Here is a 55637-nt window from a genome sequence, read left to right on the forward strand (position 1 = left end):
GTGGCAAGGACGGTTCTAACCGTCCTTGCCACTCACGAGGCCCAGGCCGCTCAGAGTTCGGTGACCTTGCCGTCGGCCACTTCCAGCCGCCGCGTCGTCGCCACCGCGTCCAGCATCCGCCGGTCGTGCGTCACCAGCAGCAGCGTCCCCGGATACTCCGCGAGCGCCGACTCCAGCTGCTCGATCGCGGGCAGGTCGAGATGGTTCGTCGGCTCGTCGAGCACCAGCAGGTTCACCCCGCGCGCCTGCAGCAGCGCCAGCGCCGACCGGGTCCGCTCCCCCGGCGACAGCGTGGCGGCCGACCGCAGGACGTGCGAGGCCTTGAGCCCGTACTTCGCCAGCAGCGTGCGCACGTCGGCGTCGGCGAGTTCCGGCACCTCCCGGGCGAACGCCTCGACGAGCGGAAGGTCGCCGAGGAACAGCTTCCGCGCTTGATCGACTTCCCCGACCACGACACCGGAACCGAGCGAAGCGGCGCCCTCGTCGACCGGGACCCGCCCGAGCAACGCCGCGAGCAGCGTCGACTTCCCGGCGCCGTTGGCCCCGGTGATCGCGACCTTGTCCGCCCAGTCGATCTGCAGGTCGACCGGGCCGAGGGTGAATTCGCCCCGCCGCACCACCGCGCCACGCAGGGTCGCCACGACCGCGCCCGCCCGGGGCGCCGCGGCGATCTCCATACGCAGTTCCCATTCCTTGCGCGGTTCTTCGACGACTTCGAGCCGCTCGATCATGCGGTCGGTCTGGCGTGCCTTCGACGCCTGCTTCTCGGTGGCCTCGCTCCGGAACTTGCGGCCCACCTTGTCGTTGTCGGTGGCCTTGCGCCGGGCGTTCTTGACCCCCTTCTCCATCCACGAACGCTGCATCGCACCACGGGCTTCGAGCGAAGCCCTGGTGTTCGCGTACTCCTCGTACTCCTCGCGGGCGTGCCGTCGCGCGACGGCGCGCTCCTCCAGATACGACTCGTAACCGCCGCCGTAGGTCCGCACCTGTTGCTGCGCGTAGTCCAGCTCGACGACGCGGTCCACGGTGCGGGCGAGGAATTCCCGGTCGTGGCTGACCAGCACCGTCCCCGCGCGCAGCCCGGTCACGAACCGCTCCAGCCGTTCCAGGCCGTCGAGGTCGAGGTCGTTGGTCGGCTCGTCGAGCAGGAAGATGTCGTACCGGCTCAGCAGCAGCGAGGCCATCCCGGCGCGCGCCGCCTGCCCGCCCGAGAGCGACAGCATCGGCTGGTCGAGGTTGACGGTGAGCCCGAGATCCGCGACGACCTCGCCCGCCCTGTCGTCCAGGTCCGCCCCGCCGAGCGCGAGCCACCGGTCGAGGGCGAGCCCGTAGGCGTCGTCCGCGCCGGGTTCGCCCGCGGTGAGCGCCTCGGTGGCGGCGTCGAGCGCGGCCTGGGCGGCGGTGACGCCGGTGCGCCGGGAGAGGAACGCGCGGACGGACTCACCCTCGCGACGTTCCGGTTCCTGCGGGAGGTGACCGACGGTGGCCGTCGGCGGGTTCAGCCGGACACTGCCCTCTTCCGGCGGCACGAGGCCGCCGAGGGTCTTCAGCAGGGTCGACTTGCCCGCGCCGTTCACGCCGACGAGACCGATCACTTCGCCCGGGGCGACGACCAGGTCGAGACCGGAGAACAGAACACGGTCGCCGTGGCCGGCGGCGAGATTCTTGGCAACGAGTGTGGCGCTCATGAGATCGGTAAGTCTACGGGGACCGATTGAACAGCTCGTGGTCCCTCGGAAGAGTGGCAAGTATCCAAGCGATCACGGAACGTGGGTAACCTGGTTGTTCTTCTGGACCCGAACGAATCCCCCGAGCATTGAGGTCGGTGACAGCAAATGGCGGACTCCGCCACCCCGGTCCCCGTCGTCCACCAGCAGAAAGGCGGTACTCGCAGGCCGACATTGAGCAGGCGGCGGGAAGTCGGTCATGCCAGCGCGCGGTCGCTGCTGATGACGATCCTCGGCGAGTACGTCCTGCCCCGTGATCAGGCGATCTGGACGTCGACGCTGGTCGAAGCGCTGAGTGTGCTGGACATCGAAGAGAAGTCCGCGCGGCAGGCGCTGGCCCGTTCCTCCGCCGAGGGCTGGGTGGTCTCCGAACGCGTCGGACGAAGAGTGCGCTGGTCGCTCACTCCACCAGGCAGGCGCCTCCTGACCGAAGGCGCGGAACGGATCTACGCCTTCGGCAACGAGGAGAAGGCCTGGGACGACCGCTGGCTGATGCTGATCGTCTCGGTCCCCGAGGCGAAACGGGATCTCCGGCACAGGCTGCGCACGCGCCTCACGTGGGCCGGTTTCGGCTCACCGGTGGCGGGTGTCTGGGTCAGCCCCGACCTCAGCCGCCAGCGGGAGGCCCAGCAGATCGTGCAGGAACTCGGCCTCGACGCCCAGGCGATGTCGTTCACCGCCGCCTACGGCGACGTCGGCGACCAGGAGACGATGGTCGCGCGCTCCTGGGACCTGAGTGAACTCAAGGACCGCTACGAGGACTTCATCGACCGCTTCACCGGGTTGCGTCCTTCCGGCGAACGCGGCGTACTGCGCGCGCAGACCGAACTCGTACACGAATGGCGCAGCTTCCCGTTCCTCGATCCACGCCTTCCGCTAAAACTTCTCCCCGACGGTTGGAGCGGCGTGCGCGCGGCGGACCTCTTCCACCGCAAACACGTCGAATGGCGACCGGAAGCACAGGCGCAATGGGACGAACTCGCGGCGACCTCGGGCTAGGGTCACGGGAAACCGACCCACCGGAGGGAACCCGCCTTGGCCACCTCGATCCGCCTCGACCGTGAAGACGACCTCGCCGTCCTGACCATCGCTTCGCCGCCGCTGAACCTCTACACGGCGGAACTGCAGCGCGAACTGGGCGAGGCGATCGGCGAACTGGAGGCCACGCCACCGCGCGCGGCACTGATCCGCGCCGAAGGCAAGATCGTCAGCGGCGGGGTGGACGTCTCCCTGTTCGACGCCCAGTCGAGCGCCACCGAGGCGAAGGTGCTCTTCGACGAGATGCTGGCGATCCCCGACCGGATCGCCGCACTCCCGTTCCCCACCGTGTTCGCCGCCCACGGCCTGTGCCTCACCTGGGCGTTCGAGGTCGCGGTCGCCTGCGACATCATCCTCGCGAGCGAGAAGGCCAAATTCGGCCTGGTCGAACGGGTCGTCGGCCTGACCCCGACCATGGGCGGCACGCAGCGGCTCGCCGCCCGCGCCGGGGTCGGCCGCGCCAAGGAGTTCGTGATGACGGGCGCGACCTACGACGCCGCGACGCTCGAACGCTGGAACGTGGTCAACCGGGTGTTCCCGGCGGACGGCTTCGACGAGGCCGTGCGCGCCTTCACGATCGACCTCGCGCAGGGGCCGACGCGGGCGCACGCCGCCACCAAGAAGGTCTTGGAGCACTACGAGCACGGCGGTGTCGCCGAGGCGAACGAGCACATCACGACCATCGCCGCCGGGCTCTTCGACACCGAGGACCTGCGGGGCGCGGTGAAGTCGTTCCTCGCCGACGGCCCGGGCAAGGCGACCTTCACCGGCCGCTGAGCCTTCCGCACCACTTCGAATCCGCGGTGTCGCCCTGGGCGACGCCGCGGTTTTCGTTCGTCCAGACGGATCCGGCGCCGGATTCCGCCAGGCGTACGACAGGGCGGTTCACGACCGACGAATCGGTCTAGACCTTTTATGCGCTCCGCGCTACATTCATCTGTGGTCTAGACCACACGCGCCATTGCAGAGCAGGTCAGTCTCGCCGCCTCTTTTGGAGAGAACCGCCATGAGACGCACCAGAAGAAGACTACTCAGCGCACTCACCGTGACACTCCTCGCCGCCGGGCTCCTCGTGGCCGCGGGTAATCCGGCGTTGGCGGCGGGCCGCCTCCGCGCCGCCTTCACCCTGGCCGGCACCACCGGTGAATACACCGTCACCAACCCCAGCAGCGAAACCGTCGCCGACTGGTCCATCACCTTCACCGTGCCCGCCGGCGTGACCGCCACGAGCGGCTCGCACGCCACGGTCTCCCAGTCGGGCAACCAGGTCACCCTCACCCCGGCGTTCTACATCAAGTCGCTCGCGCCGGGCCGTTCGACCTATCCCTACAGCCCGTCGTTCCAGCTCAGTTCCGCGGTCACCCCGACCACGTGCCGGATCGACGACGCCAACTGCGACGGCTCGGGCGACGCACCGCCGTCGACGCCTGCCAACCTGCGGCTCGTGGCGAAGACGACCACGACGGCCGCGCTGGCCTGGAACGCCGCGGCTCCCGGTTCGCTGCCCGTCGTCGGCTACGACGTCTACCAGGGCACCACACTGGCGGCCTCGGTCACCGGCACCGAAGCGAGGATCACCGGGCTGACGCCGAACACGGCCTACAGCTTCACCGTCGTCGCCAAGGACCGCAAGGACGCCAAGTCCCCGCCCACCCCGGCGCTGGCGGTGACCACCAACAACCCGAGCGACGACACCCAGGCGCCGACCGCGCCGTCGAACCTCCGCTCGACCGCCGTCACCTCGGGCTCCGTCTCGTTGGCGTGGAACGCTTCCACCGACAACACCGGCGTCGTCTCCTACGACGTCTACCGCGGCACGACCCTCGCCACCACCGTCACCGGGACGACCGCCACGGTGACCGGGCTTTCACCGTCCACTTCGTACTCTTTCACGGTCAAAGCCCGTGACGGGTACGACAACGTCTCCGCGGCGAGCGCCGCCGTCAGCGCTCGCACCGGCGACATCGTGAACGGGTACGCCCGGGTCGGTTACTTCGTCCAGTGGGGTATCTACGGCCGCCAGTTCTTCGTCAAGAACCTGGTGACCAACGGGTCGGCCGCCAAGCTGACCCATCTGCTGTACGCCTTCGGGAACATCGACCCGGTCAACCACACCTGCCTTTCGGGTGTCACCAAGGGAACGACGTCCAATCCGCAGGACCCGAACCAGGGTGACGGCGCGGGCGACGCGGAAGCCGACTACTCGCGGCCGATGTCCGCGGCCCAGTCCGTCGACGGTGTCGGCGACACCGGCTGGGAGACGCTGCGCGGCAACTTCAACCAGCTGAAGAAGCTCAAGGCCAAGTACCCCAACCTGAAGGTGCTCATCTCCTTGGGCGGCTGGACCTACTCGAAGTACTTCTCCGACGTCGCGGCCACTCCCGCGTCGCGGCAGAAGTTCGTCGCCTCGTGCATCGACACGTACCTGAAGGGCAACGTGAAGCCGTATGGCGGCGCCGGCGGGCCGGGCACGGCCGCGGGCATCTTCGACGGTATCGACATCGACTGGGAGTGGCCGGGCAGCCCCGACGGGCATCCCGGGAACCACTGGAGCGCCAACGACAAGACGAACCTGACCGCGCTGCTGGCCGAGTTCCGCACGCAGATGGACGCTTACGGCGCGACCACCGGCAAACGGTACGAACTGCAGGCGTTCACCCCCGCCGACCCGGCGAAGGTGAAGGGCGGCTGGGAGATCCCGAAGATCTTCGACTACCTCGACGTCGCGAACGTGCAGGGCTACGACTTCCACGGCTCGGGCAGCGACAACTCGTGGGAGCCGAACCGCACCGGCCATCAAGGGAACCTCTACGCCGACGCGGACGATCCGTACAACTTCAAGTTCAGTGTGGAGTCGGCGATCAACGCCTACACCGAAGCCGGTGCCAATCCACGGAAACTGACCCTCGGGCTCGCCTTCTACGGAAGAGGCTGGCAAGGGGTCGCGGACGGCGGGAAGAAGGGCGAATGGCAGAGCGCGACGGGAGCCGCGCCAGGCCAGTTCGCCGAGGAAGCAGGTACTCGTGGCTACGCGAATCTCTTGGCCAGTGTCCCCAACTGCGCCGTCCAGCACGACACCGCGGCCGTGGCCACGTCGTGCTACACCGGCAACGGCGGGCAATGGTGGACCTTCGACGACGCCTGGTCCATCCAGCAGAAGGTCGCCTGGCTCAAGACGAGAGGACTGCTCGGGGTCATGGCCTGGGAAATGTCCGGTGACACCGGATCCCTCATGACCACAGTGGACAACTCGCTGAAGTGACGCCTCGTGAGTGGTAAGGACGGTTAGAACCGTCCTTACCACTCACGAGCGCAACTGCGCCCTCGCCTAGACCGAGTCCTTGGTCGCGGACCAGCCCCCGTCGACCACCAGTTGCGTCCCCGTGACGTACGAGGCCGCGGGCGAGGCCAGGAAGGCGATCACCTCGGCCACCTCGGCGGGCTCCCCGAGCCTCCCCGCCGGGGTGGCCTTGACCGCGCGAGCGTGATCGGCCTCGTCCACCTTGTCCCAGGCCGGCGTGAGGATCGGGCCGGGCAGCACGGAGTTCACGCGGACGTCGGGCGCGTACTCCACGGCCAGCTGACGGGCGAGCGCCACCAAAGCTCCCTTGCTCGCCGCGTAGGCGGGCCGCCCGGGCAGGCCGATCATGGCGTGCACCGAGGAGACCAGGACGATCGATCCGCGCCGCTCCCGCAACGACGTCAGGCAGGTCTTGGCGCCGAGATACGCGCCCGCCAGATTGACGTCCAGCTGGCGGTCCCAGTCCTTCCTGCCGAGCTCGTGCAGCGGCGCCATCACCGAGGTGAACGCGTTGCTGACCAGGACGTCGACCCCGCCGCACGTCTCTTCCGCCAGCTCGACGGCCCGGCGCCACGTGTCCTCCTCGGATACATCGCCGACGACGCTGTGCCGGAGTCCGGGCTGCCCGGTGATGTCGATGCCGACGATGGTGTGGCCCGCCGCGCCCAAGCGGGCGGCGGTCGCCGCGCCGATACCGGACGCCGCTCCCGAAACGATCGCGCAGGATGTGGTCAAAAGGGATTCACCTCCACGTCGGCTTGCTGCACAGTGTGCCTCGTGACTTCTGCGAACGACGACCGGACTCTGCTCATCGTCGGCTCCTACACCGCCGCGAGCAACGGCAAGGGCGAGGGCATCGGCACCTTCTGGCGCGACGCGCGGACCGGGGAGCTGACCCCGGCGGGCTCGCTCGAACTGGATTCGCCGAGCTGGCTGACGCCGCATCCCACCCTTCCGGTGCTCTACGCCGTCAACGAGACGGCCGAAGGCGCGGTCACCGCCGTGGCGGTCGCCGAGGACGGGACCCTGTCGGCCTTGAACTCGCTGCCGACCGGCGGGGCGGATCCGTGCCATCTGTCGGTCACCCCGGACGGCCGGTTCCTGCTGTGCGCCAACTACAGCGGCGGCAGCCTGGCCGCGTTCGCGCTGGGCCCGGACGGGGTGCCCACCGTGCGGACCGCGCTGGTCCAGCACGAAGGCAGCGGCCCGCACACCGGACGGCAGGAAGCCGCGCACGTCCACATGGCCGTCGTCGACGAGACCGGCACGCTGGTCAGCGCGGTCGATCTGGGCACCGACGAGATCCGCAGCTATCGCCTCGGCGAGGAGGGCGACCTGATCCCCGTGTCGGTGTCGACGCTGCCCGCCGGGACCGGCCCACGGCAACTGGTCCGGCGTCCCGGTACGAACCACGCGTACGTCGTCGGCGAACTGGCCGCGTCGCTGGTGACGGTGCGCGAAGAGCCGCCGGGCACGTTCGTCGTGGAGAACTCCGTTCCGGCGACGCTCGAACCGGGCGGAGACAACCTCCCGGCGCAGCTCGTCCTGCACGACGAACGGCTGTTCCTGTCGAACCGGGGGCCGGAAAGGATCACGGAGTTCACTTACGACGGTGTGGCCGTGGCCGACCACGGCACCGGCGAATGGCCCCGGCACTTCTCCTTCGTCGGCGAGCATTGTTATGTCGCAGCACAGAGCAGTGACGCGATCCAGGTCTACGAACGCGCGACCTGGCGCCTGATCGGCGGTTATCCGGTCGGGAGCCCGTCCTTCGTCGGTCTTTGGCCGCACTGATTCGTTCAGCCCGCTGAACGGAGCGGACTTCTTTCTTTTCGAGGCGAATAAAGGTCTTGACGCAACTGGTTCAGACCATGACACTGAACCGCACGCCGCCGGTGACCTGGCTCACACCCGCCCGAGGAGAACCATGTCCCTACCGAGGAAACTGCTCGCCCTGGCAACGCTCGTCCCATTGGCGCTAGGTCTTTTCAGCGCTCCCACTCAGGCCGCGCCCGCCACTTTCACCCATCCCGGCGTGCTGGTCAGCCGCCCGCAACTGGACTTCGTCCGCGCCAAGGTGCAGGCCGGCGCACAACCCTGGAAACAGGCCTACGACGCGATGATTTCGAGTTCGTACGCCTCACTGTCCCGGTCACCGAAACCACGCGCCATCGTCGAATGCGGTTCCTATTCGAATCCGAACATCGGCTGTACCGATGAACGGCAAGACGCGATCGCCGCGTATTCCCTTTCACTGGCGTGGTACATCACGCGCAACGCGAAATACGCGGCCAAGGCGATCGAGATCATGGACGCCTGGTCCGCGGTATTGAAGGACCACACGAACAGCAACGCTCCCCTGCAATCGGCGTGGTCGGCCTCCTCGTGGCCGCGCGCCGCGGAGATCATCAAACACACCTACACGAGCTGGCCGAATTCCGGCCGTTTCGGCACCATGCTCCGGAACGTGTACCTGCCCGAGGTGATCAACGGCAGTCACAGCAACGGGAACTGGGAACTCAGCATGACCGAGGCCGCGATCGGCATCGCCGTGTTCCTCGACGACAAGACGGCCTACGACAAGGCCGTCGCGAAGTTCCGCACCCGCGTCCCCGCCTACCTCTACCTGACCAGCGACGGCGCGCTCCCGAAGACCGCGCCCGGCAGCGGCCTGGACACCCGCGACAAGATCGTGAAGTACTGGCAGGGCCAGACGACGTTCGTCAACGGCCTCTCCCAGGAGACCTGCCGGGATTTCACGCACACCGGCTACGGTCTCGCCGCCATCGCGGACTTCGCCGAGACCACCCGCATCCAAGGCCAGGACCTCTACCCCGAGATCGCCGACCGCCTCCGCGAAGGCCTCGGCTTCCACGCGAAGTACCAGATGGGCGCCGCCGTCCCGTCGTGGCTGTGCGGCGGCAGCCTGAAGCTCGGCCTCGGCCCGATCACCGAAGTCGGATACAACCACCTCCACACCCGCCTCGGGCACACCATGAGCAACACCGAGGCCCTCACCCTGCGCCAGCGCCCGGCGGGTACCAACCACCTGTTCGTCGCCTGGCAGACCCTCACGCACGCCGGCAACCCACAGTGACCCCGTGGGGGCCGCCCGAATGCGGCAGGGCGGCCCTCACGGACCGTTTTCCCAGTTCAGACACACAGTGACCCCTGGTTGCAACCCCCTGTTCGGGACCCGCTAAAGTACTCACATCGCACTCCACGGAGCGCGGGTCCGGGCTGTGGCGCAGTTTGGTAGCGCACTTGACTGGGGGTCAAGGGGTCGCAGGTTCGAATCCTGTCAGCCCGACCGGAAGACGAAGCCCCTGGCTTGTACCTCAGGTACAGGTCAGGGGCTCTTTCGTGTTCGGTTCACTTTGCGGACCGGATACGGCCTCGACCTGGTGTGACACCGCCCACTGCGCGCGTGGTGTCGAGCCGGGCCGCCTCGCTAACGTTCGCGGGATGAACTTCCTTGATCATGTTCTTTTGGGGGTACGCGATCTCGAGGCGGCGGCGGAGCGGTTCCGTCGCGAGTGGGGCCTGGGCACTGTACCCGGCGGTTCGCCGGTCCCTGGTGTCTCCAACGCGGTGGTTCCGCTAGAGCCACCGCTGTACTTGGAACTCGTCACCGCCACCGACGCCGGCGCGAGCGAGGCCGCGGCGCGTTTGGCCGCCGTCACCGCGGCGGGAGACCGCCTGTTCACCTGGGCGATCGAGCCGGAAGATCTCGACTCCCGCGCCGCGGTTCTGGGGATCGAGCCGTTGGACGGCGGGGACACCGGGCGCTGGCGTTTGCTCGGCGAGGTCGAACAAGGTCGGCCGTTCTTCATCGAATACGACATCGCTCGCGTAGACCGCGTCGCGGGATGGCAAAGCGCTTATTTCGAGGCCGCACATGACTGCGCGCCCGGCCGGGTGACGTTTCTGGAAGTCGGCGGCGACGAGTCCAGCCTTCGGCAGTGGGTGGGCGAGCTTGATGTGCCACTGCGGATGGCCGGTGGCGAGCCACGCCTCGTGGCCGCGGGGATCGCCACTGATCGAGGCGAGATCCTGGTGCGCTGAAACCGCTGAGGAAAGCGGGTCTCCGCGGCAACGGAGACCCGCCTCACCTCACCAGCTCACACTGAACTCGGCCGTGGCCCCACTGCCGGTCTTCGCCAGCCGGGCGATCCGGCTCCGCCGTTCCGGAGAAGGATCCTCCTGCGGCAACGGGCTCGCGTCGGTGATGTAGTTCCACGAAGCCCACCACGACCCATCGGGCGCCTGGAAGGCGTTGAACGCGCCGGGACCCCGTTTGTTGCCCGGCAGGTTCTTCTTGCGGAACTTGTCCGGCAGCCCCGGCCGGAACCGCGGCTCACCGTCCGGATCGGGCGCGTAGGAGAAGTAAGCGCGCTGCTCCGCCATCGGCGTGCACCGGTTGTCCGTCAGCGCGGTTCCGCAGTAGGCGACGCCGGTGGAGTAGCGGTTCGCGTACCAGTTGTTCCCCGAATAGAAGAGGTACCAGTCCCCGTCGATGCGGACGGCGTTGGGATTCTCGATCGTGAGAACGTCGTCGGACGGGCTGTTGTGGTGGGTCCACTCGAGATTCGCGTTGTCGATGAGCTTCTTCGCGTCGGCTTCCGCTATCCGCCGCACGTGACGGGGCCGGTCGAAGTCCAGTTTGGCGGCACCCAGGGCGGTGACGCGATCTTGCGTCCAAGCACCGTTGCGCAGGGTCAGCCAGACCTCACCCTGTCCCCTGCTCACGTCGGCGTCGATCGCCCATCCGCGATCCGGGCAGAACAGCGGATCGGCGTTGGCGACGAACCCGCCCGTGGGGCGTAACGAGGTCGCGTAGCCGATGCAGTGTTTCGCCTGTCCGGCGGGTTCGGAGCCGGGCAGTGCCGCGCTGTAGAACACGTAGTAGACGACACGGCCGTCCTCCTGATGGGCGAACAGTGCCGGTGTCCACAGTGGAGAGTCCGGTCTCGCCCAGTATCCCGCGGGGAACGTGACGCCGTCCCAGGCGTCTCCGTCGACAGCACCCCGGCGCTGGAAGGTTCCCCCGCTGAACTCGACCTTCGTGTACGGAAGCTTCCTGCCCGCGACGCTCGCGCCGACCGCGACGTAGGTGTTCGTCTCCGGTATCCGCATCAGATCCGCCGCGGGGAACCGGAAGTCAAGCGACTCGTCGCGAGGCCCGGTTTCGGCCGTGGCGCTCGGCGCGGCCGCCAGGAGGCTGATGCCGCACAGGACGGCGATCAGGGCGCGCCGCATCATCGGGTCACCGTCACACGGGCACGGACCGGACGGTGATCGCTCCCGTAGCCGCCGAGGGCGTCCACCGCGGAGCCGGTCGAATCCTTCTTCGCCCACACGTGGTCGATGGACCTGGTGCCGTGGCTCGGCGCGCTGTAGGGGTCGGCCACGCGCCGCAGCCCGGCCATCAGGTCCGAACCCGGTTCGGCGTTGAAGTCTCCCATGACGATCGGTTCGGCCACCCGCGACGAGAACCAGTCCGCGGTGTTGCGGACCTGGAGGTTGTGCAGCTCGCGGTTGAGGTCGAACCGTTGCGCGGACGGGGTGAGGTGCACGACGCCGACGACCCACTCGAAGCCCGCACCTCCGACCCGCACCCAGTTGACGTACTTGGGTGGCACCCAGCAACCGCAGTCACCGGGTTCGGCGGGGCCGGTACCGGGCGTGGACGGGTCCACTTTGGACGCGGGTGAGATCTCGCCGGCACCGTGGCCGGTGATGGTCATGTTGCCGCGCACCAGGATGGCGTTGTGCTTGATCGCGCGGCGGTCCGTCTCGTAGATGGCGACATAGCCCGTCGCCGCCGCGGCCTCCCTCACGACGTCCTCGCGGTCGGCGACCTCCTGCAGGCCCAGGACGGCGGGACGTTCGGTCTCGATGAGACGGACCAGGTCGGCCTTGAGCCCGCCCGCGTCGCCCACGTTGTAGGTGACGACCTTGATCGTGCGCTCGGTCGCGGCCTCAGCGCTGGGCACCGCGACGAGTGAGGCGAGCGGAACGAGCAGTGCCAGCGCGAAAGCCTTGCGCCTCGAATGCTTCATGGAATTCCCTCCAGTGTCGATGACGGAGGGAATCGGACCATCGGCGGCCCGCCACGGGCAACGGCAAGCGCGATGCCGTCATTTTCCGGAAAGAATTGGCCCGGTCATTCCGGCGAAGGGTTCTCCCAGACGAAGGTGACCTTGTTGCCGTCGGGATCCACGATCTCCGTCAGCTTGACGAAACCGAAGTCCTGGACAGGGCCGCATTCCACGCCGCGCTCCGCGAGGTCGCCGACGGTCTCGTCGATGTCTTCGACGACGATGACCACGGTGCTCTTGCCCGCGGGTTCCGGGTCGTGGGCGACCTGGATGCCCGCGCTCCCGGCGATCCGCCATTCCGCGACACCTTCCATGGGTTCGGTGTCGGGCCTCCGCCCGATCCACCGCTCGTACCAGGCGACCGCGGCGGCATGGTCCGAGACCGGCAAGACCGCGTAGACATCCTTGAAGGCCGGCAAGGCGGATCGTCCTTCCACTCGGGATCGCCGACCACTCTAGGTCGTTTTGTCCGAGTTCGCCTCGGCTTTACAAGGTCACCTTTACCCTGCTTCCGTGACCGGCAGAAGGACAGTGAGGATGACCGCACGGCTTTTCGCCGTGCTGGCCGTCCTCACCGCCGTCGCCCTGTTGCAGGGCGCGCTGTGCAGTGACGGCGCCGCCGCGGCCGGTTCACCCTGCGCTCCCCTGGTCGCCGCCGAAGCGACCCACGTCACCGGCCCGGAGGAACCCCTTCCGGACAGCCACCTCGACGACCTCACAGGTATCGGCGTGGCGCTGCTCGCCGTGCTCCTCCTGCTCGTCCGGCACCATCGGCCCCCTGAGACGGGAGTGCCGCCGTCTTCGCCGGCGAGGTGTTCGACGAGCACTCCACCACTCGTCCGGCTCTGCGTTTCCCGTACCTGATCGGCGAAGCACCATGCCGTTTTCAGTTGCCGGAACCGAGCCGAGGACACAACAGAATGACCAAGAACACCAAGGTTTCCCTGACGGTCGTGGCCGTCGTGATCGCGGTGGTGGCCGCGCTGCTGGTCTTCACCAACCTGGGTGAAGACACCCCGGCGGCGCAGGCGGACGCGCCTCCGGTGGTACCCGCGTCGATCCTCGTCCGGCCGGACAGCCATCGGCTCTCCGACCCGCCGGGCAGCAGGGTGACCGTCGTGGAGTTCCTCGACCTCGAATGCGAGGCGTGCGGCGCGGCGTTCCCCGGCGTCGAACGGCTCCGCGCCGAGTACGGCGACCGGGTCACCTTCGTCCTGCGCTACTTCCCCATCCCCAGCCACCAGAACGCCGAACTCGCCGCCCGAGCCGTGGAAGCCGCCGGTAAGCAGGGCAAGCTCGAACCGATGTACCGCATGATGTTCGAGAAACAGCCGGAATGGGGCGACCAGCAGGTCTCCCACCGCGATACCTTCCTCGGGTTCGCGCGGCAGCTGGGCCTCGACCTGAAGGCCTTCGAGACCGCGCTGGACGACCAGGTCACGCTCGGCCGGGTATTGGCCGACCGCACCGACGGCGCGAACATCGGTGTCGAGGGCACACCGACGTTCTTCGTCAACGGCGTGAAGTTCTCGGGCTCGCCGTCCTATCAGGGCCTCAAGGCGGTCATCGACCGGGAACTGGCGAAATGAAGCCGTTCGCCGTCCGGGTGACGCCGTGGGTGCTGCTCGCCGGCGGGGCGATCGGGCTACTGGCCTCCTTCGTCCTCACCGTCGAGAAGATCAAGCTGCTCAAGGACTTCTCCTACATCCCGACCTGCAGTGTCAATCCGGTCCTCAGCTGCGGCTCGATCATGAAGACTCCGCAGGCGGACTTGTTCGGCTTCCCCAATCCGTTGCTGGGGATCGCCGGCTTCGGCGTGGTCGTCACGACCGGGGTCGTCCTGCTCGGCGGAGCACGGCTCCCCCGGTGGTACTGGCTGGGCCTCCAGATCGGCTCGGCGCTCGGTGTCGTGTTCGTGCACTGGCTGATGGTCCAGAGCCTGTACGTCATCGGTGCGTTGTGCCCCTACTGCATGGTCGTGTGGGCGGTGACCATCGCCGTCTTCTGGTACACGACCCTGCACAACCTCCACAAAGGACCGGAGGTGAAGGCGGCGCTCCGGTACCACAGCGTGGTACTCGTGCTCTGGTACGCCGCCATCACCGTCGCGGTCCTGCAGGCCTTCTGGAGTTACTGGACGACGCTCGTCTGAAGGCGGCTCCGGTCGAGACCACGCAATCCCCAGGCGCAGACGGCGCCGATCACCGTCAGGGCGAGCCACGGGAACTCCGGGAGGCCCGCCCGGCGTGCGAGGTCGAAGACGGTGCCGGTGAACAGGTTGCCGAGGAGGATGCCCACGCCGACGATCGTGTTGTAGAAGCCGTAATGCGTGGCGACGAGCCGATCGCCGGACAGCCGCACGACAGTGTCCATTTCGAACGGGAAGACGACGACCGTCCCCACGGCCAGCAGGGCCGCGGAGACGAGCAACCCGGCTCCCGCGACGACCGGTCCCGCCCTGGCGACGGTCAGCGGCGCGAGGAAGGCCGCGGCCATGAACGTCATGCCCGCGGCCAGGCACGTGCCGGGCGGCCACCGGTCCTTGAACCAGGCGGTGATCTTGAGCTGCCCGGCGATCGCGAGGCCGCCCGAGAGCACGAACAACCCGGCGATGAGCACGGTCGCCGACGTCTCCGATCCGGTGATCCGGCGGGCCTCCATCGGAAGCGCCAGATAGGTCTGGAACGACAGCACGTACGAGCCGATCATCACCAGCGCGAAGAGCAGGAAGGACCGATTCGCCACGACGATCCGCCAGTCCACCCAGACCGAGGAGCGGTCCCGGTCGTTCTCGTGCGCGGGCAGCGCTCGCACCTGCACCACGGTGAGGACGCCGAAGACCGCGGCGGCGACCAGGCAGGTCAGCCGGAAGTCGACGGCGGTCAGCGCCAGCCCGACCACCGGCCCGGCGAGGATCCCGCCCTGGTAGAACACGTTGAACACCGAGAAGGCTTCGAGCCGCCGCTCCCCCGCGTCCGCGGCCAGATAGGCGCGGACCGCCGGATTGAACAACGCCCCGGCGAATCCGGCTGCCGCGGACGCGACGATCAGCGACGGCAACGACGAAGTCACGCTCAACAACGCGAAACCCGCCGTTCTCAGCACACATCCGGCGACGATGAGCGGTTTGCAGCCGAACCGGTCGGCCAGTGTGCCCCCGAGGAGGTACATGCCCTGCTGGGAGAAGTTGCGGACGCCCAGTACCAGGCCGACGGCCCAGCCCGCCAGCCCCAGCGGACCCGAAAGGTAGCCCGCCAGGTACGGCATCAGCATGTAGAAGCCGACGTTGATGGTGAACTGGTTGACCATCAACACCTTGCTGGGCCGGTCGAACGAGCGGAACCGTTCGGCGAACCCGGTCACAGCGCGGGATCCACGATCGTGCGGCACCGGGTCCAGCGTTCCACCACCCGTTCGCCGGGATGTCCGATGACGTCCGGTTCCCTGGCCGGGACCACGTCGAGCAGCCCGTGTGCCGCGCAGTACTCGTCGTTGTAGACGGTGTCGAAGTAGCGCTGGGGGCCGTCCGGGAAGATCGCGGCGATCCGCACGTCCGGATCGTGCGTGCGGGCCAGCCAGGCGGCCACGAGGGCGACCGCGCCGACGCTCCAGCCGCCGGTCGCGTACTGGGCGGCGGCGAGTCGGCGGCAGGTCCACACGGCTTCGGCCGGGGCGACCCAGTGGACCTCCTCGAACGCGTCGTAGTCGACGTTGCGCGGATGGATGCTCGATCCCAGTCCGCGCATCAACCGGGTGGTGGCGGGCTGGCCGAAGATCGTCGAGCCGACGGTGTCCACGCCGATCAGGCGCAGCTGCGGGGAATACCGCCGCAGCGCCCGGAAGGTCCCGGCCGAATGCCCGCCGGTGCCGACCGAGCAGACCAGCACGTCGATCCGGCCCAGTTGTGCGGCCAGTTCCTCGGCCAAGCCCGCATACGCGTCGACGTTGTCCGGATTGTGGTACTGGTCGGGGCACCAGGAACCGGGCTGTTCCGCCAGCACCCGCCGGACCCGGTCGCGGCGCGCCTGCTGCCAGCCGCCCTCTGGATGGGGTTCGGTGACGAGGTCGACGCGGGTGCCGTGCGCGGTGAGCATCCGCCGCACGATCGGTTCCATCCCGGGGTCGGTGACGAGGGTGACCGGATGCCCGTGGACGATCCCGGCCAGCGCGAGGCCGAGCCCGAGTGTCCCGCTGGTCGACTCGACGATCGTCGCGCCGTCGGCAAGGTCGCCGCGGGCCTTGGCCGCTCCCACCATGTGCAGCGCGGGACGGTCCTTCATGCCGCCGGGGTTGAAACCCTCCAATTTGGCCCAGAAACCCTTACCGGAGCCGGTGAGTCGTTCGTCGATCCAGAGCACGGGCGTGTTGCCGACGGCCAGAGCCGCGTGCCGGGGCAGGACAGCGTTCATCGAGGATTCGTCTTTCTGTGCTGTGCGGACAGGACAAGGACGGTGCGAGGCTTGTCAGGTCCGGGAAACGCACAGTTCGACGAGTATCCGGCAGCCGCTTCGGCCGGCTGGACGAAGACGGGTCTTCTCTTGCGGCACAGGCGAAAGCACGCGCGACGCCAGAGTCGGAAGGTCCGGTGTGGCGGGAGATTCCTCGCTCCGCACGGCGAGGGCGGAGAGCGAGCGGGGGTGCGCGTGTCCCTCGCGCGGCGGGCAGTCATGCGAAGCCGACGTGGCGGCTGCCTGGACGTGCCCGTCGAGACAGACGGCGGTTCCCGAACCCGCCACGACCAGCAGCAGCAAAGCCACCACGAGCCGACGAAGAGTAGCCGGAGAGACACTCACGGTTTCCACCGTAGCAAATCTCCCATGAGTCGTAGTACTAGCCGTCTTAGTAGGACTTCACCGCGCGCTCACAACCGTCCCCGTACTACTAAGCGCGATAGTTGACCCTGCTCGACAGGAGATTCGGTACCCGTGACCCCCTATCGGCGCTCGTCGCGGCATCCCCTCGCCGCCACCGCCGCCCTCATGCTCCTCGGCTTCGGCGCGCTTCCCGCGAGCGCGCAACCGGCGCCGGACGGCCAGGATCCGATGCGGCGCTATCAGGAACTCGGCGCCCAAGCGGCCAAGGCCGACGAGGACCTGCAGGAATCCCAGGACCGGCTGAAGACGCGCGAGACCGAGCGCGACCAGGCGACGGCGGACCTCGGCCGGGCCGACGGAGACCTCACGCAGGCCCAGTCGGCGATCGATCGCTTCCGGCCCCAGGTCGAGGCGATCGCGCGATCCGCGATGAGCGGCGAGCGGCTCGGCAACGCCGTCCTGCTGCTCGACAGTGCTAGCAGGCAGGAGTTCCTCGATCGATCCTCGGCGTTGTCGGTCCTGGCCGACGAGAAGGCCAAGGCGTTGAACGGCCTGCGTGACGCGCTCGGGAGGGCCCAGGCGGCACGCGCCACGGCGGCGGACGCGCGGGAAACCGCCCAGCTCGCGGCGAACGACGCGACGGTGGCGCTGGAGCAGGTCCGCACCCGCAAGAAGGACCTCGACGACCAGATCACCAAGGTGCGGCAGGCACTCGGCGCGCTACCGGCCGCGGACAAGGCGAAACTCGGCAAGGTCCAGGACAAGGGCTCCTATCTCGGCCCGCCCGGCGCCGCGAACGACGCACTGCAGGCGGCGCTGTCCAAACGCGGCTCACAGTACGAATGGGGCGCCACCGGGCCGAGCGAATTCGACTGCTCCGGCTTGACGTCGTGGGCGTACAAGCAGGCGGGCATCTCCCTCCCGCGTACCAGCCGTCAGCAGTACACCGTGGGAAAGGCCGTGCCGCTGGACGCGCTCGTCCCCGGCGACCTCGTCTTCTACGACGACGGCACCGGCGATCCCGGCGCCATCCACCACGTCGGCATGTACGTCGGCGGCGGCAAGATGGTCGACGCGCCGACCGAGGGCCTGCTCGTCGACGTCCGTTCGGTCAAGGGCGACGGGCACCTCATGGGCGCGCGGCGCGTCGTCGGCTGAGCGGAGGCGGCACAGTATCCTTCCCGGCGGAGGTGTCATGCAACGGCTGGGCGAGCTCGAAGCGTCGGTGATGGACGTGCTCTGGGACGCGGCGGAACCCTTGCGGGTGCGCCAGGTGCTCGAGGCGATCAACCGGGATCGCGATCTCGCCTACACCACGGTGATGACGGTGCTCGACAACCTGCACCGCAAGGAATGGGTCGAACGCGAAATGGAGAATCGCGCGTACCGCTACCGAGCCGTGGCGACCCGCGAAGAAGCCACCGCGCAAAGCCTGCGCGAACTCCTCGACGCCTCGGAAGACCGGGAATCCGTCCTGCTGCATTTCGCGCGCTCGGTCACCGAAGAGGAGTCGGACATCCTGCGGCGGGCCTTGCGACGGAAGCCCCGCAAACGATGATCCTGGCGACGGTACTCCTGTTCGGCGTGGTGGTGACCGGCTGGTTCTCACCCCGGCTGCTGGGCAGGCTGACCGCCGGCGGGATCAGCCCCGGCACGGCGCTCGCGTGGTGGCTGCTGACCGCGGCAGGCGTCCTCGCGGGCACACTCGGCGCCGTCCTGCTCCTCGTCCTGCCGGACCACGGTCCCGCCGGGGCCATCACCCGGATCCTCCACGAATGCTGGGCGGCCGTCGGCCACAGCGGCCTCCCGGGCCTCGATCCGGCCGCCGGGACCTTCGCCGGTACCACGGTCGCGATCGCGGCGGCCCGGCTCGCGCTGTCCACCGCGCGGCGACGGAAACGCAGCTCGCTGCTGCACCGGCGCCATCTCGACGTGCTCCGGCTGTCCGGCGCACGCCCCGGGCCGACCCTGTGGCTACCCGACGACCGTCCTATCGCCTACAGCCTCGGCGGGCGCGACGGCCTGATCGTCGCCAGCGAGGGATTGGCCGGGAGGCTGTCGTCCCGCGAACTGGCCGCGGTGCTGGCCCACGAACGCGCTCATCTGCGCGGCAGGCATCACTTCCTGGCAGGCTGCGCCGAAACACTCGGCCGCACATTGCGGTTCGTCCCGCTCATGCGCGAGCTCCCCGGCGCGGTCCGGCTGCTCGTCGAACTGGCCGCCGACCGGGCGGCCGCGGCCGGGCACGGGCCGGACACCGTGCGCTCGGCGCTGCTGTCGGTCCATGCGGGTGACAGCGACACGGCGCTCCGGCTGCACTGGCTGGCGCGCCACCCGAGCGGACCGTCGCGATTCCCGGAACGGGTGCGGGCCGTCGCGGGCGGGACATTGGCCCTGTTCGCCCCGCCCGTGCTCACCGTCGGCCTGATGTTCACGGCCGGCCTCATTTCCTGCTGGTGAAAGAAACGCGTTCGTCACCGATGCGGACGAACGGGGACACCTTCAGGTGATCCGCCTTTTCCGGCCATGGACGCCGATTTCCCGAACGGACGTACGCACGTCGCGGAGAGTCGTTCGGCGGTCAGGGAATCGGGGACGGCAAAACGTGCAGTTTCCACTCACAAGAGTGAGGTGCCGCCATTCCATTGCGCCGGAAAGGCGAATTCCCGGCGCTACTCAAATGGCGGCATTCGCCCGGTATCCCCTTGTCGTAACGTCGAATGAGGAACACTTCCCGTACTGAATTCCCTGGAGGTTTTCGTGATCCGACGCCCCCTGCGTACCTTGACGGTCCTGATCGGCGCCGCCGCGGCCGTCACCGCCTTCGCGACCCCGGCCTCGGCGGCGACGCCGGCCCTGACCGAAGCGGCCGGACCGGCCACCCTGGCCGCCGCACAGCAGAAACTCGGTACTTCGCTCGGCGCCGCGTTCGCCGGCACCTGGCTGGACACCGCGACCGGCGAACTCGTCGCCGGCACCACCGACGCGGGCCAGTCGGCCAGGATCCGCGCCGCGGGCGCGATTCCGAAAGTGCTCCGGCACAGCGCCGCCGAACTGAAACGGATCCAGTCCACATTGGACAACAGAACCACGGGGCTGCCCGGCTCCGTCGCCGGCTGGTACGTCGACGTGCCCGCGAACGAGGTCGTGGTGAGCGTGGTCGGCGGCGATCCCGCGGGCCGGGCGTGGGCCGCTTCCGCCGGGGTACCGGTTCGGGTGGAGCACGTGAAGAGCGCGCCGCGACCGATGTGGAGCGTGGTCGGCGGGCAGGGCCTGTACTTCAGCGGTGGCGCTTGCTCGGTCGGGTTCAACGCCTACGACGATGACGATCATTACGTGATCACCGCGGGCCACTGCACCGAGCTCGGCGGCACCGTGCGCGGCGTCGGTGGCACGATCGGCAAGGTCGCGAGGTCGTCCTTCCCCGGCAACGACTACGGCACCGTGAAGGTGACGCATTCGGACGTCTCGACCCCGCCCCGGGTCGACCGCTACGAGGACGGTTCCGACGTGCGGATCGAGGGGGCCGACGTGGTCGGTGTCGGCGGGCGGGTCTGCCGGTCCGGGATCACCACCCACTGGCACTGCGGCCGTGTCGAGGCGCTGGATCAGACGGTGAACTACGGCAACGGGAACATCGTGCGAGGCCTCACCCAGACCGACGCCTGCGCCGAGCCCGGCGACTCCGGCGGCTCGTTCGTCAGCCGCCCTTCGTCCGGCTCGAGACTGGTGCAGGCGCAGGGGATGACCTCGGGTGGCTCCGGTGACTGCGACGAAGGCGGCACCACCTTCTTCCAGCCCGTCAAGGAGGTGCTCGACCGCTACGACCTGAGGCTGGAAAAGGACTGATCCCCCGCGACGAGGGGCGGCCGGTCCTCCGGTCGCCCCTTGATCAGCGCGGCGAGCTCCCCCGCTTCGAGGACGAGCGTCTCGATCTCCGCCCAGCGGCGGCGGATCCGCTCGGGATCGGCGAGCAGCGTGCCGGAAACCATGCCCAGGAACAGGTTCGCGTCGGTCCCGATCTCCGCGAGACGCAGGAAGGGACGGCGTTCCTCTTCGGTTCCCGTTCCGTGCGCCGCGGCCCGTTCGCGGGCTCGCATCCCGGCGTCGTGGCAGGCGTCGACGAGCAGGGTCCGGATCTCCTCCGTCCGGTTCCCCGGGTTCGCGGGAGGTTTCCCCATGAGCGGGAAGATGTTCCAGGCCACCGACAGCAGGCAGTCGGCCACGTCGTCCATCGACTCCACATCCACCGGGCGAGTGTTCCGGCCCGCGCCTCCTGCCAGCCGGAATGACTCGCGGGAACCACAGGGTCGACCCGATCGGGTGGCAAGCCTCGTGAGTGGCAAGGACGGTTCTAACCGTCCTTGCCACTCACGAGGCTGGGCACCTCCCGGTCGTCGAACGCCCGCACGTCGGTCATCCGCAGGCCGGCGATGAGGCCGGAGAGTCCTTGGTGACCTTCGGGGCGGATCGCGAGGACGCCGCTGGCGAAGAACAGCAGGTTCGCGAGCGGCTCGAAACCGCCGTTGACCACCGACGCCAAGGTGAGCAACGTGAAGTAGCCGCCGGAACCGGCGAGGAACCGCACGATGATCCGCCAGAGGGCGGGTTTCCCGCCGTCCGGGCCGGCGGGGCGGAGCAACACGACCCGCTGCCCGAAGCTGGCGCCGTTGCCCACGACCGGGATGACGAACAGCAGGAGCAGCGCGGGCAGGAAGGTGCCGATCAGCGCGATGACCACGGTGCCCGGTTCGCCAACGAGCAGCGTCGTCACGATCCCGACGGTGGTGCCGAGCAGGACGACGGAGACCACGTCGACGGCCATCCCGAGCAGGCGGCGGCGCGCGGTGACCGGCCGAGGCGCTCCGGGCGGCGCGGACGGCTCGTTCCCCGGCAACAGCCGCAGTAACGGCGCGAGCCCGAAACCGACGGCCGCGCCGAGGGTGTTGGTCAGCAGATCGTCCACGTCGGCCAGCCGGTACGGGCATTCGAACAGGAACCAGACCCCGGTCAGCTGGGTGCATTCGATGAACAGCGAGACCGCGAAGCCGATGGCGACGGTGGCGACGAAACTCCGCCGGAAGAGGTGCCGCACGAACATCCCCAGCGGCACGAACAAGGCGACGTTGAACACCGCCTGCTGGACGGCCGGATTGCGCAGGAACGCCCGAAGACCCGCGCCGGTCTGTTCACGGCGGATGTCGGCGACGAACTGGAACGGGCGCAGTTGCAGATGACCGGCCGCGTGCCCGGCGCACGTCGTCGTCTCCGGGATCGGGAGCAACGTGTACGTCCACAGGGACATGGCGTAGACCAGGAAGCCGAACACCAGCAGGACCCGCCAGAGCCCGAGCTCGCCGCGGCGCCGGTAGCTCGCGGCGATGTACGGGACGGCCAGGAAGCCCGCGAGCACGAAACCCGCGAACACCGCGATGACCGCGGAAACGGTCGGATCAGTCACTCGCGGAAGCTAACAACGCGCGCTCCGGCGCACCCGTCACACCACCTGGCCGGGTGACGGCGTCGGCGGGCGCCAGCGTTCGCTGGTGCGCGAGCGCAGCGATGGCGAAGGTCAGATGGACGACGACCCAGTTGCGGTCTTCGCGATGAATCCGCTGCAGCAGGTCGAGTGAAGCATCGCCCGGCGTACGGCCCTGACGGCAGGCGTCGACGAACGCCTGGGTCAGTTCGTCGACGTTCCTCCGGAACTCCGCGAAGGTGTCGGAGGGCTGGGCGTTGGTGCAGAAATCCACGGTCACGTCACAGAGCGTTCCATAACGCGACACAAAGTTACGAATTGGCGGAGCGCGAATCACTCACGTGAGGTAGTCCAGGAGTGAATCTGTGCTCTGCGTCACGCTGACGCGAGTCCGGCGGGCATCCGGCGTTCCCGTTCGGCCGCCTTCGCCCGGCGAGTGACCGGGAAACGCTGGTCGAGTTCGACCAGCAGCGGTGTCGCCGCCATCAGCGCCAGCAGAGCGAGCCCGGCGTAGGCACCCAAGGTCGCGATGATCGTCATTTCGGCCTCCTCGATCCCGTGCCGCCTGTTCCGGCGGCCTGGAACCAGGATCGCCTCCCGGCCGGGGGCGGCGGATCGGTCATCCGGCGGAGACGCCTCCACCGGTCGGCCTTTTCGGCACTGTCCGATCGGCCGACCCCGGGCGGCGGTGCAGGAGGTCGAACCGCGACCACATGGCCTCGGCCGCCTCGATCGACTCACCGGTGCGGACCGGGTCGACGGCGGCGAGTTGCGCGACGATCGCCTGCACCAGGCTCATCCCGGCGGTCAGCGACGGGAAGAAGGTCACGCCCTCGGCCGGCACCATCAGCACCTGTTCGACGGCGCCGGCCAGCGCGGGGCTCGCCGCGTCGGTGATGGCGAAGGCGCGCGCTCCCCTTGCCTTCGCTTCGTTCGCGGCGAGCACGGTGCTTTCGTACAGGCGCCAGAAACTGATCGCGATGAGCACGTCTTCGGAAGAGAGCTTCGCCGTGGCGTTGGCGAGTTCGGCGTCGCCCGCGGTGATCGCGTGGACGTCGTATCCGGCGAGCCGGGCGTTGTGCGCGAACGCGATCCCGACCGCGGCGTAACTGCCGTCGGCGATGACGACCGTGCGGCGCGCCCCAGCGACGGCTTCGGCGACCTGGCGGATCTCGTCCTCGGCGAACCGCCGGTTGAGCAGGGCGAGGCTGTCGAGGTCCCGGCGCAACGACGCCGAACCCGGCGAGTCGACATCCCGGTGTTCCTCGGCCACTTGCGGCGCGCTCAGCGACGACATGTACCGCGCCCGCAGCTCCTGTTGCAGCGCCGGCCATCCGGCGAACCCGAGCGCCTGCGCCGTCCGGGTGACGGTGGCGACGTTGACCCCCGCGAGCTGGGCGAGCTCCGCGGTCGAGCCGAACGACGCCCGGCGCGGCTGCGAGACCAGCACTTCGAGTACCGCGGCCGACTTCGGCCGCAGGCCACGCTCCGGCGTCCGATCCCGAAGCCACGCCTCGAAACCGTCGTCGGTTCCCGTCTCTGTCACGCACGCCCTCCCTCGACCGCGCCACGGTAACGCATCGTGCCCGGCGAACCACTTGCAACAACCATTGCAGTTTTGCCGAAACGCAGTATACGTTGTCCGCACTCTCGTGACTCCTCGTCGCCCGAACCACGGAAGGCGTTCCCCATGACGCTTCTGGCACGACTGGACCGGCTCCCGCTGAGCCGTCCCCACTACAAACTCCTGCTCATCGGCGGGCTCGGTTACACCTTCGACGGAATGGACTCCGCCGTCGTCGCCTTCCTGCTGCCGAGCGCGAAAGCCGCCTGGGGCCTCGACAACGGCCAGCTCGGGCTGATCGGTTCGGCGACGCCGTTCGGCTTCCTCTTCGGCGCGATCGCCGCCGGACTGCTCGGCGACCGCATCGGCCGCAAGAAGGTCATGATGTACGCGCTGGCCTTCTACGCGGTGTTCTCGGTGGTCGCGGCCTTCTCCCCCAACTACGAGGTCTTCCTTGGCGCCCGGGTGCTGGCCGGGGCGGGCGCGGGCGCCGAAAGCGCGATCATCGCGCCGTTCCTGTCCGAATTCGTCCCCGCCAAACGACGCGGCTGGTTCGTCGGCGCGCTGGCCGGGTTCTTCTCGTTCGGGTTCGTCATGGCCGCGCTGATCGGCCGGTTCGTCGTCCCGACCGTGCCGGAGGGCTGGCGGGTCGCGCAGCTGATCACCGCGCTGCCGATCGTCATGCTGCTGTGGTGGCGCCGCTCCCTGCCGGAATCACCGAGGTTCCTCGTCGCGAACGGACGTCACGCCGAGGCCGAGAAGATCGTCACGAAACTGGAGCGGGACGTCGAAAAGGCCACCGGACGACCACTTCCGGCCGTCGCCGAAGCCGACGCCCAGCCCGCGACGGAGACCCCCAAGGTCAATCTCCTCAGCGCGTTGAAGTTCCTGTGGAGCCCGGCGATGGCCCGCCGCACCGCGGTGATCTGGACCGTGTGGTTCGTGATCACGTTCTCCTACTACGGCTTCTTCTCCTGGATCCCGACCCTGCTCGTCGAACGCGGCATCACGGTGACCAAGAGCTTCGAGTTCTCGATCATCATCTACCTGGCGCAGATCCCCGGGTACTTCTCCGCCGCGTGGCTTTCGGAACGGCTCGACCGCAAGCACACCATCGCGTTGTACCTCGCCGGCTCGGCGGTGAGCGCGTTCTGGCTGAGCCAGATGGACGCGCCGTGGTCGATCACCCTCGCCGGGGCGGTGCTGTCCTTCTTCCTCAACGGCACGTACGCCGGCGTCTACTCCTACACCCCCGAGGTGTTCCCGACCTGGATCCGCGCCAGCGGCACCGGGCTGTCCAGCGCGTTCGGCCGGGTCGGCAGCATCCTGGCCCCGACGATCATCGGCCTGTCCGCGGCGAGCCTCGGCTTCGCCGGCGTGTTCGGCATGACCACCGCCGTCCTGGTGGCCGGGGTGGTGGTCGTGGTCGTGTTCGGCCTGTCCACCGCCGGCCGCTCACTCGAAGAACTGACCGAACACGGCGCGCCCGTGAAGACCGCCAAGGAGATGACGAAGTGACCGTGTCGCTGTCCACTGTGGAGGACAAGACCCGAGCCGCGATCGGCGTACGGCTGTTCACCGTGCTGGCCTGGGTGCCGGAACGGCGAGCGCTGCGGCGGGTGCACAGCAGTCACCCCGTGGAGTACCCGGTCGGCGGCGAGAAGACCGTCGAGGTCGCCGCCGGCTGGCTGGAGCGGTGCATCACCGGGCAGGAGCCCTACTTCGGGCCGGACAGCGCGGCGGTGCGCGAGATCTTCGCCGACCACGAACTCATCGACAGCCTCGGCTGCGGCGCGGTGATCAACGTGCCGGTGGTGGACGACGGCCGCACCCTCGGCGTCCTCAACCTCCTCGACGCGGAAGGTCACTACGACGACGATTCCGTCGCCGTGGCGCGATCCCTGGCACCGTTGGCTGTCCCGGCCCTGCGCGAACTCCTGGAGGAGACCCGATGAACGGATCGCTGTTGCTGCGCGACGCCCGCCTGCTCGACCCGGTCACGGGCGAGTACACCGAGGGCGACCTGCGGTGCGCCGACGGCCGGATCGTCGAGGTCGGCGCCGGTCTCGCCGCGGGCGACGCGCGGACCGAGGACCTGCGCGGGGCGTTCGTGCTGCCCGGGCTCGTCGACGCCCATGTGCACGTCACCGCGTCGACCGCGGATCTGGGGTCGCTGCCCGCGTCGTCACCGTCCTACGTGGCCGCGCACAGTGCCCGCACCATGAGCCGGATGCTGGACCGTGGCTTCACGACGGTCCGTGACGCTTCCGGCGCCGACTACGGCCTCGCCGACGCGCAGGCCGAAGGGTTGTTCCGCGGCCCGCGTCTGTTGTTCTGCGGCCGCGCGCTGAGCCAGACCGGCGGGCACGGCGACAGCCGGACGCGCGGCACCAACGTCAGCGACGATCACCCGTGCTGTGCCGGTCTCGGCCGGATCGCCGACGGGGTCGACGCGGTCCGGGCGGCGGCACGCGACGAACTGCGCAAGGGGGCGCACCACATCAAGGTGATGGCCTCCGGCGGCGTCGCCTCCCCCACCGACCGGATCGACTCGACGCAGTACTCCGCCGAGGAGTTGCGCGCCATCGTCGAGGAGGCGGAGTCGGCCAACCGTTACGTCGCCGCCCACGCCTACACCGCCCGCGCGGTGAACCGTGCGCTCGAACTGGGCGTGCGGTCGATCGAGCACGGCAACCTCATCGACGACCTCAGTGTCGAGCTGTTCCTCCGGCACGACGCGTACCTGGTGCCGACCCTGGTGACGTACTGGGCGCTGAAGGAGGAAGGCCGCGAACACGGGCTTCCGGAATCCAGCTGGCGCAAGGTCGACGACGTACTCGGCGCGGGCATGGCCGCACTCGAGAAGGCCGCCAGGGGCGGGGTGAAACTGGTGTACGGCAGCGATCTCCTCGGCGGGATGCACCGGCACCAGAACCACGAGTTCCGGTTGCGCGGCGAGGTCCAGTCCGCGCTGGAGGTGATCCGCTCGGCGACGTCGACGGCGGCGGATCTGCTGAACCTGACCGGCGAGATCGGCACGCTCGCACCGGGCGCGCACGCCGATCTGGTGGTCGTCGAGCGGGATCCGCTGGAGGACATCGGCGTGCTGGCCGAGCCGGAGAAGTTCCGGTACGTCGTGCAGGGCGGGACCGTGGTCTCCGGCTGAAAGCCGAGGACCTGTATCGCCCACCCACGGGATTCCGCCTTGTCTTGATGCCCTCGGGTGGTGTCGGGGAAGGCCCTCTTTCCTCGGCTGAGCCGAGGAAAGAGGGCCTTCACGCGCCGCCGCTGTGACTGCTGGTGCTTCCGGGGCTGCGGTGGCGATCGCGTAGTCCGTGAGGGCCTCCCTCCGTACCTTCAGGGTAGGCAAGGAGGCCCTCACGGACCTCACGAGTCAGGAGAAGCGCTGCGGGACGTCCCACGGATTGTCGTCCCGCAACGGTTCCGGCAGCAGATGCGACGGCCAGTCCTGATAGGACACCGGGCGCAGGAAACGTTCCACCGCCGCCGTCCCGACCGAGGTCGACGCCGGGGACGTCGTCGCAGGGAACGGTCCGCCGTGCTGCATCGCGGCGGTCACCGCGACCCCGGTCGGCCAGCCGCCCCACAGGATCCGCCCGCTGCGGTCGGCCAGCACCGGGCGTAGCGCCTCGACCTCGGTGGCCTCGTCGGGCAGGGCGTGCACCGTCGTCGTGAGCTGGCCGGGCAACGCGGAAAGCACCGGCAGGACGTCGGTGAGCCGCGAATACCGCACGACGACGCCCAGCGGACCGAAGCACTCTTCCGCCACATCCGGCACGAAGTCGGCCAGATCGATTTCGAGCAGCCGGGCCCCGGGTCCCGGAACGACCTCACGCATCCCCGGGATGCCGGCCAGCCGGATCGCACCGGCGTGGAACCCCGACGCGATCCGGTCGTTCAGGAACGGCGCGTCCGGGATCCCGCGCAACCGCTCGGCGACGAGATCCACGAACGGACTCTCCGACGGCACGAACACCAGGCCGGGGTTGGTGCAGAACTGGCCGTTGCCCAGCGTCAGCGATCCGGTGTAACCAGCCGCCAGTTCGTCGGCCCGCTCCCGCGCGGCGCCGGGCAGGACGATCACCGGGTTGACGCTGCCCAGCTCGCCGTGGAACGGGATCGGGACCGGCCGCTCGGCCGCGATCCGCGCCAGGGCGAGCCCGCCCGCCACCGATCCGGTGAAGGCGGCGGCCGTGATCGCCGGGTGACGCAGCGCTTCGACGCCAGCGGATTCTCCTTCGACAAGGCCGAGAATCGCGCCCCAGGGGCCGAGGGCCTCTTCGATGATCGCCGCCGTCCGGCGGGACAGCTCCGGATGCCCGGGATGCGCCTTGACCACCACCGGGCATCCGGCCGCCCACGCCGACGCCGTGTCCCCGCCCGCGACACTGAACGCGAACGGGAAGTTGCTCGCGGCGAACACCAGCACCGGCCCCACCGCGGTCCGGTAGCGACGGAGCTCCGGACGCGGACCGGGCGGCCACGACGGGTCGGCCCGGTCGATCCGGACGTCGTAGCACGAGCCGCTTTCCGCCGCGAGCAGCCGCAGCTGGAACGTCGTCCTGGCCAGTTCGCCGGTCAGCCGTGCGGTCCCCAGCCGGGTTTCCGCGTCGGCGATCCCGATCAGGGACGGCCCGGCCGCGTCCAGCGCGTCGGCGACCCCGGTGATCACCTCCGCTCGTGTCGCCGGCGGCACCGCGGCCCACGCGCCGGCGATCTCCGCCGCCCGCTCGATCTCCTTCATGCTTCCTTCCTCTCCGGGTTCTCCGCCGAGTTCCGGAATCCGAACACGGCGTACACCACCAGACCGAGCACCATCCAGGCCGCGAACCGCAGCCACGTCAGCGCGTCCAGGTTCGCGATCAGCCAGACCGCGAACGCCACCCCGACCAGCGGCACGAACGGGACCCACGGGGTGCGGAACGACCGCGGCAGGTCCGGCCGGGTGCGCCGCAGCACCACCACGGCGATCGACACGACGATGAACGCGGCCAGGATCCCGATGTTCGTCAGATCCGCGGCCTCCTTGATCGGCAGGAAGCCCGCGATGACCGCCGAGCCGATACCGACCGGCCAGATCACCCTCGTCGGCACCCTGCGCCGGGGGTGGGTGCGGGCGAAGTACCGCGGCAGCAGGCCGTCCCGGCTCATCGCGAACCAGATCCGTGACACCGCCAGCATGTTCGCGAACGCCGACGTGGTGATCCCGAGGATGCCGCCGACCGCGACGACCGTGCCCAGCCCGGCCAGCCCGACCGCGGCCAGCGCGCTCGAGAACGGGCTGTGCACGTCGATCTGGTCGTAGCGTTGCATACCCACCAGCACGATGGACACCAGCAGGTAGATCACCGCCGCGATGGCGAGCGACACGATGATCGCCTTGGGCAGCAACCGTTTCGCCTCGACACTCTCCTCGGCGGCGGCCGTCATCGCGTCGTAGCCGTACACCGCGAAGAACGTCGTCGCCGCGCCCGCGACCGCGCCGCCGATTCCGTAGGGCAGGAACGGGCTGAAGTTCCCCGCCGAGATGTGGAACGCGCCGGCGACCACCACGAGCGCCACGATCGCCAGCTTGATCACCACCAGCGCCGTCTCGAACCGGGCGGATTGCTTGCTGCCACGGGAAAGGACGAACGCCAGCAGGAGGCACAGCAGCGCGGCGAACAGGTCGACGCGGTGCCCCGGCCCGGTTCCCGGTGCCCCGAGCATCCACGACGGCAGGTCCAGGCCGACCTGCTCCACGACGTAGGACAGGTAGCCGGACACCGCGATCGCCACCACCGCGACGATCGCGGTGTACTCCAGCAGCAGATCCCAGCCGATCAGCCAGCCCGCGATCTCCCCCAGCGCCGCGTACGAGTAGGTGTACGCGGATCCGGCGCGCGGGATGAGCCCGGCGAACTCGGCGTAGCACAGCGCCGCCGCCGAGCTGGCGATGATCGCGATCAGGAACGAGATCATCACGCCGGGTCCGGCCTGCTGGTTCGCGACCACGCCTGCCAGCGAGAAGACACCTGCGCCGACCAGGCCACCCAGGCTGAGCGAGACCAGCTGCCAGAGGCCCATCGTGCGGGGCAGCCCACCTGGACCGGCCTCGTCGGGGCCTTCGAAGGACTTCCGCCGGAAGAGCCCGGAGCGCGAGAAAAGCTTGGGCTGGGGCCGGATCGTCGTTGATTCGGGCATGACAAATCCCTTCCGGACCGCGAGGGCGACCCGGGTCGGTGGTGGGGGAAGAGAGGGGCTGAAGGACGCTTTCACCGCATGCCACGCGGCGAAGGGCGCTTTACCTGCGTCCTATGCGAGGAAAGCGTCCTTCAGCCCCCGTCAGAGGACGAACCCCGCGGGGAACGGGTCGTCCGGGTCCAGCAGATAGGTGGCGTTGCCGGTGATCCAGGCCCGCCCGGAGAACTCCGGCACCACCGCGGGGACGCCGCCCACGGTGGTCTCGGCGACCAGCTCGCCGGTGAACGTGGTACCGATGAACGAACTGTTCTCGAACGGCGTGTGCAGCGGGAGTTCGCCCCGGGCGTGGAGCTGGGCCATCCTGGCCGAGGTGCCGGTGCCGCACGGTGACCGGTCGAACCAGCCCGGATGGATCGCCATCGCGTTCCGCGACGCCCGTGCGTCCGAACCCGGGGCGAGGAACTGGACGTGTTTGCAGCCGCCGATCAGCGGATCGGCCGGATGTTTCGGCGGCCGCTGGTCGTCGATGGCCGCCATGATGTCCAGCCCCGCGGCGAGGATCCGGTCCTTCTCCGCCCTGTCGAACGGGATGTCCACTTGGGACAGTTCGAGGATGGCGTAGAAGTTGCCGCCGTAGGCAAGGTCGTAACGCACCTCGCCCAGCCCCGGCACCTCGACGACGGCGTCCCGCTCGGCGAGGAACGACGCGACGTTGCGTAGCTTGACGCGGACCGCCCGGCCGTCGGAGACCTCGACCTCGGCGTGCACGAGCCCGGCCGGGGTGTCCAGCCGGACCACGGTCTTCGGTTCGGTCACCTCGACCATGCCGGTCTCCACCAGCACGGTCGCGACGCCGATGGTGCCGTGCCCGCACATCGGCAGGCAGCCGGACACCTCGATGTACACCACGCCCCAGTCGGCGTCCGGCCTGGCCGGCGGCTGCAGGATCGCGCCGCTCATCGCCGAGTGCCCGCGCGGCTCGTTCATCAGGAACTGCCGCAGGTGGTCCATGTTCTCCATGAAGTACCGGCGGCGTTCGGCCATCGTGTCGCCGGGGATGACGCCGACCCCGCCGGTCACCACCCGGGTCGGCATCCCCTCGGTATGCGAATCGACGGCGGTGATCGACCGGATCGACCGCACCTACTCCACCCCCAGCGAGGCGAGCGCGCGGCGCATGTCCGCGGTGACCTGCTCGCGGTGTTCCCCGGTCAGCGGACCCCGCGGCGGACGGCACGGCCCGCCGAACCGGCCGACGAGGTCCATCCCGAGTTTGATCGCCTGGACGAACTCGGTGCGCGAGTCCCAGCGGAACGCGGCCACCAGCGGTTCGTAGAGCGCCCTGGCCTCGTCGAGCTTGCCGGACCGGGCCAGGTCGAACAGGCGCACCGACTCGGCGGGGAACACGTTGGGGAAGCCGGCGAACCAGCCGGTCGCGCCCATCAGCAGGCTCTCCAGCACGACGTCGTCGGCGCCGCTGATCACGTCGAGACCCGGTGCCTGCTCGCGGATCTCCAGCACCCGGCGGACGTCACCGGAGAACTCCTTGACCGCGACCACGTTGTCGATCTGCGCGATCTCGGCGAGCAGGGCGGGCGTGAGGTCGACCTTGGTGTCGATGGGGTTGTTGTAGACCATCACCGGCAGCCCGACCGACGCCACCGCCTCGAAATGCGCGAGCACCTCGCCGCGGTTCGCGCGGTACATCGTGGGCGGCAGGCACAGCAGGCCGTCGGCGCCGTCCTCGGCGGCGACCTCGGCCCAGTACTTGGCCTGGTGCGAGGCGGGGCCGTGCACGCCGACGACGACGATCCCGTCTTCGCCCACGGTTTCGATCGCGGTGCGGGCGACGCGGCGGCGCTCCTCGTCGGTGAGCGAGGAGTACTCGCCGAGGGAGCCGTTCGGGCCGACGCCCCGGCAGCCGTTGTCGACCAGCCACCGGCAGTGCGCGGCGTAAGCGTCGTAGTCCACGGCCAGCCCGGCGGGCGCCGACGCGTCTTCCCGGTACGGGAGGGCGGTCGCGACGACGACGCCACCGAGATCGGGGGTGCTCATTCAGGTTCTCCTTCGGTTCGGGCGGCGAGTTCGCCCAGCCGGATCGGCTGGGCGATCGGGCGGTGGTGCCGTTCGGCTCCACCGCAGAGTTCGGATACGGCCGGGCCGCAGATCCGTCCCTGGCACGGGCCGAGACCGGCCCGGGTGCCGAGTTTCAGGGCGTGCGGGCCGGGGCAGGACTCGTCCGCGGCCACCCGCGTGAGTTCGCCGTACGTGGTTTCCTCACAGCGGCAGACGATCGTGTCGTCGCGCAGCCAGCTCCGCCAGGCCGGGCCGATCGGGTGGGCCGTGGCGAGACGTCCGGCGAAGGCACGGGCACGGTCGCGGGCACGGATCAGTGCCGGGGCGGGCTTTCCACCCGCGGCGGCGCATCCGGCCACCGCGCCTTCGGCCGCGGCGGTGATCGCGCCGCCGATCCCGGTGATCTCCCCCGCGGCGAAGACACCGTCCACCGTGGTCCGCTGGGCGGCGTCGACCCGGACGAAACCGTCGTCCAGGACACAGCCCGCGGCGACGGCCAGTTCCGGCTGCGGGCTGAAACCGTGCCCGACGCAGACCGCGTCGACCTCGTAGGCGCGCTCGCTACCGGGGACGACGGACCAGTCCGCACGGACCCGCGCGGTCACGACCTCGCGGACGCGGTCCGCGCCACGCGCCTCGATCACCGCCCGGCCCATCCGGTACGGGACCCGGTGCCTGGCCAGCGTCGCGGCGTAACGCATCAGTTCACCAGCCTTTCCCGTATGGGCGGCCAGGCGCCACGGCTGGGACGACCATCCTTTTCGGACGGTCGAGAACGGGTTCGCTTCCAGCACCGCCGCCACTTCGGCCCCGACGCCCAGCAAGGATTCCGCGACCGGCAACAGGAACGGCCCGGCACCGGCGACCAGGACCCGTCCACCGATCGCGACCCGCTCCCCTTTCGCCAGCGCCTGCGCCGCGCCCGCGGTGTACACGCCGGGCAGTTCCCAGCCGGGGAACGGCAGCGTGCGGTCGTGCGCACCGGTCGCCAGGATCAGCGCGTCCGGGACGAGGGTCAGCCGCCGCCGTCCGGAACCGTCGGACGGCCCCCGCAGGACGTGCACCCGCCTCTCCGCCCGGTCGAACGCCCAGACGGTCGAGCTCGGCCACCAACGGCATCGCGGATGCGCGAGTACCCGGCGGCGCCGGTCGAACTCCGCCCGTCCGTGCTGGATCCGGTCCGGACGTTTCGCCGCGTACGCCTCGGGAAGCATCCGGTGGTACTGGCCGCCGGGGGTCTCCGCCTGATCCAGCACCGTGACCTGGGCACCGGCTCGCAGCGCGTGTTCGGCGGCCGCGAGCCCGGCGGGCCCGGCGCCGACGATCACCACGTTCACGTGTTCTCCTCCCGGGACTGGGTGCGGATTTCGTCCCCGTCGGCGGCCGGGCGCCGGCACGCGCGGACGTCGGGCACGTCGTTGACCGTGAGCAGGCAGTCGAAGCACGCGCCGATACCGCAGAACACGCCGCGTGGAGCCCCGGAACGCGTGGTCCGCCAGGAAGTCCGGCCCGCGGCGAGCAGCACGCCGGCCACGCTCTGGCCCTCGATCCCGGTCACGGGTTCGCCGTCGACGGAGATCCGGATCGGCCGGTCGGTACGGCCCACCGGATCACGATCGCGCGGCAGCAGCCATCCGCTCATGCCGCCACCACAGCCCCACGGTCCACGGTGAACTCTTCCACCGGCATCGCGGGCTCGGTCCCGGTGAGCAGTTCGCGCAGCAGGCGCGCGGTGCCGACGCTCAACCCGATGCCCGCGCCCTCGTGCCCGGTGGCGTGCCAGAGATTTCCCAGCCGCGGATCCTCGCCGAGCACAGGGAGGTGATCGTCGACGTACGGCCGGAAGCCGCCGTACGCGCGCATGATCGCGACGTCGGCGAGCGACGGGAACAGCCGCAGCGCCTTGACCGCGATGGCGCTCAGCACCTCCGGGCGGATCGTGTCGTCGAACTCCACCCGGCGGCGTGAAGAGCCGATGAGCACGGTGCCACCCCACGTCGACTCGACGACGGCGGAGGTCTGCAACTCGCCCGAATCGGCGCCGACCGCGCCGACGTAATCCGCGTCGTAGACCTTGTGCCGCACGACACCCGGCATCGGCGTGGTCACCAGTACCTCACCGCGGCGGGGGCGGACGGCGATCGGGGCGCCGAGACGCGCCGACACCTGACCGGCCCACGGGCCCGCGGCGTTCACGACGACGTCGGCCTCGATCACCTCGCCCGGCACGCGGACGCCGGTGATCCGTCCGTTGTGGACGGTCGCACCGACGACCTCGGTGTCGAAGCGCGGCCGGGCGCCGTGGCGCAGCGCGGAGCCCAGCAGGGCCAGCGCCGCGCCCGCGGGCTGCACCTGCGCGTCCTCCGGGTAGTGGAACGCGGCGGTCACGTCGCGGGTCAGCGCGGGCTCCGCGGCGGCGAGTTCCTTGCCGGACAACGGTTCCGCGCGAACACCGGTTTGCGAAGCGGCGAACGCGGCGAGGGCGCGGGCGCCGTCGTCCGTGGTGGCGACGACGATGCCACCCTTGGGGTCGTACTCGATCGACGAGGCGGCACGCGCGTCCTCGTCGGCGATCTCGGCGACCACCTGGGGCCACAGCGCGGTCGAAAGCTTCGCGAGTTCGAGTTCCGCGCCAGGACCCTTGTCGGAGACAAGGATGTTGCCCTCGCCGTGCGACGTGGTCCCACCGGCGGGACGGCCGCGATCCGCGACCACGACGTCGAAACCCGCCAGGGTCAGCTCACGGGCACACGCGGCGCCGACGATCCCCGCGCCGAGGACGACCACACGCGTTCGGTTCATCGACCCTCCAGCGTTCGGTAAAGCGAACGATCGGAGAGTAGGTTCCACCCCGGACGGGTGTCAATACCTCGTGCGCCCTCAGCCCTTCAGCACCGGATGCGGCCTGCCGTCGAGCCGTTCGTCGGCGCGGTACTGCAGCAGCAGGACCGAGTGCACCGGCCCGTCCGACGCGGTGTAGCAATGCGGCTCGCGGGCGTCGAAGGCGACGTAATCCCCGGGACCGACCTCGACGGTCCGGCCCGCCACCTCGACCAGCAGCGATCCGGTCTGCACGATGGTGTGCTCGACCCCGACATGCCCCTGCGAACGTTGCGGCGCGTCGCCGCGGACCACCTGGTCGTACACCTCGAAGACGCCGTCACCGGTCTCGATCCTCCGCAGCGGCCGGAGATCCACTCCCTCACCGCTGAGCACCTCGACGTCGGCGCCGCGCACCACGGTGAGCGCGCCGCCCGCCCGGTAGTCGAGCAGATCGGAGATCGCCACCTCGAGCACCCTGGACAGGCTGAACACGGTCTCGATGGTCGGATTCCCCCCGCCGGACTCCAGCTGGGACAGCGTCGCCTTGCCGATTCCCGACCGCCGCGACAGCTCCGACAGCGAAATCCCCCTCGCCGCCCTTGCCGCGCGCAGGTTGACCGCCAGCATGTCCCGGATCGAGGGCGTCTCGTCCTCCACCGCTTCTCCCCTGTCGTTCGTCAAACCGTACGACCTCGTTCGCTTTGCCGATCGAGTTCGCGGACATCATGACACGCTGTCCGCCAAGCAGGGCATAGCCGCGGCCGATGGGGCGGCGCGATGGTGGGCGGCGCCTGCCGCGATGAAACTCCTTCACCAACCGGTGTGTCACCGTCGACACAGGGTCGCGGGCGCACCGTCGTTCCTGCCAGCGAGGAGATTCCCGTGCAGCAGATCCGCAGATCCGCAGGCCGACGACTTCGGGCGTTCGGCGCGGTGCTCATCACCACCCTCGGGCTGACCGCGGCCGTGGCCGCCGCGCCGGCGACGGCCGCCGCGAACGCCTGTCTCACCGGCACGCTCGCCTTCGACCATCTCGACGCCGAAGCGGGGACCAGCAAACCCCTGCGCACCCAGGTGGCCCGGAACGCGAACTGGGAACTGTGGGGCCGCACCGGTTCCGGCACGGCGACCAGGCTCGCCCGCGGGATCACCGGTGCCTCCGACGGCCGGTTCACCGCCTGCCACACGGCGTCCCTCGCGGAGGCGTACGTGCGCTTCCGGTCGAGCAGCACCTCGATGTGGCGGGTCGTGAAGGCCGCGAACAACACCACCGACTACACGTTCGACTCGGCGCGACGCACGAACGTCTCCGGCACTCAGGACCTGGGCACGGTGAAGGTGCCTTCCACGCTCCAGCGCGCGTGGAAGGTCGTGGACACGCTCAACGTCTTGTACTGGAAGCGCGCCAACCCGGTTTCGTCGTGCTGGACGGCCCGGCAAGCCGACGGACGCTGCGACCAGATCACCTTCGTCTGGGATCCGAAGGTCGCCGACGGCGGCTACTGGGACTACCCGGGCACGAACTACGTCTTCCTCGGCAACACGATGCCCGACTCGAAGCACCTCATCCTCCACGAGGCAGGGCACTGGCTGCAGTGGCAGCTCTACGGCCGTGATTTCCCCGTCGTCACCGGCTGCAACCCGCACTACATCGAGAAGCACAGTTCGGAATCGTGCGCGTGGACGGAAGGCTTCGCCGACGCCGTCGCCGCCTACGCCCTCGGCGACTACCGGTATGTGTACGACAACGGCAGCTCCTACAGCTTCGAGAACGACGCTTCGACCCCCGGCTGGGACGACGGCGACACCGTGCAGGGGCGGGTCGGCTCGTCGCTGCTCGACCTGTGGGCGGCGGACGGGCCGGACGGCGGCAACTGGAACCGGACGATCGCGCTGATGACCCGCGACTTCAGCCAGGACTTCCGCGAATACTTCACCGAGGACCGGCCCGCCGCCGGCCTGTCCACGACCGGTGCCGCCGAGCGGATCCTCGCCGGGCACACCATCTGGTACTGAGTTCGCGACGTGCTGACGCCGTGACGGAATGGACGGCACGCGTGATCAGACGGACGACGAACGTGACCGGACGGACGACACGAGTTGCGACTCGGCCGCGAGCGTGTCGTCCGTCCAGACACAGGTGCCGTCCGCTCAGTCACGCGTGTCGTCCCTCCAGTCACGCGACATCGCCCGACCCGCAGGGCTGGCTCTCACTGTCGTTGCCGCTCAGGGGCTGAAGGCTCCCTTCACCGCGTCTGATGCGGCGAAGGGAGCCTTCAGCCCACCGGTGCCAATTCCGCCATCTTGGGCCCCTTCACCGCGTGGGACGCGGGGAAAGCGTCCTTCAGCTCCTGGCCGCCCGGACCCAGGCGGTGATCTCGTCGGCGGTCGAGGGGAAACCGTCGGAGAGCAGGTCGTACCCCGAGCCCGTGACCACGACGTCGTCCTCGATGCGGACGCCGAGGCCGCGCAGTTCGGGCGGCACGGTGCGGTCACCGGCGTGGAAGTACAGCCCGGGCTCGACCGCCAGCGCCATCCCCTCGGCGAGCGTGCCCTCGCGGTACGTGGAGGGATGCGCGGCGGCGCAGTCGTGGACGTCCAGCCCGAGGAAATGGCCGGTCCCGCAGACGATGTACCGCCGGTGCTGCTGCCCGTCCGGCGACAGCGCTTCGTCCACCGACACCGGGAGGAGACCCCAATCGTGCAATCCCTCCGCGAGCACGCGCAGCGCCGTCGCCTGGAACGCGCCGTAGTCCTGACCGGGACGGACCTCGCCCAGCGCCGCGACGTGCGCCTTGTGCACCAGGTCGTAGACGTCGCGCTGGGCCTTCGTGAACTCCCCGCCGACCGGGAAGGTCCGGGTGATGTCGGCCGTGTACAAGGAATCCACCTCGACCCCGGCGTCGAGCAACAGAAGGCTGTCTTCGGTCACCTGCCCGTCGCAGCGTGTCCAGTGCAGGATCGGGGCGTGCGGCCCGGCCGCCACGATGGAGGTGTAGCCGGGCCCGGTCCCCTCGGTGCGGGCACGGCGGTCGAAGGTGCCCTGCAGCCAGCGTTCACCGCCACCGCGGACCGCCTCCGGGAGCGCGGCGAGCACGTCCGCGAACCCGAGGGCGGTCGCGTCGACCGCGTCGCGCAGCTGGCCGATCTCCCAGTCGTCCTTGATCCGGCGAAGCTCCGCGAGGACGGTCCGGAGCCGCTCGCTGTGGCCGAAGCGGTACGCGTCGAGCGCGGGATCGACCCCGGCACCGACCAGGAAGCTCGGGTTCCGTCCGCGCAAGCCGTGCGGGAGATCCTCCAGCGGGCGGCATTCGATGCCGAGCGCGTCCCCGTACGCGGCCGGTCCTGCGGCGGAGCCGACCCACAGCGGGCTGGTGTCGGCGTCGCCCACGAAGTCGGGCTCGTGCGCCTCGGCGGGGCGCGGGACGTACAGCGTGGCGTGGTGGCTGTCCCCCGCCGGGGTCATCACGAGGATCGCGCCCTCGCGCTGGCAGCCGGTGAGCCACACGAAGTCGCTGTCGGCGCGGAAGCCGTGGAAGGTGTCGTTGGAGCGCACGACGGCCCGGCCCGCCGCGAGCGCGATCCGCTGACCGGGCAGTTCCGCCGACAGCCTGCCGCGATGGGCGGCGGCCGCCTCGGCGGTGCCCGGCGGCACGTCCACCGCGTCGTCGGCCGGTTCCCAGCCGTCGCTGATCCAGTTCCGGAACCCTTTGGCGGCCAGCAGCGCGCGCAGATCCGGCCGGGTTCGGTCGCCGGTCATCGGCTCCCCTTTCAGCTAGTCGTGGTCCTGGCCGCACCCTCGCACCGCGACGGACCCGGCCGTAATGACCGGCGGCGATAGACTCCGCCTATGGCCCTGGAGATCCGGCACCTGCGGGCGATCTGCGCCATCGCCGAAGCGGGCAGCCTCTCGCAGGCGGCCGCCGCGCTGGGCATGTCCCAGCCGTCGCTGACCTCGCTGCTCCAGCGGCTCGAACGGCAGATCGGCGCGCCGTTGTTCGTCCGCAGCCACACCGGCGTGACCCCGACCCCGGTCGGCGAGCAGACGTTGCGCCGCGCGCTGACCCTGCTCGTGGAGTTCGACCGGTTCGAAAGCGATCTCCTCGGCGCGCTCGGTGACGGCCCGGTGCGGCTCGGATCGTCCCAAATGGACTGTCTGCCCGCCTTCGTCGAACGGCTGGACGACGCGCTGCCGGGGCTGGACGTGACCGTCCTCGTCGAACCTTCCAGCGCGGTGCTGGCGCAGGCACTGGCCCGCGCGACACTGGACATCGCGGTCATCGCCATGTCCGACGACCAGGAAGTGCCGCTCGCGAAGCACCTGGGGCACCGGGTGCTGTTCTCGTGGGTGCCCGTGTTCATCGGCCTTCCCGCCGGGCACCGCCTCGCCGGCGGTTTCGAGGTCGACCTCGCCGATCTCGCGGACGAAGCGTGGATCGGGCCGCCCGGTCCCGAGGACGGCTCGCTGACGTCACTGCGCGCGGCGACGCATCGTGCCGGATTCACCCCGCGGATCCGCTTCGAATGCCCGAACGGCGGCGGGCGGCAGCTGATCGCCGCCGGGCAGGCGGTGCAACTCGTGGAACCCACCGCGCCCGAACTGCCCGGCATGGTCGTCCGCCCGCTGAAGGGCGACCCCATGAAGATGCGGCTCGTGCTGGCGTGGCGCAAGGAACGGCTGACGTGGGACCAGGCGGAGAACGTCTACCGCGCGATGATGACGTCGTACACGCGGCACGCGATGGCCTCGACCCCGTTCCGGACGTGGTGGGAGCGGCGGCGGGATTCGCGGTCGTGGGACGGGCTGGTGGACTTCTTCCGGGTCTCGAACAGCCTGTAACCCGATCCCGCCTCGCCGCGATTGACCTCCCGTACCGGGCGAACGGAGACGGGAGATGATGACGCAACGGCTGTGGCTGGGACTGGCGGTCGTCTACACGTGCACCGCCCTGGTCCAGCTCTACCTCCTCGCCAGCACCGGCGCCGTCTGGGCCGGGACACTCACCGCCGTCGGCTTCGTGGCCGCGCTGCTGTGCGTCCTCGCGGCGTGGAAGGCCCCGAAACGAGAACGGGACGACACAAGGGAAGTCGACTCGCACCGACGCTGACCGCGGGGTTGGGGAGTACTCGGCCGGTCCGCATCCTCGAGACCGGCGGGGAAGGCCACCGCCTGACCCGACTGGGGGAACGGCTCCTCGACGCGTCGCATCCGCTGGGGAATGGGGCCTCGCCTGGGAAAAGGTACTGCGCGAGCCGACCGGGTAACCCACCGTTCACCGCGCCGGGCCTTGCCAGGAGAGGTGAGCGGCGTACGGTGAGCAGTACGTGAGGTTGAGTCCACCAGCCCGCGCGAACGACACGCATGTCCGCGGCCCAGCACCTTCCCAGGGCGACGCGGCGGCGAGTTGACTTGCGCAGCAGTTGTGCAGGCTTACCCGTTGTCCGTCTCGTCCCCGGTTGTCCGGGAGACACATCATGACCGAACGCATCCCTTTCACGCGGAGCAGCCGCGACGGCCCCGCCTTCGGCACCATGCCCCTCTCCGCCGTTCCCCGACCACGCCCCTCCGCCGAGAATCTGTTGCGGGTCCGGCGGATCCGGTGGAACGACGATCTGCTCGTCGTCGCCGCGGCCGGGGAGATCGACCTCGCCACCGCGGGCAGGCTGGAACAGGCCCTGCGCGGCCGCCTCCCGGCCGCCACCGTGCTCGATCTCAGCGAGGTCGGCTTCCTCGGCGTCGCCGGGCTGCGGGTCATCGAATCCGCCGCCGCCCGTGCCCGCGCCGAGCACCGCACGACCGGCGTCGTCGCCGACTCACGGCCGGTGCTGCGGCTGCTGCAGCTGTTCGGCGTCGACGCCCACATCCCCGTGTACCGGCACCTCGACCACGCGATCCTCGAAGTGCCGAACCGCTGAGGATCAGGCGAGCGGCAGGAGCGTGGACAGCCCCGTCTTCGAAGCCAGCCGCCGGATCGTCGGCGACGGAAGGAAACTCAGCGCGACCCCCTGGGTGCTGCACCGGTCGTTGATCCCGACCAGGGTCGCCAAACCGGTGGAATCGCAGAACTCCACACCTTCGAGGTCGACGACGAGTCTGCCCGGCACGGGCTCCAGCGCTTCCTCGAACGTCTCCTTGAGATCTTCGGAGGTCGTCAGATCGATCTCCCCCGCCACCGCGATGACGACCTCGGCGCCATCCGGCCTGGCGACGGACACCGAGAACGGAACCTCCCGGTGTTCGCCGTCTCCGCTCGTCACCGTCATCCACCCCTCACGATCGGTACCCGACTGTCCCGAACATATCGGATGACGGTTCCCGCTCGCGCGGCTCTCGTGTCCCGATCCGTGCGGTGCCTTAGCCTTGTCGATGGATCCGGCGGTCGCGGACCGCGGCGGACGACGAGGAGAAGCTTCGTGATGCCGATCGACGAGCCGGTGCGCAAGCACACCGACGAGCTGGTCCTCGAGGTCGCCGCCGTCCCCGCACAGGCCGCCGCGTTGCGGGACGTCCTGGCGAACTGGGCCCTCGAACGGGGCCTTCCCCGTGAACTGGCCGAGGATCTCAAACTCACCGCCTACGAAGCGATGACGAACGTCGTCAAGCACGCCTACCCGGACGGCACCGAAGGCAACGTCATGACGGTGACCGCCGCCCACGACGACGGCCACCTCAAGATCAGCGTCGCCGACGAGGGCCGCTGGCGCGACGGCCGCCGCCCGGACGGCGGACGTGGCTTGCCGATCATCCGCGCCTTCGCGCCGGAGGCCTCGGTGACGAGCACACCCACCGGGACAATCGTCCGGCTCGCCTGGCCCTGCCCCTCGCTCTGACCGGCTTCGGCTCGGGAGGGCGAGGTCCACCGTCGCACACCGTGGCATCGCCGCCAGTGACATCTCCTCTCGATCAACGGGCGCCCGGAAAATGCGTGACGCGGGGGTTGGTCTTCGTCAGGAACGCCGGATCGCGTGCGCGGCCCAGCGACCGTTGATGCGGTGGACCTCGACATCCCGCTCGTAACAGGCCGAAAGCCCTTCGTCGGTGAGGACCTCGTCGATCGGCCCCGCGGCGGTGACCTTGCCGCGGCGCACCATCAGGGCGTGCGTGGCCGTCGACGGGATCTCCTCCAGGTGATGCGTCACGGTGACCGTGGCCAGTTCAGGCTGGGCCAGCGTCAGGTTCTCCAGCGCCATCAGGAGATCCTCGCGGCCGGGCAGGTCGAGGCCGGCGAACGGCTCGTCCAGCAGGAGCAGCAGCGGATCGGCCATGAGCGCCCTGGCGAGCCGGACCCGGGCGCGTTCGCCCTGCGAGCACACGCGCACCGGCCGGTCGCGCAGTTCGGTGCAGCCGACCAGTTCGAGCAGCTTCGACGCCCTGTCCCGGATCGCGTCGTCGTAGCGGTCCCAGAGCGGGAGCACGCTTCCGCTGTGGCCGGTGAGCACCACGGTGTGCGCGTCGTGGTTCTCCGCGTCCGGCAGCCGCTGCTTCGCGCCGACGAAGCCGATATGCGTCCGCACGTCACGCAGGTCGACCGCGCCCATCCGGTGCCCGAGCACGACGGCCGTGCCCGCGCTGGGGAACCGCTGGGTCGAGGCCACCGAAAGGATCGTCGACTTCCCCGCCCCGTTGCGGCCGAGGACGACCCAGCGCTGGCCGTAGTCCACCCGCCAGTCGACGTCCGACACCAGCGGCACCCGGCCGACGTGCACCTCGACCCCGGAAAGCTCCACCGCCGGTCCGTCGAGGTTCGGTTGTACGAAGACGGGCTTGTTCACGCGGTTCATGATCGCAGGGCACGCGACGGCCGCCCGCCTGGGGTCCGATCATCGGATGACGTTGTAGACCAGCTTCTGGATCCCGTTGCGGTACGCCTCGCTCTCGACGAGTTCGAGGTTCTGCTTGTCCTTGTCGGTGTCGCTGAACAGCTTCTTGCCCGCGCCGAGCAGGACCGGGAACAGCAGCAGGTGGTAACGGTCGATCAGGCCGGCGTCGGCGAGGTTGCGATCCAGTTCCGCGCTGCCGTGGAGGATGATCGGCCCGCCCTCGGTCTCCTTGAGCTTCGCGACGTCGTCGAGCGAGCGCAGGATCGTGGTCTCGCCCCAGTTGTCGACGAGGTCCTCGTCCCGCAGCGTGGTCGACACGACGTACTTCGGCATCGCGTTGTACCCGACGAACTCCTCGGTCATACCGGGCCACACCGGCGAGAACGCCTGGTAACTGACCCGGCCCATCATCATCGCGGTGGCCTCGCCCTGCTCACGTCCCTTGAGCTCGTAGGCCGCTTCGTCGAACTCGATGCCGTTGAAGGTCCAGCCGGAGTTGCGGTAACCCGGCTCCCCGCCGGGCCCTTCGACGACGCCGTCGAGCGAGACGAACGCGGTGGCGATCAGGGTGCGCATCAGGTTTCTCCTAGGTGGTTCGGAAGTGCTTTCGACACTGCGTCGACCGGGGAACGGCGGATTCGACATCGCGGCGAAAAAAAGTTTCAGCGTGATCGGGAGCGTAACTCGCGTGATCAGAGGCCGAACTCGCGTGATTGGAGACGGAACTCGCGGGATCGGCGGCTCAGTCTTCGGCGTCGCGCACCAGCAGGGCGATCTGGACCCGGTTTTCGACGCCGAGCTTGGCGAGCATGCTGCTCGTGTGCGCCTTCACCGTCGCGACGGTGATGTCCAGTTTTCGCGCGACGTCGGTGTTGGAAAGCCCCTCGGCGATGGCGCCCGCCGTCTCGCGTTCGCGGTCGGTCAGCGTGGCGAGCAGCCCGCGGGCGGTTTCCCGCGACGCACGGCGCGCGTCGGACGAATGCGGTCCGGTGGCCGCGGTGATCAGGCGGGCCGTGGCGGCGGGCGAGAGCGCGGGTTCGCCGGTCGCGACCGTCCGGACCGCCGCGAGGATCCGCGGCGGCGGGGTGTCCTTGAGCAGGAATCCGAGCGCGCCGACACGCAGTGCGCCCAGCACCATCTCGTCCGAGTCGAACGTGGTGAGCACCAGCACCCGGGGCGGCTCCGGGAGGCCCAGGATCTCCTCGGTGGCGCTCAGCCCGTCACGTCCGGGCATCCGGACGTCCATCAGGACGACGTCGGGCCGCTGCTCCCCCACCACGGAGACCGCGGCGTCACCGTCCGCGGCCTCGCCGACCACGACGAGGTCGGGTTCGCCGTCGACGATGAGCCGCAGCGCCATCCGCACCAGATGCTCGTCGTCGACCAGCACGACCCGTACCCGCTCGCCGTCCATTCACTCGCTCCCTTCGCGGACCGGCCACGGCAAGCGCGCGGCGAGCACGAATCCGCCGCCGGGTTCCGCGTGGTGGTCCAGTTCGCCGCCCGCCAGTCCGACCCGCTCGGAAAGGCCGAGCAGGCCGAATCCCGACGCGGGCGGGCCCGCGATCGCCCGCGCCGCACCGGAATCCCGGATCGTCGCCCGCAGCCCGTCGCCCGGTTTTCCTTCGACGGTGACGACCACGTCGGCACCGGGCGCGTGTTTGCCCGCGTTGGTCAGCCCTTCCTGCACGACCCGGTAGACGGTCCTCGCGATCGCGTCGGGTGGCTCGCCCTCGGTCGTGGTCTCCATCGTGACGTCCAGTCCCAGCGCCCGCGCGTCCGCGACGAGCGCGGGCAGGTCGGCCAGCGAGGGTTGCGGTGGTTCGAGCTCGTCCGGATCCGCCCGCAGCACGCCGAGGACGTCCCGTAGTTCCTCCAGCGCCTGGTGGGAGCCGTCGGCGATGCCTCGCGCCAGTTCCGCGACCTGTTCGGCGGGCAGATCCGGGCGATGCCCCAGCACCCCGGCCTGCATCGCGACCAGCGAGACCCGGTGCGCGAGGACGTCGTGCATCTCGCGGGCGATCCGGTGGCGCTCCATGATCCGTGCCTCGGCCGCCCGCGCGGCCTGCTCACGTTCGGCGCTCTCGACCCGTTCCCGCAGGGAGCGCACCTCCTCGCGGCGCGCCCCGATCGCGGCGCCGACGGCCACCACGATGCCCACGATCAGGGTGGGGAGACTGATCACCAGCCACAGCTGCGGCACCTCGCGCTGCGGGTAGAGGTCTACGACCAGTACGGCCGTGACCACGGACAACACCGCCGCGACCGCCGTTTCGGCCGGTCGCCGCCGGGTGGCCAGTGAACAGAGCGCCAGCAGCGCCGCGCCGCCCGCCAGCACCGACGCCGTCGAGGCGAGGATGACCACGATGACGATCACGACCGGGAAGCGGCGGCGCCACAGCAGGGCGATCAGGCAGGCAAGTGCGATCAGCGGATCGCCGGTGATCATCCACTCGACCCTCGGTCCCGACGCGCCCGCCGGCAGCTGGGCCGCCGTGATGACCCAGAGCACCACGCCCAGCGCGGCCGCGGCGAGCAGGCGCCAGGCCTCTCCCCACGGACGGAGGCGCGGCTGGGCGTCGGTGATCACCGGCCCATCATGGTCGACCGGCCCGCCACGGCGCAGCCGGACACGGGACGATCCCGGCCCCGACCTCGGTCGCGACGGGGGTCGACTTTGGTCGAACACGCGGCGAGACGCGCTGCCGATGTGCGCCCGGGCCCACGCGCGCGACGCTGTCGGAGGGTGCGGGGGGGGCGAAGCATGTCGCGAAAGTGGCTTTCGCGACGGCCTTTGTTCCCGCCCGGCGCGAGATTCCCGACCGTGGACCAGGAGGCAGGAAGCATGACCAAGGGCGGCTATCTGGGGCTGCAGATCTTCGGGATGGTGGCCGTCGCCGTCTTCGCACAGGCCGCCATCCGCAGCCTCTTCGATCATTCCGCGACCCAGTTGTGGGGCGCGTTCGACTGGGTACCCGGTGAGTGGGGCGGCAGGTTGATCGTGTTCCTGCTGCTCGCGGCCACCGGGACGGTACTGGCGGGCTGGGCGCACGACCGCGCCAAGCGAGTGTCCCGCTAGGCCGACGCCGGTCCGCTAGTATCCGCAGCCGGGCGTTTTCCGTCTACATCGGACGGAAACGCGGGGCTGGTCGATCGCGGGAGAGTGCATGGCGGACGGAGTCGGCTCGCTAGCGGAGTGGTCGGCCGATCCCACCGAAGTGACCAGCTACGTCGGCCGGGACGCCGAGACCGGAGAGGCGAGGCGTCTGCTGGCGGTGTCGTCGCTGGTCACGCTGACCGGGCCGGGCGGAGTGGGCAAGACCAGGCTGGCCTGGCGGATCGCGGCGGCCCACCGGGAGGCCACGGCCGACGAGGTCGCGTTCGTGTCGCTGGCCGAGCTGCGGGAACCCGCGCTGCTGGTGCCGACGGTGGCGAACGTCCTCGGCTTCGGCGACCGCTCGGCGAAGCCGGCCATCGAGGTCGTCGTCGAAGCACTGCAGGCGAGCCGGTTGCTAATGGTGCTCGACAACTGCGAGCATCTCGTCGACAGCTGCGCCTGGTTCGCCGACACCGTGGTCAGGGCCTGTCCCCAGGTGACCGTGCTGGCCACGAGCAGGCAGTCGCTCGGGGTGGCGGGCGAGCGGGTCCTGCCGGTGCCGCCGCTGGCGATCCCGGAACAGGGCGACTCCTTCGAACGCGTGCTGAACGACGATTCCGTGCGGCTGTTCGTCGACCGGGCGACCGCGGTCGCGCCGTCGTTCCGGCTCACCGAATCCGACGTGGAGCCGCTGATCCGGCTGTGCCGCAGGCTCGACGGGCTGCCGCTGGCCATCGAGCTCGCCGCCGTCCGCGCGCGGGCGTTGTCCGTGCGCCAGCTGGCCGACCGCGTCGACCGGCAGTTCTCCGTGCTGACGAAGGACCGGCGTGGGCGGCCGGAGCGGCACGAGACCATGCGGGCACTGATCGACTGGAGCCACGACCTGTGTACCGGGCCGGAGCGGCTGCTGTGGGCACGCGCGTCGGTGTTCTCCGGCAGCTTCGACCTCGACGCCGCCGAACAGGTCTGCAGCGGCGGCGAACTGCCGCGCGAGGACGTCCTCGAAGTCGTCGACGGGCTGCTCGACAAGTCCATCCTGCTGCGCGAGGAATACCCCGGCGGCGTGCGGTACCGCATGCTGGAATCGGTGCGCGAGTACGGCGTCGACAGGCTCAGCGAGACGGGCGGGACGGCGGAGTTCCGGAAACGGCACCGGGACTGGTTCGCCGAACTCGTCGGCCGGTACGCCACCGAATGGCTGAAGACCGATCAGCTCGGCTGGATCGGGCGGCTGCGGCGCGAGCACGCGAACCTGCGCGTCGCCCTCGACTACTGCACGGGCACCCCCGAGGACGCGGTCGTCGGGCTCCGGATGCTGCGTGACAGCAAGGAGTTCTGGATCTTCCGCGGACTGCACACGGAAGGCCGGATGTGGGTCCGCCGCCTCGATGACGCCGCGGCACCGGGCGTTCCGGAACGCGCTCGGGTGCTGTGGCTGGCCGGATTCATGGCCGTGGTGCAGGGAGACGTGCCCACGAGCCGGTCGATCCTGGAGCGGGCGGCCGCCGAAGCCGAAGCGAGCGGTGACGAACTCGCCGCCGCGTACGTGCTCCACGTCCGCGCGTACGCCGCACTGATCGGCAACGACATGGCCGAAGCGTCACGGCTGTTCGGCACGGCCATCGACCTGTTCCGCGCCCACGGCGACGAAGGCGGGGACCTCTGGGCGAGCTACAACCACGGGCTCGCCGTCTGGCTGGACGGCGACATCGACCGCGGCCGGTCGATCCTCGCGGAAGCCGTCGAACGCTGCGAGCGCCGCGGCGAGGTCTTCTGGCGCGGCTGGGCCTTGTGGTCGCGCGCCGCCGCCGAGTACCTGCTGGGTGACCTCGCCGTCGCCGAACGCTGCTGCGCACAGGTCCTGCGCCTGCACGCCCAGGTGAACGACCGCGTCGTCGTCGGCTACACGCTGACGGTCATGGCGGGCTGCGCGGCCCGTACCGGGCGTCCCAACCGCGCCGCGATCCTGCAGGGCGCCGCCACCACCGTCTGGCGCACCGTGGGCGCGTGGCCGAACCGGTACAAGGCGTTCACCGAACCGCTGCTCGCCGACACCGACACCGTGACCACCGCGCTGGGCTGGGAGATCGCGGTCAAGGAATTCGCCGACGGTGCCTCGATGCCCACCCGGGACGCCATCGCCTTCGCCCTCGAGGAACGGGCCCCCGGCCCGCGGAAACAAACCGCGCAGGTGCTCACCAAACGCGAAACCGAGATCGCGCACGTGATCGCCGAGGGCCTGACGAACCAGGAGATCGCCGACCGGCTCGGCATCGCCCGGCGCACGGTCGACACCCATATCGACCACATCCTCACCAAGCTCGGTTATTCGAACCGCGTCCAGGTCGCCACCTGGGTGACCCGGTCCGCGGATCCCGCTTGACGCTCACGCCACCTTCATCGGGGCGGGCCGGGCCGGTTCGGCCGTGTGCAGCTCCGCGCGCAGGGCGATCCTCAGGTCCAGGCGGGACTGCGGATCGTCGAGCCGGGCACCGAACAGGACCCGCAGACGGCGCATGCGGTTCCGGACCGTCTGCGGGTGGACGCCGAGGTTGTTCGCGATCTCGGGCGCTCCGCCGCGGGCGGAGAGCATGGCGTCGAGGGTTTCGGCGAGTTTGGTGCGCTCGTTGGTGGGCAGGTCGGCGATCGGCGCGAGGCTCCGCGTCACCAGCGCGGTGGTGAGCACCTCGTCGGCGAACAGCCAGTGCGTGGTCAGGTGATCCGACCAGCGCACGAACGGGCCGTCGTCGATCACCTCGCGGCGGACCAGCTCCAGCGTCCGGCGCGCCCAGCGCAGCGACACCGCGGCGTCGGCGGGTGCCACCGCGGGCCCGGCGGCCGCGCGTGTCCCGGCCAGGACGCCGCCGATCTCGACGTCCTCGGGCACGAGCAGATGCGGGTACTCGCCGGCGAGGTCGGCCAGCACCTCCGGGCCGAACGAAGCACGGACGGCGCCGGGTTCGGCGGCGATGGCCACCACCCGCGCGGGCGGCACCCAGCCCGCCTCGGCCGCGAGTCCCGCCCATTTCGCGGGCGAACGGCCGCTCAAGATCTCTTTCAGCAGGTCCCGGCGCAGCTCGGCGATCGAGGGTGTGTGCGCGGCGCGGTAGGCCGCGGTGGACAGCCGGATCAGGACGTCGGAGCAGCGGAGCAGGGCCTCCACCCCGGTGTCCATCAGGGCGGACCCGGCCCCGGGCTGCCGCGAAAGCGACGCCAGCGCGGGAAGGGCGCTCCGGCCCGCCGAGTGGTAGGCCCGGGAGAGCCGGTCCAGTTCCTTGCCCGCCGCGTACTCGGCGACGCCGACCTGGCGGAAGGCGTCCGCTCCCGCCGCGATGCCGAGGTTCATCCCGTCGCGCTCCAGTACCGAGGCGACGAACTCCGTGGCGCGCGCGTCGAACAGGGGCGCGTGCTCGGGCAGCGAATGCCGGATCCCGTCCACGACCACGCGGGCGATCACGAGGGCGGCGGAGCGGGCTGGGGCGTAGGACGCGGTCATCGTCGACCTCCGGAGCAGCGGGAATCGTCGGGCCGCCGAGTCTGCTACTCCGGAGTAGCGGGGCACATCGGGTGAATTACGTACTCGGGCCTGTCCGGCCTACGCATCACCCGTTCGTGAGGGGCTCCTGCCCCTCGGCGATCGTGTCGCGTTACGTCCGCCCAGGCCTTCGACTGTGTGGATTTTGGGGCGTTGGATGACCAGAAATCCACACACCCGGCGTGACTGGTCCAGTCACGCCGGGTGTGTGGAAATAGGGACGTTCAACGTCTCTATTTCCACACACCCCTCACCCGCGGCAATCCCCACCTTCAGCCCACGCGCAGGGCTCTACTCGCACACGGCTCCGTGCGCGGCGCTCCGCACGACCTTGGCGTACTTGCCGAGCACCCCGCGCGTGTACGCGGGCGCCTTGGGCGTCCAGCCCTCCTTGCGCGCCTCGATGTCGTCGATCCCGACTTCGAGCGTCCGGTTCGCGACGTCGAGCGTGATCGGGTCCCCGTCACGCACGAAGGCGATCGGCCCGGCGTCGACGGCTTCCGGGGCGATGTGGCCGACGCAGAGCCCGGTCGTGCCGCCGCTGAACCGGCCGTCGGTGATGAGCAGGACGTCCTTGCCGAGTCCGGCGCCCTTGATCGCGCCGGTGATGGCGAGCATCTCCCGCATCCCCGGCCCGCCCTTCGGGCCTTCGTAGCGGATGACGACGACGTCCCCGGCGACGATCCGGCCTTCGGCGAGCGCGTCGAGGGCGGCCCGCTCGCCGTCGAAGACCCGCGCGGTACCGGTGAACGTCGATTCGTCGAAGCCGGCCGACTTCACGACGGCGCCTTCGGGTGCCAGCGAGCCCTTGAGGATGGTCAGCCCGCCGGTCTTGTGGATCGGGCGGTCGAGCGGGCGGATGATCTCGCCGTCGACCCCGGCGGGCGCGATCCCTTCGAGGTTCTCGGCCATCGTCTTCCCGGTCACGGTGAGCACGTCGCCGTGCATGAGCCCGGCGTCGAGCAGCGCCTTCATCACCACGGGGATGCCGCCGACCTTGTCGACGTCGTTCATCACGTACTTCCCGAACGGTTTGAGGTCGCCGAGGTGCGGGACCTTGTCGCCGATGCGGTTGAAGTCGTCGATGCGCAGATCGACCTCCGCCTCACGCGCGATCGCGAGCAGGTGGAGGACGGCGTTGGTCGAACCGCCCAGCGCCATCACGACGGCGATGGCGTTCTCGAAGGCCTCCATGGTCATGATCTGCCGCGCGGTGATGCCCTGCCGGAGCATGCCGACGACGGCCTCCCCCGACCGGTGCGCGAAACCGTCACGACGGCGGTCGACCGCGGGCGGGGCGGCCGATCCGGGCAGCGACATGCCGAGTGCTTCGGCGACCGACGCCATCGTGTTGGCGGTGTACATGCCACCGCAGGCCCCTTCGCCGGGGCAGATCGCGCGCTCGATCTTGTCCACTTCGGCGCGGGTGATCTTGCCGGCCAGGCAGGCGCCCACGGCTTCGAACGCGTCGATGATCGTGACGTCCTGACCGTCGACCTGCCCGGGCATGATCGAACCGGCGTACAGGAAGACGGAGGCGAGATCGAGCCTGGCCGCGGCCATGAGCATGCCCGGCAAGGACTTGTCGCAGCCCGCCAGCAGCACGGAGCCGTCCAGCCGTTCGGCCATCATCACCGTCTCGACCGAATCGGCGATCACCTCGCGGGACACCAGCGAGAAGTGCATTCCCTCGTGTCCCATGGAAATACCGTCGGACACCGAGATCGTGCCGAACTCCAGCGGGTAGCCACCGGCCGCGTGGACACCGTTCTTGACCGCCTTGGCCAGCCGGTCGAGGGACAGGTTGCACGGGGTGATCTCGTTCCACGAGGACGCCACCCCGATCTGCGGTTTGGCGAAATCGTCGTCGCCCATCCCGACCGCGCGGAGCATCCCGCGGGCCGCCGCGCGCTCCAGGCCGTCGGTCACGTCGCGCGAACGAGGTTTCAAATCCGGCTGGTCTTGCGGCATCGGAGCACCTTTCTTCGTGGCGGGACACCGGGCACGCTGCCAACCTCGCGCGTCCGGCGCAACTCACCGCTCCGCGGTCGTCCCACGGCGCAGCGCCACCCGGGTGATCGCGTGATGCTCCACGCCGAGCACCTCGGCCGTCCAGCCGGAGACGACCACGCGGTCGCCCGGCTTCTCCGGGATGCGCCCGAGGATCACGAGGATCAGCCCCGCGATCGTCGCGTACTCCCCCGGCGGCGCGTCGCGCAGCTCGACCCCGACGTCGACGAGGTCGTGCACCGGGAAGGTGCCGGGCAGGACCAGGGAGCCGTCCTTGCCGTCGCGCACCGCCAGCACGTCACGGTCGGTCTCGTCGTAGATCTCGCCGACGATCTCCTCCAGCAGGTCCTCCAGCGTGACCATGCCCGCGACGGCGCCGTGCTCGTCGACCACCAGCGCCATCTGCTCCCGTTCGGCCTTGAAACTCCGGATCGCGTCCGACACCCGCAGCGAATCGGGGAACACCACCGCCGGCCGGACGACCTCGGCGAGGTCTTCGTGGTCGCCGAGCAGGTCACGCAACCGCACGACACCGACGACGTCGTCGAGATGGCCGCCGCGGGCGACCGGCGCCCGGGAATGGCCGGATTCGGCCAGCTGCCTGCGCGCCGAGGGCAGATCCTGCTCGGCGGCCAGGGTCACCACCGCGCGGCGGGGCACGAGCACTTCCCGCAGCCTTCGTTCGTGGATCTCCAGTGCACCGTTGATGATCATGCGTTGTTCGGCGTTCAGGCCGCGCTGTGCCGACACCAGTTCCCGGAGCTCCTCGGGCGACATCTGGTCCGGATCGGCTTCCGCCCGGCCGCCGAGCGCCCGCACGACGAAGTTCGTCGACACGCTCAGCGCCCACACCACGGGCCGCGAGATCGCCGACAACAGGTTCAGGGGACGCGCCACCAGCAACGCCCACCGCAGCGCGTTCTGCATCGCCAGCCGCTTCGGGGCCAGTTCGCCGAGCACCAGGGTCAGGAAGGTGAGGACCATCGTCACCAGCGCGACGGCCACCGCGCCGGCGGCGTTGCCGACGAAACCCAGCAGTGGCACCAAAGGTTGTGCCAGGGACACCGCCGCCGTCGCCGAGGCGAGGAACCCGGCGAGCGTGATGCCGATCTGGATCGTCGCCAGGAAACGATTCGGGTCGCGCGCCAGCCGCACCAGCGTGCGGGCGGCCGCGCGGCCGTCGCGTTCCAACGCCCGCAGTTGCCCTTCGCGCAACGAGATCAGCGCCATCTCACTGCCCGCGAACAGCGCGTTGACCACCACCAGCACCGCGACCAGCGCGATGTCGAACCCGTAGCCGCCCACAAGCACTCCCCGGCCCGCCGGAAGTGCAGAACGATACCGAGGTGGAGGCCCGTTCGCAGGGTTCGGAGCCGGTGGCTACTGACGCGTAGTTCCGATACCTTCGAAGGAACCCGTACGGACGGAGTCCTGATGTTCGCACTCAAGACCGCTCCCTTCCGGCACAAGGCGGAGGCGATCGCCAAACCGGTCACCCGCTGGGGCATCGGCCACGCCATCCCCCGGGTCGCCCTGCGGGCCGCGGCGCGCCGGGGCGACCTCCAGGGCAGGCTGTCCGTCGAAGCGAGCGGCGGAGCGGACCTGACCGGCCTGTTCGACGAGATCCGCGCGCACGGCGCCTTCGCCACCAGCCGGGTCGGGCACGTCACCACCCGGCATTCGGCGTGCAAGGAGGTGCTGACCAGCGACGCGTTCAAGACCGTGCGGTTCGTGCCGGACAACCCGCTGCTCAACCGGCTCGTCGCCTGGTCGTCGTCCGGTCTGCTCCATCCGATCGAGCCGCCGTCGCTGCTCGCCAGCGAACCGCCCGACCACACGCGCTACCGGAAGCTGGTCACCCGCGTCTTCACCGCCCGCGCGGTGGAGCAGCTGCGGGAGCGTACGCAGGCGATCACCGACGAACTGCTCGACGGCCTCGCCCCGACGAGCCCGGTCGATCTCATCGAGCAGTACTGCGGGCTCCTTCCGGTCACCGTGATCAGCCAGATCCTCGGTGTCCCGCCGGAAGAGCGCGACAAGGTGCTCGCGCTGGGCGGCGCCGCGGCGCCGAGCCTCGACCTCGGCCTGCCGTGGCGGACGTTCCGGACGGTGGAGGCGACGCTGGCCGAGTTCGACTCGTGGCTCACCCTGCACCTGGAGAAGCTGCGGGCGAATCCCGGCGACAACCTGCTCAGCAAGCTGATCGCCGCGCGCGAGGACGGCGTCGGCCTGACCGAGCGGGAACTCAAGGCCACCGCGGGGCTGGTGCTGGCCGCCGGCTTCGAGACGACCGTCAACCTCCTCGGCAACGGCATCGCCCTGCTCACCCGGCATCCGGGCGAACTCGCGAAACTGCGGGCGGATCCGGAGCTGTGGAGCAACGCCGTCGACGAGATCCTCCGCTACGATCCGCCGGTCCTGCTCACCGGCAGGCTGGCCGCCCGGGACACCGAGATCGGCGGAGCCCCCATCGCGCGCGGCGCGATCGTCAGCACCGTGCTCGCGGGCGCCAACCGTGACCCGGAGATCTTCGACGACCCGGCCGTCTTCGACGTCGGGCGGGCGAACGCGCGGGACCACGTGTCGTTCGGGGCCGGGCGGCACTACTGTCTCGGCGCTTCGCTGGCGCGCATGGAGGGCGAGATCGGGTTGCGGTCGATCTTCGAGCGCTTCCCCGGCCTGAGGCTGCTGGGTGGTGCCCGGCGGCGGGAGACCCGGATCCTGCGCGGCTTCGAAACGCTCCCGGCCGCGCTCATCTGACTCGTGAGTGGTAAAGACGGTTCTAACCGTCCTTACCACTCACGAGAGGTGACCGAATGTCTTCCGCGGCGCTTTCGGTCCTGGACACCTCCCCCATCGTCGAAGGGTCGACACCGCGCGAGGCCCTGCTCAACACCGTCGATCTCGCGCGGCTCGCCGAAGACCTCGGCTACCACCGCTACTGGGTTCCCGAGCATCACGGCATGCGCGGCGTCGCCAGTTCCGCGCCCGCGGTCCTCATCGCCCACCTCGCGAACGCCACGAAGCGCCTGAGGCTCGGCGCGGGCGGCGTGCTGCTGCCGAACCACCCGCCGCTCGTCGTTGCGGAACAGTTCGGGACGCTGGCCGCCCTGCATCCGGGACGCATCGACCTCGGCCTCGGCCGCGCCCCGGGTGGTTCGAAGGCGGCCTCCGCCGCGGTGCGTCCACAAAGGACGAAAGACTTCGGTACGCAGCTGGCCGAGCTTCAGCATTACCTGAACCCGCCCGAAGATGCCGAAGTGAAGGCGATCCCCGTCCTCGGCGGCAACGTCCCGGCGCTCTGGCTGCTCGGCAGGTCTCCCGAAAGCGCGGCCCTCGCCGCCGAACGCGGACTCAAGTACGCCTTCGCGCATCATCTGGCACCGGACGCGCCGCTCCAGGCCGACCTGGTCAGTGTCTCCGTCATCGCGGCCGAGGACGACGAGCGCGCCGAGTGGCTCGCGGGTTCGACCAGGCTGAAGGTGCTCAGCCGGATCCGCGGCACCCGCATCCGGTTGCCCAGCCCCGAAGAAGCGGCGGCCTTCCCTTACACCGCCGACGATCGCGCCGAGATCGCGAAACGTTCCGATGCCGTGCTCACCGGCGGCCCGGACACTCTCGTCCCGAAACTGCAACGGATCCTCGACGAGACGGGCTCCGGCGAGATCATGGTGACCACGCCGCTGTACCACCACGCCGACCGCCGTCGTTCCTACGAGCTCCTCGCCTCACTCGCCGGACGCCTGACGGCGTGTTCGAACAGATCGGCCAGCTCGCGCGCGTAGGCCGCCACATCGGTGTCCGGCCGGGTGATCAGTTCGGCGGGAGCGGCTTCCATCGCGGCGATCACCGACACGGCCATCACCCGCGGCGAGAACTCCCGCAGCTCCCCCGCCGCCTGCCCGTCACGGAACATGTCCTCCAGTTCCGCCAGCGTCTTCGCGTTCTGCTGGTCGAACCAGCTCCGCGCGGCTTCGGCATCCCTCGACGCCGAAGCGATCTGGCCGATCGCGATGATCTCCTTCGGCTGCTCGGCGGAATACGACA

At 69.9% G+C, this 55637-nt stretch carries 55 protein-coding genes and 1 tRNA gene (1 of these 56 only partly in view); 26 read left to right on the forward strand and 30 right to left on the reverse strand.

What is annotated here, in order from left to right:
* Positions 1–50: 50 nt before the first annotated feature.
* Positions 51–1688, reverse strand: coding sequence for an ABC-F family ATP-binding cassette domain-containing protein (locus ACFWIW_RS16970; RefSeq protein ID WP_378369302.1), 1638 nt, complete (start codon positions 1686–1688; stop codon positions 51–53).
* A 147-nt stretch (positions 1689–1835) separates the two neighbouring features.
* Here ACFWIW_RS16970 and ACFWIW_RS16975 point away from each other — a divergent pair, with 147 nt between their 5' ends.
* The 3 genes from ACFWIW_RS16975 (at position 1836) to ACFWIW_RS16985 (ending at position 6027) form a co-directional block, all read left to right on the forward strand.
* On the forward strand, positions 1836–2726 hold the full coding sequence (locus ACFWIW_RS16975; protein WP_378369303.1) for a PaaX family transcriptional regulator C-terminal domain-containing protein: 891 nt from the start codon (positions 1836–1838) through the stop codon (positions 2724–2726).
* Positions 2727–2762: 36 nt separating this feature from the next.
* A complete protein-coding gene (locus ACFWIW_RS16980) occupies positions 2763–3542 on the forward strand; it encodes an enoyl-CoA hydratase/isomerase family protein (RefSeq protein ID WP_378369304.1) in 780 nt (259 codons plus the stop codon).
* A 268-nt stretch (positions 3543–3810) separates the two neighbouring features.
* Positions 3811–6027: a glycosyl hydrolase family 18 protein gene (locus ACFWIW_RS16985; protein WP_378369305.1), complete on the forward strand. Its 2217-nt coding sequence runs from the start codon at positions 3811–3813 to the stop codon at positions 6025–6027.
* Positions 6028–6093: 66 nt separating this feature from the next.
* On the opposite strand, the gene ACFWIW_RS16990 is transcribed toward ACFWIW_RS16985, so the two are convergent.
* Positions 6094–6801, reverse strand: a complete 708-nt coding sequence (locus ACFWIW_RS16990) for an SDR family NAD(P)-dependent oxidoreductase (RefSeq protein WP_378369306.1) — start codon at positions 6799–6801, stop codon at positions 6094–6096.
* 42 nt (positions 6802–6843) lie between these two features.
* Between ACFWIW_RS16990 and ACFWIW_RS16995 the strand changes: the two genes are divergently transcribed.
* From ACFWIW_RS16995 to ACFWIW_RS17010, 4 genes are all read left to right on the forward strand, one after another.
* Complete coding sequence (locus ACFWIW_RS16995; RefSeq protein ID WP_378369307.1) at positions 6844–7860, forward strand: lactonase family protein; 1017 nt, start codon at positions 6844–6846, stop codon at positions 7858–7860.
* Positions 7861–7993: 133 nt separating this feature from the next.
* Complete coding sequence (locus ACFWIW_RS17000; RefSeq protein ID WP_378369308.1) at positions 7994–9163, forward strand: alginate lyase family protein; 1170 nt, start codon at positions 7994–7996, stop codon at positions 9161–9163.
* Positions 9164–9302: 139 nt separating this feature from the next.
* A tRNA-Pro gene (locus ACFWIW_RS17005) sits at positions 9303–9376 on the forward strand.
* A 155-nt stretch (positions 9377–9531) separates the two neighbouring features.
* On the forward strand, positions 9532–10131 hold the full coding sequence (locus ACFWIW_RS17010) for a VOC family protein (protein ID WP_378369309.1): 600 nt from the start codon (positions 9532–9534) through the stop codon (positions 10129–10131).
* A 48-nt stretch (positions 10132–10179) separates the two neighbouring features.
* Here ACFWIW_RS17010 and ACFWIW_RS17015 read toward each other — a convergent pair whose 3' ends face one another.
* The 3 genes from ACFWIW_RS17015 to ACFWIW_RS17025 all read right to left on the reverse strand — a co-directional run bounded on the left by ACFWIW_RS17015 (position 10180) and on the right by ACFWIW_RS17025 (position 12586).
* Positions 10180–11328 (reverse strand): family 43 glycosylhydrolase, encoded by a 1149-nt coding sequence (locus tag ACFWIW_RS17015; RefSeq protein WP_378369310.1) that lies wholly within the window; start codon positions 11326–11328, stop codon positions 10180–10182.
* Entirely contained in the window at positions 11325–12128 is an 804-nt protein-coding gene (locus ACFWIW_RS17020; protein WP_378369311.1) for an endonuclease/exonuclease/phosphatase family protein, read from the reverse strand. Before ACFWIW_RS17020 ends, ACFWIW_RS17015 begins: the two co-directional genes overlap by 4 nt.
* A 104-nt stretch (positions 12129–12232) precedes the next feature.
* Entirely contained in the window at positions 12233–12586 is a 354-nt protein-coding gene (locus ACFWIW_RS17025; RefSeq protein ID WP_378369312.1) for a VOC family protein, read from the reverse strand.
* Positions 12587–12704: 118 nt separating this feature from the next.
* Here ACFWIW_RS17025 and ACFWIW_RS17030 point away from each other — a divergent pair, with 118 nt between their 5' ends.
* From ACFWIW_RS17030 to ACFWIW_RS17040, 3 genes are read left to right on the forward strand one after another with little or no spacing between them, the layout of a single operon-like run.
* A complete protein-coding gene (locus tag ACFWIW_RS17030) occupies positions 12705–13031 on the forward strand; it encodes a hypothetical protein (protein ID WP_378369313.1) in 327 nt (108 codons plus the stop codon).
* Between the two features lie 56 nt (positions 13032–13087).
* Positions 13088–13756 (forward strand): DsbA family protein, encoded by a 669-nt coding sequence (locus ACFWIW_RS17035; protein WP_378369314.1) that lies wholly within the window; start codon positions 13088–13090, stop codon positions 13754–13756.
* On the forward strand, positions 13753–14319 hold the full coding sequence (locus tag ACFWIW_RS17040; RefSeq protein ID WP_378369315.1) for a vitamin K epoxide reductase family protein: 567 nt from the start codon (positions 13753–13755) through the stop codon (positions 14317–14319). Before ACFWIW_RS17035 ends, ACFWIW_RS17040 begins: the two co-directional genes overlap by 4 nt.
* On the opposite strand, the gene ACFWIW_RS17045 is transcribed toward ACFWIW_RS17040, so the two are convergent.
* Together ACFWIW_RS17045 and ACFWIW_RS17050 are read right to left on the reverse strand one after the other, a co-directional pair.
* Positions 14298–15530 (reverse strand): MFS transporter, encoded by a 1233-nt coding sequence (locus ACFWIW_RS17045; protein ID WP_378369316.1) that lies wholly within the window; start codon positions 15528–15530, stop codon positions 14298–14300. The two genes, ACFWIW_RS17040 and ACFWIW_RS17045, sit on opposite strands and share 22 nt — an antisense overlap.
* Entirely contained in the window at positions 15527–16576 is a 1050-nt protein-coding gene (locus ACFWIW_RS17050) for a PLP-dependent cysteine synthase family protein (protein ID WP_378369317.1), read from the reverse strand. Before ACFWIW_RS17050 ends, ACFWIW_RS17045 begins: the two co-directional genes overlap by 4 nt.
* Positions 16577–17092: 516 nt before the next feature.
* On the opposite strand from ACFWIW_RS17050, the gene ACFWIW_RS17055 reads away from it, so the two are divergent.
* From ACFWIW_RS17055 to ACFWIW_RS17070, 4 genes are all read left to right on the forward strand, one after another.
* Positions 17093–18139, forward strand: a complete 1047-nt coding sequence (locus tag ACFWIW_RS17055) for an NlpC/P60 family protein (RefSeq protein ID WP_378369318.1) — start codon at positions 17093–17095, stop codon at positions 18137–18139.
* 37 nt (positions 18140–18176) lie between these two features.
* The gene (locus tag ACFWIW_RS17060; RefSeq protein WP_378369319.1) at positions 18177–18539 is read left to right on the forward strand and encodes a BlaI/MecI/CopY family transcriptional regulator; all 363 of its coding nucleotides are present in this window, start codon (positions 18177–18179) and stop codon (positions 18537–18539) included.
* Positions 18536–19441: a M56 family metallopeptidase gene (locus ACFWIW_RS17065; protein ID WP_378369320.1), complete on the forward strand. Its 906-nt coding sequence runs from the start codon at positions 18536–18538 to the stop codon at positions 19439–19441. The genes ACFWIW_RS17060 and ACFWIW_RS17065 overlap by 4 nt, the downstream gene beginning before the upstream one ends.
* A gap of 300 nt (positions 19442–19741) precedes the next feature.
* The gene (locus tag ACFWIW_RS17070) at positions 19742–20830 is read left to right on the forward strand and encodes a S1 family peptidase (RefSeq protein ID WP_378369321.1); all 1089 of its coding nucleotides are present in this window, start codon (positions 19742–19744) and stop codon (positions 20828–20830) included.
* Here the strand turns inward: ACFWIW_RS17070 and ACFWIW_RS17075 are convergent.
* The 5 genes from ACFWIW_RS17075 to ACFWIW_RS17095 form a co-directional block, all read right to left on the reverse strand.
* The gene (locus tag ACFWIW_RS17075; RefSeq protein WP_378369322.1) at positions 20803–21216 is read right to left on the reverse strand and encodes a hypothetical protein; all 414 of its coding nucleotides are present in this window, start codon (positions 21214–21216) and stop codon (positions 20803–20805) included. The genes ACFWIW_RS17070 and ACFWIW_RS17075 overlap by 28 nt on opposite strands.
* A 119-nt stretch (positions 21217–21335) precedes the next feature.
* Positions 21336–22442, reverse strand: a complete 1107-nt coding sequence (locus tag ACFWIW_RS17080; RefSeq protein WP_378369323.1) for a VanZ family protein — start codon at positions 22440–22442, stop codon at positions 21336–21338.
* Positions 22435–22740 carry a hypothetical protein gene (locus ACFWIW_RS17085; protein WP_378369324.1) on the reverse strand — a complete coding sequence of 102 codons (306 nt, stop codon included), beginning with the start codon at positions 22738–22740 and terminating at the stop codon, positions 22435–22437. Before ACFWIW_RS17085 ends, ACFWIW_RS17080 begins: the two co-directional genes overlap by 8 nt.
* Before the next feature lie 95 nt (positions 22741–22835).
* Positions 22836–23000 carry a hypothetical protein gene (locus ACFWIW_RS17090; RefSeq protein WP_240598862.1) on the reverse strand — a complete coding sequence of 55 codons (165 nt, stop codon included), beginning with the start codon at positions 22998–23000 and terminating at the stop codon, positions 22836–22838.
* 79 nt (positions 23001–23079) lie between these two features.
* Positions 23080–24006 (reverse strand): MurR/RpiR family transcriptional regulator, encoded by a 927-nt coding sequence (locus ACFWIW_RS17095; protein ID WP_037337104.1) that lies wholly within the window; start codon positions 24004–24006, stop codon positions 23080–23082.
* 144 nt (positions 24007–24150) lie between these two features.
* Between ACFWIW_RS17095 and ACFWIW_RS17100 the strand changes: the two genes are divergently transcribed.
* From ACFWIW_RS17100 to ACFWIW_RS17110, 3 genes are read left to right on the forward strand one after another with little or no spacing between them, the layout of a single operon-like run.
* A complete protein-coding gene (locus ACFWIW_RS17100) occupies positions 24151–25542 on the forward strand; it encodes an MFS transporter (RefSeq protein ID WP_378369325.1) in 1392 nt (463 codons plus the stop codon).
* Positions 25539–25979: a GAF domain-containing protein gene (locus tag ACFWIW_RS17105; RefSeq protein WP_378369326.1), complete on the forward strand. Its 441-nt coding sequence runs from the start codon at positions 25539–25541 to the stop codon at positions 25977–25979. Before ACFWIW_RS17100 ends, ACFWIW_RS17105 begins: the two co-directional genes overlap by 4 nt.
* Positions 25976–27190, forward strand: a complete 1215-nt coding sequence (locus tag ACFWIW_RS17110) for an amidohydrolase family protein (RefSeq protein WP_378369327.1) — start codon at positions 25976–25978, stop codon at positions 27188–27190. The genes ACFWIW_RS17105 and ACFWIW_RS17110 overlap by 4 nt, the downstream gene beginning before the upstream one ends.
* Positions 27191–27418: 228 nt before the next feature.
* Here the strand turns inward: ACFWIW_RS17110 and ACFWIW_RS17115 are convergent, their stop codons facing one another.
* The 8 genes from ACFWIW_RS17115 to ACFWIW_RS17150 form a co-directional block, all read right to left on the reverse strand.
* Entirely contained in the window at positions 27419–28789 is a 1371-nt protein-coding gene (locus ACFWIW_RS17115; protein ID WP_378369328.1) for an aldehyde dehydrogenase (NADP(+)), read from the reverse strand.
* Positions 28786–30228: an amino acid permease gene (locus ACFWIW_RS17120; RefSeq protein ID WP_378369329.1), complete on the reverse strand. Its 1443-nt coding sequence runs from the start codon at positions 30226–30228 to the stop codon at positions 28786–28788. Before ACFWIW_RS17120 ends, ACFWIW_RS17115 begins: the two co-directional genes overlap by 4 nt.
* A gap of 141 nt (positions 30229–30369) precedes the next feature.
* Positions 30370–31371, reverse strand: coding sequence for a proline racemase family protein (locus tag ACFWIW_RS17125; RefSeq protein ID WP_378369330.1), 1002 nt, complete (start codon positions 31369–31371; stop codon positions 30370–30372).
* The gene (locus tag ACFWIW_RS17130) at positions 31372–32283 is read right to left on the reverse strand and encodes a dihydrodipicolinate synthase family protein (protein WP_378369331.1); all 912 of its coding nucleotides are present in this window, start codon (positions 32281–32283) and stop codon (positions 31372–31374) included.
* Positions 32280–33641, reverse strand: coding sequence for an NAD(P)/FAD-dependent oxidoreductase (locus ACFWIW_RS17135; RefSeq protein WP_378369332.1), 1362 nt, complete (start codon positions 33639–33641; stop codon positions 32280–32282). Before ACFWIW_RS17135 ends, ACFWIW_RS17130 begins: the two co-directional genes overlap by 4 nt.
* The gene (locus ACFWIW_RS17140; RefSeq protein WP_378369333.1) at positions 33638–33946 is read right to left on the reverse strand and encodes a (2Fe-2S)-binding protein; all 309 of its coding nucleotides are present in this window, start codon (positions 33944–33946) and stop codon (positions 33638–33640) included. Before ACFWIW_RS17140 ends, ACFWIW_RS17135 begins: the two co-directional genes overlap by 4 nt.
* Entirely contained in the window at positions 33943–35106 is a 1164-nt protein-coding gene (locus ACFWIW_RS17145; protein ID WP_378369334.1) for an NAD(P)/FAD-dependent oxidoreductase, read from the reverse strand. Before ACFWIW_RS17145 ends, ACFWIW_RS17140 begins: the two co-directional genes overlap by 4 nt.
* Before the next feature lie 78 nt (positions 35107–35184).
* Positions 35185–35784 (reverse strand): helix-turn-helix domain-containing protein, encoded by a 600-nt coding sequence (locus tag ACFWIW_RS17150; protein ID WP_378369335.1) that lies wholly within the window; start codon positions 35782–35784, stop codon positions 35185–35187.
* Between the two features lie 225 nt (positions 35785–36009).
* Between ACFWIW_RS17150 and ACFWIW_RS17155 the strand changes: the two genes are divergently transcribed.
* Entirely contained in the window at positions 36010–37143 is a 1134-nt protein-coding gene (locus ACFWIW_RS17155; RefSeq protein ID WP_378369336.1) for a metalloprotease, read from the forward strand.
* 328 nt (positions 37144–37471) lie between these two features.
* Here the strand turns inward: ACFWIW_RS17155 and ACFWIW_RS17160 are convergent, their stop codons facing one another.
* A complete protein-coding gene (locus ACFWIW_RS17160; protein WP_378369337.1) occupies positions 37472–38887 on the reverse strand; it encodes an aminopeptidase P family protein in 1416 nt (471 codons plus the stop codon).
* A 90-nt stretch (positions 38888–38977) separates the two neighbouring features.
* On the opposite strand from ACFWIW_RS17160, the gene ACFWIW_RS17165 reads away from it, so the two are divergent.
* From ACFWIW_RS17165 to ACFWIW_RS17175, 3 genes are all read left to right on the forward strand, one after another.
* Positions 38978–39967 (forward strand): LysR family transcriptional regulator, encoded by a 990-nt coding sequence (locus ACFWIW_RS17165; RefSeq protein WP_378369338.1) that lies wholly within the window; start codon positions 38978–38980, stop codon positions 39965–39967.
* Between the two features lie 55 nt (positions 39968–40022).
* Positions 40023–40235, forward strand: coding sequence for a hypothetical protein (locus tag ACFWIW_RS17170; protein ID WP_378369339.1), 213 nt, complete (start codon positions 40023–40025; stop codon positions 40233–40235).
* A 367-nt stretch (positions 40236–40602) separates the two neighbouring features.
* On the forward strand, positions 40603–41043 hold the full coding sequence (locus ACFWIW_RS17175; protein WP_378369340.1) for an STAS domain-containing protein: 441 nt from the start codon (positions 40603–40605) through the stop codon (positions 41041–41043).
* Positions 41044–41046: 3 nt separating this feature from the next.
* Here the strand turns inward: ACFWIW_RS17175 and ACFWIW_RS17180 are convergent, their stop codons facing one another.
* On the reverse strand, positions 41047–41391 hold the full coding sequence (locus tag ACFWIW_RS17180; protein ID WP_378369341.1) for an STAS domain-containing protein: 345 nt from the start codon (positions 41389–41391) through the stop codon (positions 41047–41049).
* Positions 41392–41544: 153 nt separating this feature from the next.
* On the opposite strand from ACFWIW_RS17180, the gene ACFWIW_RS17185 reads away from it, so the two are divergent.
* Complete coding sequence (locus ACFWIW_RS17185) at positions 41545–41958, forward strand: ATP-binding protein (RefSeq protein ID WP_378369342.1); 414 nt, start codon at positions 41545–41547, stop codon at positions 41956–41958.
* 117 nt (positions 41959–42075) lie between these two features.
* Here the strand turns inward: ACFWIW_RS17185 and ACFWIW_RS17190 are convergent, their stop codons facing one another.
* The 4 genes from ACFWIW_RS17190 to ACFWIW_RS17205 form a co-directional block, all read right to left on the reverse strand.
* On the reverse strand, positions 42076–42909 hold the full coding sequence (locus tag ACFWIW_RS17190; protein ID WP_378369343.1) for an ABC transporter ATP-binding protein: 834 nt from the start codon (positions 42907–42909) through the stop codon (positions 42076–42078).
* A gap of 39 nt (positions 42910–42948) precedes the next feature.
* A complete protein-coding gene (locus tag ACFWIW_RS17195; protein WP_378369344.1) occupies positions 42949–43524 on the reverse strand; it encodes a dihydrofolate reductase family protein in 576 nt (191 codons plus the stop codon).
* 166 nt (positions 43525–43690) lie between these two features.
* Positions 43691–44362: a response regulator gene (locus tag ACFWIW_RS17200; RefSeq protein WP_378369345.1), complete on the reverse strand. Its 672-nt coding sequence runs from the start codon at positions 44360–44362 to the stop codon at positions 43691–43693.
* Positions 44363–45538, reverse strand: coding sequence for a sensor histidine kinase (locus ACFWIW_RS17205; protein WP_378369346.1), 1176 nt, complete (start codon positions 45536–45538; stop codon positions 44363–44365).
* A gap of 255 nt (positions 45539–45793) precedes the next feature.
* Between ACFWIW_RS17205 and ACFWIW_RS17210 the strand changes: the two genes are divergently transcribed.
* Both ACFWIW_RS17210 and ACFWIW_RS17215 read left to right on the forward strand, forming a co-directional pair.
* Positions 45794–46027 (forward strand): hypothetical protein, encoded by a 234-nt coding sequence (locus tag ACFWIW_RS17210; protein ID WP_072027364.1) that lies wholly within the window; start codon positions 45794–45796, stop codon positions 46025–46027.
* 88 nt (positions 46028–46115) lie between these two features.
* A complete protein-coding gene (locus ACFWIW_RS17215; protein ID WP_378369347.1) occupies positions 46116–48428 on the forward strand; it encodes a LuxR C-terminal-related transcriptional regulator in 2313 nt (770 codons plus the stop codon).
* Positions 48429–48431: 3 nt separating this feature from the next.
* Here ACFWIW_RS17215 and ACFWIW_RS17220 read toward each other — a convergent pair whose 3' ends face one another.
* The 3 genes from ACFWIW_RS17220 to ACFWIW_RS17230 all read right to left on the reverse strand — a co-directional run bounded on the left by ACFWIW_RS17220 (position 48432) and on the right by ACFWIW_RS17230 (position 52895).
* Positions 48432–49541 (reverse strand): helix-turn-helix domain-containing protein, encoded by a 1110-nt coding sequence (locus ACFWIW_RS17220; protein ID WP_378369348.1) that lies wholly within the window; start codon positions 49539–49541, stop codon positions 48432–48434.
* Between the two features lie 330 nt (positions 49542–49871).
* Positions 49872–51551: a dihydroxy-acid dehydratase gene (gene ilvD / locus ACFWIW_RS17225; RefSeq protein ID WP_378369349.1), complete on the reverse strand. Its 1680-nt coding sequence runs from the start codon at positions 51549–51551 to the stop codon at positions 49872–49874.
* Between the two features lie 63 nt (positions 51552–51614).
* Positions 51615–52895 carry a hemolysin family protein gene (locus ACFWIW_RS17230; RefSeq protein ID WP_378369350.1) on the reverse strand — a complete coding sequence of 427 codons (1281 nt, stop codon included), beginning with the start codon at positions 52893–52895 and terminating at the stop codon, positions 51615–51617.
* Between the two features lie 129 nt (positions 52896–53024).
* Here ACFWIW_RS17230 and ACFWIW_RS17235 point away from each other — a divergent pair, with 129 nt between their 5' ends.
* Complete coding sequence (locus ACFWIW_RS17235) at positions 53025–54350, forward strand: cytochrome P450 (RefSeq protein WP_378369351.1); 1326 nt, start codon at positions 53025–53027, stop codon at positions 54348–54350.
* 56 nt (positions 54351–54406) lie between these two features.
* Positions 54407–55375: an LLM class flavin-dependent oxidoreductase gene (locus ACFWIW_RS17240; RefSeq protein ID WP_378369352.1), complete on the forward strand. Its 969-nt coding sequence runs from the start codon at positions 54407–54409 to the stop codon at positions 55373–55375.
* Here ACFWIW_RS17240 and ACFWIW_RS17245 read toward each other — a convergent pair.
* Positions 55303–55637: the 3' portion of a TetR/AcrR family transcriptional regulator gene (locus ACFWIW_RS17245; RefSeq protein ID WP_378369353.1), read on the reverse strand. The gene runs 310 nt beyond the window's last position; the window shows 335 of its 645 coding nt (coding positions 311–645); its start codon lies beyond the right edge, outside the window — the gene reads right to left on this strand; its stop codon occupies positions 55303–55305. The two genes, ACFWIW_RS17240 and ACFWIW_RS17245, sit on opposite strands and share 73 nt — an antisense overlap.

The organism is Amycolatopsis sp. NPDC058340 (assembly GCF_042723975.1).
In the GTDB taxonomy this organism is placed as follows: domain Bacteria; phylum Actinomycetota; class Actinomycetes; order Mycobacteriales; family Pseudonocardiaceae; genus Amycolatopsis.

Excerpts from the sequence above, each read along its gene's own strand:
- ACFWIW_RS16970 (WP_378369302.1), bottom strand. The coding sequence starts at position 1,688 with ATGAGCGCCACACTCGTTGCCAAGAATCTCGCCGCCGGCCACGGCGAC.
- ACFWIW_RS16975 (WP_378369303.1), top strand. The coding sequence starts at position 1,836 with ATGGCGGACTCCGCCACCCCGGTCCCCGTCGTCCACCAGCAGAAAGGC.
- ACFWIW_RS17000 (WP_378369308.1), top strand. The coding sequence starts at position 7,994 with ATGTCCCTACCGAGGAAACTGCTCGCCCTGGCAACGCTCGTCCCATTG.
- ACFWIW_RS17010 (WP_378369309.1), top strand. The coding sequence starts at position 9,532 with ATGAACTTCCTTGATCATGTTCTTTTGGGGGTACGCGATCTCGAGGCG.
- ACFWIW_RS17015 (WP_378369310.1), bottom strand. The coding sequence starts at position 11,328 with ATGATGCGGCGCGCCCTGATCGCCGTCCTGTGCGGCATCAGCCTCCTG.
- ACFWIW_RS17020 (WP_378369311.1), bottom strand. The coding sequence starts at position 12,128 with ATGAAGCATTCGAGGCGCAAGGCTTTCGCGCTGGCACTGCTCGTTCCG.
- ACFWIW_RS17030 (WP_378369313.1), top strand. The coding sequence starts at position 12,705 with ATGACCGCACGGCTTTTCGCCGTGCTGGCCGTCCTCACCGCCGTCGCC.
- ACFWIW_RS17035 (WP_378369314.1), top strand. The coding sequence starts at position 13,088 with ATGACCAAGAACACCAAGGTTTCCCTGACGGTCGTGGCCGTCGTGATC.
- ACFWIW_RS17040 (WP_378369315.1), top strand. The coding sequence starts at position 13,753 with ATGAAGCCGTTCGCCGTCCGGGTGACGCCGTGGGTGCTGCTCGCCGGC.
- ACFWIW_RS17050 (WP_378369317.1), bottom strand. The coding sequence starts at position 16,576 with ATGAACGCTGTCCTGCCCCGGCACGCGGCTCTGGCCGTCGGCAACACG.
- ACFWIW_RS17060 (WP_378369319.1), top strand. The coding sequence starts at position 18,177 with ATGCAACGGCTGGGCGAGCTCGAAGCGTCGGTGATGGACGTGCTCTGG.
- ACFWIW_RS17065 (WP_378369320.1), top strand. The coding sequence starts at position 18,536 with ATGATCCTGGCGACGGTACTCCTGTTCGGCGTGGTGGTGACCGGCTGG.
- ACFWIW_RS17075 (WP_378369322.1), bottom strand. The coding sequence starts at position 21,216 with ATGGACGACGTGGCCGACTGCCTGCTGTCGGTGGCCTGGAACATCTTC.
- ACFWIW_RS17090 (WP_240598862.1), bottom strand. The coding sequence starts at position 23,000 with ATGACGATCATCGCGACCTTGGGTGCCTACGCCGGGCTCGCTCTGCTG.
- ACFWIW_RS17100 (WP_378369325.1), top strand. The coding sequence starts at position 24,151 with ATGACGCTTCTGGCACGACTGGACCGGCTCCCGCTGAGCCGTCCCCAC.
- ACFWIW_RS17110 (WP_378369327.1), top strand. The coding sequence starts at position 25,976 with ATGAACGGATCGCTGTTGCTGCGCGACGCCCGCCTGCTCGACCCGGTC.
- ACFWIW_RS17115 (WP_378369328.1), bottom strand. The coding sequence starts at position 28,789 with ATGAAGGAGATCGAGCGGGCGGCGGAGATCGCCGGCGCGTGGGCCGCG.
- ACFWIW_RS17120 (WP_378369329.1), bottom strand. The coding sequence starts at position 30,228 with ATGCCCGAATCAACGACGATCCGGCCCCAGCCCAAGCTTTTCTCGCGC.
- ACFWIW_RS17130 (WP_378369331.1), bottom strand. The coding sequence starts at position 32,283 with ATGAGCACCCCCGATCTCGGTGGCGTCGTCGTCGCGACCGCCCTCCCG.
- ACFWIW_RS17140 (WP_378369333.1), bottom strand. The coding sequence starts at position 33,946 with ATGAGCGGATGGCTGCTGCCGCGCGATCGTGATCCGGTGGGCCGTACC.
- ACFWIW_RS17145 (WP_378369334.1), bottom strand. The coding sequence starts at position 35,106 with ATGAACCGAACGCGTGTGGTCGTCCTCGGCGCGGGGATCGTCGGCGCC.
- ACFWIW_RS17160 (WP_378369337.1), bottom strand. The coding sequence starts at position 38,887 with ATGACCGGCGACCGAACCCGGCCGGATCTGCGCGCGCTGCTGGCCGCC.
- ACFWIW_RS17165 (WP_378369338.1), top strand. The coding sequence starts at position 38,978 with ATGGCCCTGGAGATCCGGCACCTGCGGGCGATCTGCGCCATCGCCGAA.
- ACFWIW_RS17170 (WP_378369339.1), top strand. The coding sequence starts at position 40,023 with ATGATGACGCAACGGCTGTGGCTGGGACTGGCGGTCGTCTACACGTGC.
- ACFWIW_RS17175 (WP_378369340.1), top strand. The coding sequence starts at position 40,603 with ATGACCGAACGCATCCCTTTCACGCGGAGCAGCCGCGACGGCCCCGCC.
- ACFWIW_RS17180 (WP_378369341.1), bottom strand. The coding sequence starts at position 41,391 with ATGACGGTGACGAGCGGAGACGGCGAACACCGGGAGGTTCCGTTCTCG.
- ACFWIW_RS17185 (WP_378369342.1), top strand. The coding sequence starts at position 41,545 with ATGCCGATCGACGAGCCGGTGCGCAAGCACACCGACGAGCTGGTCCTC.
- ACFWIW_RS17190 (WP_378369343.1), bottom strand. The coding sequence starts at position 42,909 with ATGAACCGCGTGAACAAGCCCGTCTTCGTACAACCGAACCTCGACGGA.
- ACFWIW_RS17195 (WP_378369344.1), bottom strand. The coding sequence starts at position 43,524 with ATGCGCACCCTGATCGCCACCGCGTTCGTCTCGCTCGACGGCGTCGTC.
- ACFWIW_RS17200 (WP_378369345.1), bottom strand. The coding sequence starts at position 44,362 with ATGGACGGCGAGCGGGTACGGGTCGTGCTGGTCGACGACGAGCATCTG.
- ACFWIW_RS17210 (WP_072027364.1), top strand. The coding sequence starts at position 45,794 with ATGACCAAGGGCGGCTATCTGGGGCTGCAGATCTTCGGGATGGTGGCC.
- ACFWIW_RS17215 (WP_378369347.1), top strand. The coding sequence starts at position 46,116 with ATGGCGGACGGAGTCGGCTCGCTAGCGGAGTGGTCGGCCGATCCCACC.
- ACFWIW_RS17220 (WP_378369348.1), bottom strand. The coding sequence starts at position 49,541 with ATGACCGCGTCCTACGCCCCAGCCCGCTCCGCCGCCCTCGTGATCGCC.
- ilvD (WP_378369349.1), bottom strand. The coding sequence starts at position 51,551 with ATGCCGCAAGACCAGCCGGATTTGAAACCTCGTTCGCGCGACGTGACC.
- ACFWIW_RS17235 (WP_378369351.1), top strand. The coding sequence starts at position 53,025 with ATGTTCGCACTCAAGACCGCTCCCTTCCGGCACAAGGCGGAGGCGATC.
- ACFWIW_RS17240 (WP_378369352.1), top strand. The coding sequence starts at position 54,407 with ATGTCTTCCGCGGCGCTTTCGGTCCTGGACACCTCCCCCATCGTCGAA.